The organism is Actinomadura meyerae (genome assembly GCF_900188445.1).
In the GTDB taxonomy this organism is placed as follows: Bacteria; Actinomycetota; Actinomycetes; order Streptosporangiales; family Streptosporangiaceae; genus Spirillospora; species Spirillospora meyerae.
In genome coordinates this window covers 165,880-219,912 of the sequence record NZ_FZOR01000003.1, presented here as the reverse complement: position 1 = coordinate 219,912, position 54,033 = coordinate 165,880, and the positions used below count along the sequence as shown (strand labels likewise).

60 protein-coding genes and 3 tRNA genes (2 of these 63 cut by a window edge) are annotated in these 54,033 nt (G+C 74.0%); 41 read left to right on the top strand and 22 right to left on the bottom strand.

Annotation, left to right across the window (positions count from 1 at the left end; translation table 11 throughout):
- The 3 genes in view from CHF16_RS05705 to CHF16_RS05695 are tightly spaced (at most 16 nt apart) and all read left to right on the top strand, a layout consistent with a single transcriptional unit that may run on beyond the window.
- On the top strand, positions 1-980 hold the 3' portion of the coding sequence (locus tag CHF16_RS05705; RefSeq protein ID WP_245868237.1) for an NAD(P)-dependent alcohol dehydrogenase. Its footprint begins 55 nt before the window's first position; the window shows 980 of its 1,035 coding nt (coding positions 56-1,035); the start codon falls outside the window, past its left edge; it ends in the stop codon at positions 978-980.
- Positions 977-1,627, top strand: coding sequence for a phosphatase PAP2 family protein (locus CHF16_RS05700; RefSeq protein ID WP_089324824.1), 651 nt, complete (start codon positions 977-979; stop codon positions 1,625-1,627). Before CHF16_RS05705 ends, CHF16_RS05700 begins: the two co-directional genes overlap by 4 nt.
- Positions 1,628-1,643: 16 nt before the next feature.
- Positions 1,644-2,255 (top strand): hypothetical protein, encoded by a 612-nt coding sequence (locus CHF16_RS05695; RefSeq protein WP_089324823.1) that lies wholly within the window; start codon positions 1,644-1,646, stop codon positions 2,253-2,255.
- Here the strand turns inward: CHF16_RS05695 and CHF16_RS05690 are convergent.
- Together CHF16_RS05690 and CHF16_RS05685 are read right to left on the bottom strand one after the other, a co-directional pair.
- A complete protein-coding gene (locus CHF16_RS05690) occupies positions 2,230-4,302 on the bottom strand; it encodes an MMPL family transporter (RefSeq protein WP_089324822.1) in 2,073 nt (690 codons plus the stop codon). The genes CHF16_RS05695 and CHF16_RS05690 overlap by 26 nt on opposite strands.
- Before the next feature lie 113 nt (positions 4,303-4,415).
- The gene (locus CHF16_RS05685; protein WP_089324821.1) at positions 4,416-4,976 is read right to left on the bottom strand and encodes an ArsR/SmtB family transcription factor; all 561 of its coding nucleotides are present in this window, start codon (positions 4,974-4,976) and stop codon (positions 4,416-4,418) included.
- Positions 4,977-5,146: 170 nt separating this feature from the next.
- On the opposite strand from CHF16_RS05685, the gene CHF16_RS05680 reads away from it, so the two are divergent.
- From CHF16_RS05680 to CHF16_RS05640, 9 genes are all read left to right on the top strand, one after another.
- Entirely contained in the window at positions 5,147-5,647 is a 501-nt protein-coding gene (locus tag CHF16_RS05680) for an XRE family transcriptional regulator (RefSeq protein ID WP_143227884.1), read from the top strand.
- Between the two features lie 65 nt (positions 5,648-5,712).
- Positions 5,713-6,057 carry an NADH-quinone oxidoreductase subunit A gene (locus CHF16_RS05675; protein WP_089324819.1) on the top strand — a complete coding sequence of 115 codons (345 nt, stop codon included), beginning with the start codon at positions 5,713-5,715 and terminating at the stop codon, positions 6,055-6,057.
- Complete coding sequence (locus CHF16_RS05670; RefSeq protein WP_218826531.1) at positions 6,048-6,905, top strand: hypothetical protein; 858 nt, start codon at positions 6,048-6,050, stop codon at positions 6,903-6,905. Before CHF16_RS05675 ends, CHF16_RS05670 begins: the two co-directional genes overlap by 10 nt.
- Complete coding sequence (locus CHF16_RS05665) at positions 6,898-7,761, top strand: NADH-quinone oxidoreductase subunit H (RefSeq protein WP_089324817.1); 864 nt, start codon at positions 6,898-6,900, stop codon at positions 7,759-7,761. The genes CHF16_RS05670 and CHF16_RS05665 overlap by 8 nt, the downstream gene beginning before the upstream one ends.
- A 24-nt stretch (positions 7,762-7,785) precedes the next feature.
- Positions 7,786-8,292, top strand: a complete 507-nt coding sequence (locus tag CHF16_RS05660; protein ID WP_089324816.1) for an NADH-quinone oxidoreductase subunit J — start codon at positions 7,786-7,788, stop codon at positions 8,290-8,292.
- Positions 8,282-8,587, top strand: coding sequence for an NADH-quinone oxidoreductase subunit NuoK (gene nuoK, locus CHF16_RS05655; RefSeq protein WP_089324815.1), 306 nt, complete (start codon positions 8,282-8,284; stop codon positions 8,585-8,587). Before CHF16_RS05660 ends, nuoK begins: the two co-directional genes overlap by 11 nt.
- Positions 8,584-10,206, top strand: coding sequence for a proton-conducting transporter transmembrane domain-containing protein (locus CHF16_RS05650; protein ID WP_089324814.1), 1,623 nt, complete (start codon positions 8,584-8,586; stop codon positions 10,204-10,206). Before nuoK ends, CHF16_RS05650 begins: the two co-directional genes overlap by 4 nt.
- A 4-nt stretch (positions 10,207-10,210) precedes the next feature.
- A complete protein-coding gene (locus tag CHF16_RS05645; RefSeq protein WP_089324813.1) occupies positions 10,211-11,689 on the top strand; it encodes a complex I subunit 4 family protein in 1,479 nt (492 codons plus the stop codon).
- A gap of 12 nt (positions 11,690-11,701) precedes the next feature.
- Complete coding sequence (locus CHF16_RS05640) at positions 11,702-13,081, top strand: NADH-quinone oxidoreductase subunit N (protein ID WP_089324812.1); 1,380 nt, start codon at positions 11,702-11,704, stop codon at positions 13,079-13,081.
- Between the two features lie 12 nt (positions 13,082-13,093).
- On the opposite strand, the gene CHF16_RS05635 is transcribed toward CHF16_RS05640, so the two are convergent.
- Genes CHF16_RS05635 through CHF16_RS05615 form a run of 5 tightly spaced genes read right to left on the bottom strand, consistent with a single transcriptional unit; the run spans position 13,094 to position 16,880 of the window.
- Complete coding sequence (locus CHF16_RS05635) at positions 13,094-13,492, bottom strand: NUDIX hydrolase (protein WP_179271403.1); 399 nt, start codon at positions 13,490-13,492, stop codon at positions 13,094-13,096.
- A gap of 29 nt (positions 13,493-13,521) precedes the next feature.
- The gene (locus CHF16_RS05630) at positions 13,522-14,271 is read right to left on the bottom strand and encodes an amino acid ABC transporter ATP-binding protein (protein WP_089324811.1); all 750 of its coding nucleotides are present in this window, start codon (positions 14,269-14,271) and stop codon (positions 13,522-13,524) included.
- Entirely contained in the window at positions 14,268-15,188 is a 921-nt protein-coding gene (locus CHF16_RS05625; protein WP_089324810.1) for an amino acid ABC transporter permease, read from the bottom strand. Before CHF16_RS05625 ends, CHF16_RS05630 begins: the two co-directional genes overlap by 4 nt.
- On the bottom strand, positions 15,149-16,018 hold the full coding sequence (locus tag CHF16_RS05620; RefSeq protein ID WP_089324809.1) for an ABC transporter substrate-binding protein: 870 nt from the start codon (positions 16,016-16,018) through the stop codon (positions 15,149-15,151). Before CHF16_RS05620 ends, CHF16_RS05625 begins: the two co-directional genes overlap by 40 nt.
- A 34-nt stretch (positions 16,019-16,052) precedes the next feature.
- Positions 16,053-16,880 carry an SAM hydrolase/SAM-dependent halogenase family protein gene (locus tag CHF16_RS05615; RefSeq protein ID WP_089324808.1) on the bottom strand — a complete coding sequence of 276 codons (828 nt, stop codon included), beginning with the start codon at positions 16,878-16,880 and terminating at the stop codon, positions 16,053-16,055.
- Between the two features lie 116 nt (positions 16,881-16,996).
- Here CHF16_RS05615 and CHF16_RS05610 point away from each other — a divergent pair, with 116 nt between their 5' ends.
- Complete coding sequence (locus CHF16_RS05610; RefSeq protein ID WP_245868236.1) at positions 16,997-17,911, top strand: LysR family transcriptional regulator; 915 nt, start codon at positions 16,997-16,999, stop codon at positions 17,909-17,911.
- A 58-nt stretch (positions 17,912-17,969) separates the two neighbouring features.
- On the opposite strand, the gene CHF16_RS05605 is transcribed toward CHF16_RS05610, so the two are convergent.
- The 5 genes from CHF16_RS05605 to CHF16_RS05590 form a co-directional block, all read right to left on the bottom strand.
- On the bottom strand, positions 17,970-19,214 hold the full coding sequence (locus tag CHF16_RS05605; protein WP_089324806.1) for an NAD(P)-binding domain-containing protein: 1,245 nt from the start codon (positions 19,212-19,214) through the stop codon (positions 17,970-17,972).
- A gap of 88 nt (positions 19,215-19,302) precedes the next feature.
- The gene (locus CHF16_RS40120; protein ID WP_179271402.1) at positions 19,303-19,611 is read right to left on the bottom strand and encodes a DUF202 domain-containing protein; all 309 of its coding nucleotides are present in this window, start codon (positions 19,609-19,611) and stop codon (positions 19,303-19,305) included.
- Entirely contained in the window at positions 19,608-19,997 is a 390-nt protein-coding gene (locus tag CHF16_RS40115; protein ID WP_179271401.1) for a YidH family protein, read from the bottom strand. The genes CHF16_RS40120 and CHF16_RS40115 overlap by 4 nt, the downstream gene beginning before the upstream one ends.
- Before the next feature lie 97 nt (positions 19,998-20,094).
- On the bottom strand, positions 20,095-20,724 hold the full coding sequence (locus CHF16_RS05595; protein WP_089324805.1) for a MerR family transcriptional regulator: 630 nt from the start codon (positions 20,722-20,724) through the stop codon (positions 20,095-20,097).
- A gap of 101 nt (positions 20,725-20,825) precedes the next feature.
- Complete coding sequence (locus tag CHF16_RS05590; RefSeq protein ID WP_089324804.1) at positions 20,826-21,545, bottom strand: IclR family transcriptional regulator; 720 nt, start codon at positions 21,543-21,545, stop codon at positions 20,826-20,828.
- A gap of 113 nt (positions 21,546-21,658) precedes the next feature.
- Between CHF16_RS05590 and leuC the strand changes: the two genes are divergently transcribed.
- The 4 genes from leuC to CHF16_RS05570 all read left to right on the top strand — a co-directional run bounded on the left by leuC (position 21,659) and on the right by CHF16_RS05570 (position 24,951).
- Positions 21,659-23,110 carry a 3-isopropylmalate dehydratase large subunit gene (leuC, locus tag CHF16_RS05585; RefSeq protein WP_089324803.1) on the top strand — a complete coding sequence of 484 codons (1,452 nt, stop codon included), beginning with the start codon at positions 21,659-21,661 and terminating at the stop codon, positions 23,108-23,110.
- A 9-nt stretch (positions 23,111-23,119) separates the two neighbouring features.
- The gene (gene leuD / locus CHF16_RS05580) at positions 23,120-23,707 is read left to right on the top strand and encodes a 3-isopropylmalate dehydratase small subunit (protein ID WP_089324802.1); all 588 of its coding nucleotides are present in this window, start codon (positions 23,120-23,122) and stop codon (positions 23,705-23,707) included.
- Between the two features lie 573 nt (positions 23,708-24,280).
- Positions 24,281-24,514 (top strand): SCO5555 family protein, encoded by a 234-nt coding sequence (locus CHF16_RS05575; protein WP_089324910.1) that lies wholly within the window; start codon positions 24,281-24,283, stop codon positions 24,512-24,514.
- 158 nt (positions 24,515-24,672) lie between these two features.
- On the top strand, positions 24,673-24,951 hold the full coding sequence (locus CHF16_RS05570) for an HU family DNA-binding protein (RefSeq protein ID WP_021598708.1): 279 nt from the start codon (positions 24,673-24,675) through the stop codon (positions 24,949-24,951).
- 53 nt (positions 24,952-25,004) lie between these two features.
- Here CHF16_RS05570 and CHF16_RS05565 read toward each other — a convergent pair whose 3' ends face one another.
- Complete coding sequence (locus CHF16_RS05565; protein WP_089324801.1) at positions 25,005-25,208, bottom strand: cold-shock protein; 204 nt, start codon at positions 25,206-25,208, stop codon at positions 25,005-25,007.
- Between the two features lie 10 nt (positions 25,209-25,218).
- Complete coding sequence (cofC, locus tag CHF16_RS05560) at positions 25,219-25,896, bottom strand: 2-phospho-L-lactate guanylyltransferase (RefSeq protein ID WP_089324800.1); 678 nt, start codon at positions 25,894-25,896, stop codon at positions 25,219-25,221.
- A 101-nt stretch (positions 25,897-25,997) separates the two neighbouring features.
- Here cofC and CHF16_RS05555 point away from each other — a divergent pair, with 101 nt between their 5' ends.
- The 4 genes from CHF16_RS05555 to CHF16_RS05540 all read left to right on the top strand — a co-directional run bounded on the left by CHF16_RS05555 (position 25,998) and on the right by CHF16_RS05540 (position 29,733).
- Positions 25,998-26,843: a lysophospholipid acyltransferase family protein gene (locus CHF16_RS05555; RefSeq protein WP_089324799.1), complete on the top strand. Its 846-nt coding sequence runs from the start codon at positions 25,998-26,000 to the stop codon at positions 26,841-26,843.
- 17 nt (positions 26,844-26,860) lie between these two features.
- Complete coding sequence (locus CHF16_RS05550; protein ID WP_089324909.1) at positions 26,861-27,850, top strand: NAD(P)H-dependent glycerol-3-phosphate dehydrogenase; 990 nt, start codon at positions 26,861-26,863, stop codon at positions 27,848-27,850.
- Positions 27,851-27,913: 63 nt separating this feature from the next.
- Complete coding sequence (locus CHF16_RS05545; RefSeq protein ID WP_089324798.1) at positions 27,914-29,035, top strand: D-alanine--D-alanine ligase family protein; 1,122 nt, start codon at positions 27,914-27,916, stop codon at positions 29,033-29,035.
- 137 nt (positions 29,036-29,172) lie between these two features.
- Positions 29,173-29,733, top strand: coding sequence for an acetamidase/formamidase family protein (locus CHF16_RS05540; RefSeq protein ID WP_089324797.1), 561 nt, complete (start codon positions 29,173-29,175; stop codon positions 29,731-29,733).
- Here the strand turns inward: CHF16_RS05540 and CHF16_RS05535 are convergent.
- The 4 genes from CHF16_RS05535 to CHF16_RS05520 are packed head-to-tail and all read right to left on the bottom strand — an operon-like array spanning position 29,730 to position 33,214.
- The gene (locus CHF16_RS05535) at positions 29,730-30,137 is read right to left on the bottom strand and encodes a carboxymuconolactone decarboxylase family protein (RefSeq protein ID WP_089324796.1); all 408 of its coding nucleotides are present in this window, start codon (positions 30,135-30,137) and stop codon (positions 29,730-29,732) included. The genes CHF16_RS05540 and CHF16_RS05535 overlap by 4 nt on opposite strands.
- Positions 30,130-31,026 carry an NAD(P)-dependent oxidoreductase gene (locus tag CHF16_RS05530; RefSeq protein ID WP_089324795.1) on the bottom strand — a complete coding sequence of 299 codons (897 nt, stop codon included), beginning with the start codon at positions 31,024-31,026 and terminating at the stop codon, positions 30,130-30,132. Before CHF16_RS05530 ends, CHF16_RS05535 begins: the two co-directional genes overlap by 8 nt.
- Entirely contained in the window at positions 31,023-31,757 is a 735-nt protein-coding gene (locus CHF16_RS05525) for an SDR family oxidoreductase (protein WP_089324794.1), read from the bottom strand. The genes CHF16_RS05530 and CHF16_RS05525 overlap by 4 nt, the downstream gene beginning before the upstream one ends.
- Positions 31,754-33,214 carry an aldehyde dehydrogenase gene (locus CHF16_RS05520; RefSeq protein ID WP_089324793.1) on the bottom strand — a complete coding sequence of 487 codons (1,461 nt, stop codon included), beginning with the start codon at positions 33,212-33,214 and terminating at the stop codon, positions 31,754-31,756. The genes CHF16_RS05525 and CHF16_RS05520 overlap by 4 nt, the downstream gene beginning before the upstream one ends.
- Positions 33,215-33,356: 142 nt before the next feature.
- Here CHF16_RS05520 and CHF16_RS05515 point away from each other — a divergent pair, with 142 nt between their 5' ends.
- The 10 genes from CHF16_RS05515 (at position 33,357) to CHF16_RS05470 (ending at position 40,020) form a co-directional block, all read left to right on the top strand.
- On the top strand, positions 33,357-34,817 hold the full coding sequence (locus tag CHF16_RS05515) for a protein kinase domain-containing protein (protein ID WP_179271400.1): 1,461 nt from the start codon (positions 33,357-33,359) through the stop codon (positions 34,815-34,817).
- Between the two features lie 210 nt (positions 34,818-35,027).
- Positions 35,028-35,101 (top strand) — tRNA-Leu (locus CHF16_RS05510).
- A gap of 1 nt (position 35,102) precedes the next feature.
- Positions 35,103-35,175 (top strand) — tRNA-Leu (locus CHF16_RS05505).
- A gap of 23 nt (positions 35,176-35,198) precedes the next feature.
- A tRNA-Tyr gene (locus CHF16_RS05500) sits at positions 35,199-35,282 on the top strand.
- Positions 35,283-35,367: 85 nt separating this feature from the next.
- Positions 35,368-35,955 carry a TetR/AcrR family transcriptional regulator gene (locus tag CHF16_RS05495; protein ID WP_245868233.1) on the top strand — a complete coding sequence of 196 codons (588 nt, stop codon included), beginning with the start codon at positions 35,368-35,370 and terminating at the stop codon, positions 35,953-35,955.
- A 10-nt stretch (positions 35,956-35,965) separates the two neighbouring features.
- The gene (locus CHF16_RS05490) at positions 35,966-37,162 is read left to right on the top strand and encodes a cytochrome P450 (protein WP_218826529.1); all 1,197 of its coding nucleotides are present in this window, start codon (positions 35,966-35,968) and stop codon (positions 37,160-37,162) included.
- Positions 37,162-37,941: an SDR family oxidoreductase gene (locus CHF16_RS05485; protein ID WP_089324790.1), complete on the top strand. Its 780-nt coding sequence runs from the start codon at positions 37,162-37,164 to the stop codon at positions 37,939-37,941. The genes CHF16_RS05490 and CHF16_RS05485 overlap by 1 nt, the downstream gene beginning before the upstream one ends.
- Complete coding sequence (locus CHF16_RS05480; RefSeq protein WP_089324789.1) at positions 37,938-39,278, top strand: cytochrome P450; 1,341 nt, start codon at positions 37,938-37,940, stop codon at positions 39,276-39,278. The genes CHF16_RS05485 and CHF16_RS05480 overlap by 4 nt, the downstream gene beginning before the upstream one ends.
- The gene (locus CHF16_RS05475; protein ID WP_089324788.1) at positions 39,275-39,469 is read left to right on the top strand and encodes a ferredoxin; all 195 of its coding nucleotides are present in this window, start codon (positions 39,275-39,277) and stop codon (positions 39,467-39,469) included. Before CHF16_RS05480 ends, CHF16_RS05475 begins: the two co-directional genes overlap by 4 nt.
- Positions 39,469-40,020, top strand: coding sequence for a nuclear transport factor 2 family protein (locus CHF16_RS05470; protein ID WP_089324787.1), 552 nt, complete (start codon positions 39,469-39,471; stop codon positions 40,018-40,020). Before CHF16_RS05475 ends, CHF16_RS05470 begins: the two co-directional genes overlap by 1 nt.
- A 48-nt stretch (positions 40,021-40,068) precedes the next feature.
- Here CHF16_RS05470 and CHF16_RS05465 read toward each other — a convergent pair whose 3' ends face one another.
- Positions 40,069-40,548 (bottom strand): DUF3515 domain-containing protein, encoded by a 480-nt coding sequence (locus tag CHF16_RS05465; RefSeq protein WP_089324786.1) that lies wholly within the window; start codon positions 40,546-40,548, stop codon positions 40,069-40,071.
- A gap of 10 nt (positions 40,549-40,558) precedes the next feature.
- Positions 40,559-40,792: an Lrp/AsnC family transcriptional regulator gene (locus tag CHF16_RS05460; protein WP_089324785.1), complete on the bottom strand. Its 234-nt coding sequence runs from the start codon at positions 40,790-40,792 to the stop codon at positions 40,559-40,561.
- Positions 40,793-40,936: 144 nt separating this feature from the next.
- Between CHF16_RS05460 and CHF16_RS05455 the strand changes: the two genes are divergently transcribed.
- The 3 genes from CHF16_RS05455 (at position 40,937) to thiD (ending at position 43,694) form a co-directional block, all read left to right on the top strand.
- Positions 40,937-41,851 (top strand): thiamine-phosphate kinase, encoded by a 915-nt coding sequence (locus CHF16_RS05455; protein ID WP_089324784.1) that lies wholly within the window; start codon positions 40,937-40,939, stop codon positions 41,849-41,851.
- 101 nt (positions 41,852-41,952) lie between these two features.
- Entirely contained in the window at positions 41,953-42,849 is an 897-nt protein-coding gene (locus tag CHF16_RS05450) for a cellulose binding domain-containing protein (protein ID WP_089324783.1), read from the top strand.
- A gap of 32 nt (positions 42,850-42,881) precedes the next feature.
- Complete coding sequence (gene thiD, locus CHF16_RS05445; RefSeq protein WP_089324782.1) at positions 42,882-43,694, top strand: bifunctional hydroxymethylpyrimidine kinase/phosphomethylpyrimidine kinase; 813 nt, start codon at positions 42,882-42,884, stop codon at positions 43,692-43,694.
- A 178-nt stretch (positions 43,695-43,872) separates the two neighbouring features.
- Here thiD and rpmB read toward each other — a convergent pair whose 3' ends face one another.
- Positions 43,873-44,067: a 50S ribosomal protein L28 gene (gene rpmB / locus CHF16_RS05440; protein WP_067632165.1), complete on the bottom strand. Its 195-nt coding sequence runs from the start codon at positions 44,065-44,067 to the stop codon at positions 43,873-43,875.
- Positions 44,068-44,238: 171 nt separating this feature from the next.
- Between rpmB and CHF16_RS05435 the strand changes: the two genes are divergently transcribed.
- The 3 genes from CHF16_RS05435 to CHF16_RS05425 all read left to right on the top strand — a co-directional run bounded on the left by CHF16_RS05435 (position 44,239) and on the right by CHF16_RS05425 (position 49,820).
- Entirely contained in the window at positions 44,239-45,825 is a 1,587-nt protein-coding gene (locus CHF16_RS05435) for a DAK2 domain-containing protein (protein ID WP_089324781.1), read from the top strand.
- Between the two features lie 33 nt (positions 45,826-45,858).
- On the top strand, positions 45,859-48,051 hold the full coding sequence (recG, locus tag CHF16_RS05430) for an ATP-dependent DNA helicase RecG (protein ID WP_089324780.1): 2,193 nt from the start codon (positions 45,859-45,861) through the stop codon (positions 48,049-48,051).
- Positions 48,052-48,179: 128 nt separating this feature from the next.
- A complete protein-coding gene (locus CHF16_RS05425) occupies positions 48,180-49,820 on the top strand; it encodes a serine/threonine-protein kinase (RefSeq protein WP_089324779.1) in 1,641 nt (546 codons plus the stop codon).
- Positions 49,821-49,870: 50 nt separating this feature from the next.
- Here CHF16_RS05425 and CHF16_RS40110 read toward each other — a convergent pair whose 3' ends face one another.
- Positions 49,871-50,836, bottom strand: a complete 966-nt coding sequence (locus CHF16_RS40110) for a hypothetical protein (RefSeq protein WP_179271399.1) — start codon at positions 50,834-50,836, stop codon at positions 49,871-49,873.
- Between the two features lie 224 nt (positions 50,837-51,060).
- Between CHF16_RS40110 and rsmD the strand changes: the two genes are divergently transcribed.
- The 4 genes from rsmD to CHF16_RS05395 form a co-directional block, all read left to right on the top strand.
- The gene (gene rsmD, locus CHF16_RS05410; protein ID WP_089324776.1) at positions 51,061-51,627 is read left to right on the top strand and encodes a 16S rRNA (guanine(966)-N(2))-methyltransferase RsmD; all 567 of its coding nucleotides are present in this window, start codon (positions 51,061-51,063) and stop codon (positions 51,625-51,627) included.
- A gap of 30 nt (positions 51,628-51,657) precedes the next feature.
- Positions 51,658-53,109 (top strand): penicillin-binding transpeptidase domain-containing protein, encoded by a 1,452-nt coding sequence (locus CHF16_RS05405; RefSeq protein ID WP_089324775.1) that lies wholly within the window; start codon positions 51,658-51,660, stop codon positions 53,107-53,109.
- Between the two features lie 138 nt (positions 53,110-53,247).
- Positions 53,248-53,730, top strand: a complete 483-nt coding sequence (gene coaD, locus CHF16_RS05400; protein ID WP_089324774.1) for a pantetheine-phosphate adenylyltransferase — start codon at positions 53,248-53,250, stop codon at positions 53,728-53,730.
- Between the two features lie 150 nt (positions 53,731-53,880).
- On the top strand, positions 53,881-54,033 hold the start of the coding sequence (locus tag CHF16_RS05395) for a YceD family protein (protein WP_089324773.1). The gene runs 438 nt beyond the window's last position; the window shows 153 of its 591 coding nt (coding positions 1-153); it begins with the start codon at positions 53,881-53,883; its stop codon lies beyond the right edge, outside the window.

Below are 54,033 nucleotides of genomic sequence, written 5' to 3'. Positions count from 1 at the left end.
TGGCGGAGGTGCCCGTTCCCGAGGCGGACGGGCCGTTCGACGTCGTGGTGCGGATCGGCGGAGCCGGGGTGTGCCGGACCGACCTGCACATCCTCGAAGGGCAGTGGGCCGGGAAGTCCGGCGTGGAACTGCCGTACACGATCGGCCACGAGAACGCCGGGTGGGTGCACCGGGTCGGGCCGGCGGTCACGAACGTCGCCGAGGGCGACAAGGTGATCCTGCACCCGATCGTCACCTGCGGGCTGTGCCGGGCGTGCCGGTCGGGGGACGACGTGCACTGCGTGGACAGCAGGTTCCCCGGCATCGATGCCGACGGCGGGTACGCCGACTACCTGAAGACGTCCGCGCGCAGCGTCGTGAAGCTGGACGAGTCGCTGGAGCCCGCGGACGTCGCGGCGTTCGCCGACGCGGGCCTCACCGCCTACCACGCGGCGGCGAAGGCGGCGCGGCGGCTGACCCCGCGGGACCGGTGCGTGGTGATCGGGGCCGGGGGGCTCGGGCACATCGGCGTCCAGGTGCTCAAGGCGATCAGCCCGGCCGAGTTCATCGTGGTGGACCGCGAACCGGACGCCGTGCGGCTCGCCACCGAGATCGGCGCCGACCACGGGATCGTCGCGGACGGCGACCACGTCGAGCACGTCCTCGACCTCACCGGCGGCGGCGCGGAGGTCGTCGTCGACTTCGTCGGGGAGGGCGGCACGACCGCCGAGGGGCTGCGGATGCTGCGGGAGGCCGGCGACTACCACGTGGTCGGCTACGGCGAGAACATCGACGTCCCGACGATCGACATCATCTCCGCCGAGATCAACATCATCGGGAACCTCGTCGGCTCCTACAACGACCTGTGCGACCTGATGGCCCTCGCCGCCCGCGGCGCGGTCACGCTGCACACCCGGAAGTACGCGCTGGACGACTTCCGGTCCGCGGTCGGCGACCTGGACGCCGGGCGCGTGCGGGGCCGCGCGATCCTCACGCCGTGAAGCCGGAGACGGCGGTCCGCGGGCGGGCCGCGGCGCTGGGGTGGCGGCGCCGCGGCCTGCCCGTCGCGATCATGGCCGTGGTCGCCGCGGACGTGCTGCTCGACGGACCGCTCAGGCGGCTCGACTGGGCCGTCCACGAGTTCTGCGACGCGCACGTCCGGGGTGGTCTGCTCGCGGCCGTTCACTTCGTCACGAAGCTCGGGCAGCGCGGCGACCTGGTGGCGGTCATCTTTCCGCTGGCCGCCATCGCGAGCGTGCGGACGCGTTCGGCCCGGTGTCTCGTGGTCGGCGTGGCGATCGTGGGCGGGCTGTCGCTGCTGCAGTCCGGGCTGAAGTCGGTGATACCCCGGACCTATCCCTACAGCGGGACGGACGTGCTGTTCACCCACGGGAACGCCTATCCGTCCGGCCACACCCTCAACGCGTTCGTGCTCGTCTGGCTCATCCTGGAACTGCTGGTGATCGCGTTCCCGGCCGCCCGGCTGCCCGCACAGCGCCGGCGGGGCATCGCGCTGGCGACCGGCTGCGCCACGGCGGCGGCGCTGACGGTGGCGGACGAGCACTGGCTCACCGACGTGCTGTTCAGCCTCGCGCTGGGCCCGCTCCTGCTGGCGCTCCTCATCCGGTGGCGGCCGTTCGGTCCCTGATGCGGCGTCGCGGCCGTTGCGGCATCCTGTCGGCAGGACCGGCCTGGGAGGCGACATCGGATACCTCAAGGATCTGGAGCGCGAGAGCCTGGCGTTCTGGGAGAGCGTCGGCATCGACCCGATCCGGATCACCACGGACGACGGCGACTTCCACACGCTGCGCTGCTACCTGCGGGACGAGCCGGTGTTCCTCGGCTCGGGCGGCCGGATCGAGGTGTTCCGCACCGAACGGGCCCTGGTCGCCTGGCTCGTCCGGCATGGGGAACGCGGGCACGACCTCGCCGCCATGTCCACCTGGCCGATCGTTCTCGAAGCCGCCCGGAACGGTGAGCTGACCGTCTGGGTCGACACCGTCAACGTCTACGCCATCGCGGGCGTCCACCGGGATCTTCTGGAGTCGGAGCGGCCGGATGGGCACTTGCTGGAGCAGGCCGGTGAGCTGTTCCTCGACGCGGGGTCCTGGGCGGGCGATGACGCCGCCGAGCGGGCCCTGCACCGTGGGGAACCGCTCGGCCGGCTCGTGGCGGCCGTTACCGACCGCCGCGAACCGGCCGTGCTGGACGGCACCGAGGCCGCGGTGTGGAAAAGGCTCGTCGACGGCCTTACGGCGCGGTTTCGCGTCCACTGAGCGACGGCGCCGCCTCGCGGTCCTCCGGGTGGTGTCGAGCGGCGGGCGTTCGGGGGCGGGCGGGCCACCAGAAGCGGGAGCCCGCGTCCAGGGCGAGGGCGGGGACGATGACCGAGCGGACGAAGAAGGTGTCCAGCAGGACGCCGAGCGAGACCAGGACGCCTATCTCCACCATCATCGTGACCGGCATGGCGCCGAGGACGCCGAACGTGGCGGCGAGGACGAGTCCCGCGCTGGAGATGACGCCGCCGGTGACGCCGAGACCGCGCAGGACGCCCGTCCGGTGGTCGGCGCGCGCCACCTCCTCGCGGATGCGGGAGACGAGGAACAGGTTGTAGTCCACGCCCAGGGCGACCATGAACAGGAAGCCCATGAGCGCGACCTGGATGTCGAGGGCGGGGAAGCCGAACGCGTACCTGAACAGCAGCCAGGAGGCGCCGAGGGCGGCGAAGTAGGACCCGACGACCGTCGCGACCACCAGGACCGGCGCGACCAGCGCGCGGAGCAGGGCGATGAGGATGAGCAGCACCACGGCCAGCACGAGCGGGATCACCACCCTGCGGTCGTGGGCCTGGGCGTCGGCGAGGTCGATCTCGGCGGCGGTGCTCGCGCCGAACAGCGCGTCGGGGACGGCCGTGCGGAGGTCGCGGACGGTCTGCTTCGCCGCCGCGCTGTCGGGAGGCGAGGTGAGGACGACCTCGAACCTGGCCAGGCGGCCGTCCGCGGAGGTCTCCGGCGTTCCCACGCGGGCGACGCCGGGGGCGTCCCGGAGCGCGGTGGTGACGGCGTCGGGCTTCGCGGTGATGACCTGGAGGGGGCGGCCCTGGCCGCCGGGGTAGTGCTGGGCGAGCAGGTTCTCGCCGACGGTGGAGCTGGGCGTGCTCGTGAGGAAGTGGGCGCGGTCCAGGCCCGTGGTGATGCCGAGGCAGGCGGCGGCGAGCGCGCCGAGGACGGCCAGGCCGCCGACCCAGACGAGGCGGGGGCGGGCCGCGATGCGCCGGCCGACGCGGTCCCAGGCGCCGCGGCCGGACGGGGCGTCGCCGTAGCGGGGGATGCGCGGCCAGAACACCCAGCGGCCCAGGATCACCAGGAGCGCGGGCAGCAGCGACATGACGACGAGCAGCCCGCCGGCGACGCCGATGGCGCCGATCGGGCCGAGCGCGTAGTTGAAGCCCATGCGGGCGGCGAGCAGGCAGAGCAGGCCGAGCGCGACCGTCGCGGCGGACGCGGCGATGGGCGCGGCGGCGCGGCGCAGCGCGGCCCGCATCGCGTCGTGCCGGTCGGGATGGCGGCGCAGCTCCTCGCGGTAGCGGGCGAGCAGCAGCAGCGCGTAGTCGGTCGAGATGCCGAACACGAGCGCGTTCAGGATCGTGGACGTCCCGTCCGCGACGTAGAGGCCGGCGTGCCTGCCGAGGAGGTACACGACGGCGCCCGTCACCTGCAGGGCGATCGCCGCGTTCACGATCGGCAGCAGCCACAGGACCGGGCTGCGGTAGGTGAACAGCAGCACGGCGGCGACCAGCGCGACCGTGGCCAGCAGCGCCGGCTTGTCGACCTTCTCGAAGGCGTCCCCGACGTCGAGGGCGGCGCCCGCCGGGCCGGCCAGCCGCACGTCCAGGCCGGGCGGGGCGTCCGCGAGGGCCCGGTCGCGGAGCCGCTCGGCCCGGTCGGTGAGCGCGTCGTCGTCCTTCAGCGGCACGGTGAGCATCAGCGCCTCGCCGTCGCCGGACGGGACGGGCCGCCCGACCGGCCCGGCGGCGAGCGGGGCGAGGGCCGTCCGGTCGGCCTCGGCCTTCGCGCGGTCGGCCGGGGTGATGCCGCCCGGCCGGACGTAGGCGATGATGCCCGGGGCGAGCTCGCCGCCGGGGAAGCGGGGCGTCAGCTCCTCGACCCGCGTGGACTGGGCGCCGCGCGGCAGCTCGGCCGACGACTTCGCCTGGACGACGTCCGAGAGCCGGCCGGCGAGCGGCGTCGCCAGGACCGTGATGGCGATCCAGGCCAGCAGGACCGCCCATGTGAGCGGCCGCCGTTTGCGCGAGAGCAGCATGAGGTGCTCTCCTTTCCGGTGGGGGTTCGCGTTGCGTGGAACACGCCGTTCGGCGTGGTGATGCGGGCTTCCGCCCGTCCGGGCCGGCGAGGGGCAACTCGGCGGCCCGGGCTCTAGACCTCCGGGAACGCCAGGAACCTGGCGTGGAAGGTGCGCGCGTCCGGCGGCGGGTCGTCGTCGGCGCGCTTGTACCGGTAGAGGAGCGCGATGTACTCCTCGAAGAAGGGGCGCACCTGGTCGGGCGTCAGCGTGACGGTGGCGAACGAGTAGAGCAGCGCGTCCGACCAGGGTCCGAGTTCGTCGCGCTCGCCCAGGAAGCGGCCGAGCATCTCGAGCTCGTTCGCGAACTCCAGCCGGACCACCTCTTCCACCGCCGCGCGCATCTCCGGCGACTGGTCGCGGTGCGGCGGCAGCCGGCGGTCGGCGTCCACCGCCCGCCACCAGCGCTCCCGCCCGCGCGCCAGCTCGGGCACCTCCTCGACGAACCCGTGCTCGGCGAACCGCCGCAGGTGGTAGCTCGTCGACCCGGTGCTCTCGCCGAGCTCGCGGGCGAGGGTGGTGGACGAGGCGGGCCCGCGCCGCAGGACCTCGGCGATCCGCCGCCGCAGCGGGTGCGCGAGCAGCCGCACCTGTGCCGGGTCGGTGATCAGCTCCGGCTCGGGTTGCTCCTTCATGCCGCCGACGCTAGGAGTTGCAAAGGCTCTTTGCAACGAGTCTCGGCAAAGTTCCCCGCGGGGGAGGAGAGGCTCCGACCTGAGGGGGAGCCGGCGCCTCCCTCTCCGGTTCCGCCCCGGCGCGTGTCCTTGGCTGACGAGCGCTGATGTGGTCAACTAAAATCACTGACATGGGGAGGGGCATGATGCGCGAGCACGCGGACGGGGTCTCGCCGGGGGCGTCGCTGGCCGAGAAGGTCGAGTGGCTGATCCGGAACCTGTGGCCGGCGGACGCCGCGCCGCCGCGCAACAACGTGGAGACGGCCGCCGCCATCGCGGCCGCCACCGGCGAGGACATCTCGTCCACCACCGTGTGGAAGCTGCGCACCGGGCGGCAGGAGAACCCGCAGCTGAAGACGCTGACCGCGCTCGCCACGTTCTTCGGCGTGCCGATCGGCTACTTCGGCTTCGCGGGCGAGTCCGCGCCGATCGGCGACGACCTCACGATCCAGGCGCTGCGCCGGGACGTGGAGCAGGGCGTCATCCGGCCGGAGGTGCTGCGCGCCCTCGTCGACCTGTCCCCGCAGGCCCGCTGGGTCGTGGACGAGATGATCCTCGCCGCCGCCGCGGCCGACCGCGACCGCAACGCGCGGGCGGAGGGCAACGGGAGCGGGCATCCCGGGCCGGGGTGAGGTTTCGGGCCGCTCCTGATCAGGTAGAGGCGGACTAGCCGGTCCGCCGACACCCCGGAGGGGCAATGCCGCCGTACGCCGTCGCCCTCTCCGTGGCCGGGCTGGTCCTGGCGCTCGTCGCGGGCGTGTACGCGGCGTCGTTCGCGCTCGCGCCGCGCGGGTTCGAGAGCGGGCCGTTCCTGTCGGGGGCGCGCCCGGCCGAGCACGCGCTGTCCCGGTACCACGTGCGCTGGTACACGGTGTCGATGGTCTTCCTGGCCTTCGACATGGAGATGGTCTTCATGTACCCGTGGGCGGTCGTCGTCGCGTCGGTGGGCGTGAAGGCGGTCGTGGAGATGTTCGTCTTCCTGGCGCTGCTGCTCGTCGGCGTCCTCTACGCGTGGCGGGAGGGGGCGCTGCGGTGGGCGTGACGGCCGACCCGCGCCCGCTCGTCGTGGCGGCCGCGGACGGCACCGCGGACCGGCTCGCGGTCGAGGCCGAGCTGCGGCGGCGCCGGTGGCGGCCCGCGCTCGCCCCCGCCGAGGCGGGCGCGCTCGTCGTCTGCGGCCGCCCCGGCCCGGCGCTGGCCGAGGCCATCGAGACCGTCTGGCGGGACATGCCGGAGCCGAGGCGGCGCGGCCTGGACGGCGGGGGCGTGAGCGGGGAGCGCGGAGGCGGGGAGCGCGAAGGCGGGGAGCGGCCTCCGCTGGAGTCCGGCGCGGAGATGGCCGACCGGGCCGACGACCGGGACGGGCTGCGGCTGGACGTCCTGCACGTACCTCTGGGGCCGGTCCTGCCCTACTGGCCCGCCGGGCTGCGCGTCGACCTGACGTTGCAGGGGGACGTCGTCCAGGCCGCGGAGGCCACCGCCGTCGACCGGGCGGACGAGACCTTCTGGACGGAGGACCGGCGGGTCGCGGCCCGCCTCGACAGCCTCTCGCGGTTCCTGCGCGTCGCCGGGTGGGACACGGCGGCGGAACGGGCCGCCGTGCTGCGGGACGAGGCCCTGACCGGAGCCTCGCCCGAGCGGCCGGCGGCGTTCGTCCGGAGGGTCCGGCGCTCGCTCGTCCTGCGGTGGATGACGCGCGGCTTCGCCGGTGTGCGGGAGCGGGTCGAGGGATGGCTCAGGGAGATCGAGGGCGCGGACGCGCCCCCGCCGATGCCGGCGGGGGAGGCGCTCGGTGCGCTGCCGTCCCTCCTGGAAGGAGCCGAGCTGGGCGAGGCGCGGCTGATCGTGGCGAGCCTCGACCCAGACCTGGGGGCGCTCGCCGATGGTTGAGGTGGCCGTCATCGGTGCGCTGGCGGTCGCGGCGGCGACGCTCAGCGGGGCCCTCGCCGGACGTCCCGCCGGGCCGTTCCGGGAGGCGGCGCGGCTGCTGACCGTGCAGCGGCGCGCCACCCACCGCGCCGACCGGCTGCTGACCGCGGTCGGGGTGGTGTCGCTGCCGGTGGCGGCGGCGCTCGCGGCGCTGGTCGTGCCGATCGGCGACCGGGCGGCCGTCGGGTCGGACGTCGGCGTCGTCTGGTTCAACGCGATGGAGGTCGTGGCCTGGGCCTCGGTGTGGCTCGCCGGATGGGGCGCCAACTCCGCGTACGCGCTGGTCGGCGGGTACCGGTTCCTCGCGCAGGGCCTCGCCTACGAGCTGCCGCACATGTTCGCGCTCATCACCGCCGCGCTGGGCGCGCACTCGCTGGACCTGCGCGCCATCGCGGCGGCGCAGCACGGGCTGTGGTTCGCGGTCTGGATGCCGGTCGCGTTCGCCGTCTACCTGCTCTCGGCACTGGCGATGGCGTTCTGGGGCCCGCTCGGGCACCCGGTGGGCGGCGACCTCGCCGGAGGCGCGGCGGCGGAGCTGACCGGGCCCGACCGGCTCGTCTTCCTGGCCGGGCGGTACGGGCTGCTCGCGGTGGCGGCGGCGGCCGCCGTCCCGCTGTTCCTCGGCGGCGGCGCGGGCCCGCTACTGCCCGGATGGCTGTGGTTTCTGGTGAAGGCGGCCGCCGTCCTCGCCCTGCTGGTCTGGACGCGCGGGCGGGTGCCCGTGCTGCGCATGGACAGGGCCATGGCGGCGGCGTGGACGGTGCTCATCCCCGCCGTGCTGCTGCAGATGCTCGTCGTCGGGATCGTCGTCGTCTGATCGTCGAGTGGGAGGAGGGAGTCCGTGGAGGACGTCGCGTTCTGGGTGCTCGCCGTGCTCGCGGTCGCGGCCGGTGCCGCGGTGTTCCGCGTCGACTCGATGGCGCGGGCGACGTTCGCGCTGCTCGCGTCCTTCCTGTGCGTGGGCGCGGAGCTGCTGCTGGTCGACCTGCACTACCTCGGCGTGCTGGTCGTGCTCATGATGATCATGGAGATGCTGGTGATGGCGGTCTTCATGGTCATGTACATGATGAACCCGGCCGGGCTGATGCCGATGACGATGACGCACAACGCGCGCGGCGCGGCCGGGATCTCCGCAGCGCTGTTCGCCGCGCTCGCCGCCGGGATCCTCGCGGTGCCGTGGCCGGAGCGGGCGGGCCGCCCGCCGCGCGACCCGACGTTCGCGCTCGGTGAGTCGATCATGGGGCCGAAGATGGCGGTGATGATGGTGATCGGCGTCGCGATCCTGGCCACCATGATCGCCGCGGTGGTGCTGGCGACGCACCGGGGGCGGTACGGCGATGACGCTTGAGGCGTTCCTGCTGCTGGCCGCCGCGCTGTTCTGCGTCGGGCTGTACGGGGCGCTGTCCCAGCAGTCCATCGTGATGCTGATGATGGGCCTCGAACTCATGATCAACGGTGTGGTGGTCGCGGCGGCGGGGTTCTGGTTCTGGGTGTCGCCCGGCCTGCCGGACGGGCAGGTCCTCGTGCTGGTCGCGATCACCGTCATGGCGCTGGAGATGGCGATGGGGTTCGCCGTCGTCACCGCGCTCTTCCGGGCCCGGGATGTGGACATGACGGATGAAGCTGGGGATCTGAAGGGATGACGTCCCTGCAGTTGGGCGGGTTGGCGGTGGACGGGTTGTCCGCCGTGCTGCTGGTGACCCTGGCCGTCGTCCTCGCGGCCGTGCTGGTGTTCGCGGCGGGGGAGCGGTACCGGGTCCGCTTCTACGCGCTGATGCTGCTGTTCGCGGCGGCGATGGCGGTCACGGTCACGGCGACGGACCTGTTCATGCTGCTGATGGGCTGGGAGGTCATGGGCGCGATGTCGTACGCGCTCATCGGTTACGCCTGGCCGGACGCCGGGCGGGTCCGGTCGGCGGACGTCGCGTTCCTGACGACCCGGGCCGCCGACATGGGCCTGTACGCGGCGGCGGGCTTCGCGCTGGCGGGTGCCCATTCGCTGCGGCTCGACGAGCTGGCGCGGGCGGACGCCCCCTGGCGGGATCTGATCGCGGCGGGGATCGTGGTGTCCGCGCTGGGCAAGTCGGCGCAGCTTCCGTTCTCGTTCTGGCTGGCGCGGGCCATGGCGGGCCCGAGCCCGGTGTCGGCGCTGCTGCATTCGGCCACGATGGTCGCCGCCGGCGCGTACCTGCTGATGCGCGTCCATCCGCTGCTGGCGGCGACCGGCTGGGCGGACGCGCTGGTGGCCTGGGCGGGCGCGGTGACCGCGCTGGCGCTCGGCGCCGTCGCGCTGGCCCAGCGGGACCTCAAGCAGCTCCTCGCCGCGTCCACGTGCGCGCAGATCGGCTTCATGGTGCTGGGCGCGGGGGCGGGCTCGGTGGGCGGGGCGACGGCCCAGCTGGTCGCGCACGCGGCGGTGAAGAGCCTGCTGTTCCTCTGCGCGGGCGCCTGGCTGGCGGCCCTCGGGACCGAGCGGCTGGACGGGCTGCGCGGCGCGGCACGGCGGCATCCTCTCGTCGGTGCCGCGTTCGGCGTCGGGGCGCTGGCGCTGGCGGGGGTCCCGCCGCTGTCGCTGTGGGTGACGAAGGACGAGGTGCTGCGGGGGCTGCCCGCCGGGCTGCTCGCGGTGGCGCTGGCGGCGTCGGTGCTGTCGGCCGCCTACGCGGCGAAGGCGCTGTTCGCGGTGGTCCGTCCCGCCGAGGGGGCGGGCGTGCGGGTGCCGGTGCTCGGGCAGGCCCCGCTGGTCGTGCTGGCCTTCGCGGCGGCCGTGCTCGGGGTGCTGGGGCTGCCCGCGGTGGCGGACGCCTGGCGCCGCCTGCTCGGCGTGCCGGACGAGGGCGGCCCCGGCCCGTGGGTGCTCGTCCTCTCCGGCGTGTTGGCGGTGCTCACGGTCGGGGTGGCCGGGGCCGTCCGGCGGGTCCCGGCGCCGGGGTGGGCGGCGGAGTGGCTGTACCTGGAGCGGGCCGCCGAAGCCGTTGTCGTCCGGCCGGTCCTCGCCGCCGCGCGGGCGCTGGCCCGGTTCGACGACCGGGTCGTGGACGGCGCCGTCCGGGGCGCGGCGCGGGGCGGCCGATGGGCGGCGGGCCTGGCCGGACGCCGGGTCGAGATCCGGGTGGACGGTGCGACCGCCCTGGTGGCGCGCGCCGCCCGAGCCCTGGCCGGGCTGGCCCGCCGCCCGCAGACCGGGCAGGTGCACCTGTACTACGCCCAGGCCGCGGTGGTGCTCGCGGTGCTCGTCGCCGTCGCGGTCCTGGCCGGGTGACCCGATGCTGACCCTGGTGATCTTCCTGCCGGTCCTGGTCGCGGCCGTGCTGCCGGCCGTCCCGCGCCGCGCGGTGCCGTGGACGTGGACCGCCGCCGCCTTCGCCGAGGTCGCCCTCGTCACCTGGATGTGGGTCGCGCACGGGACGGGCGGCGGGCTCTCCTACGAGACCGATGTGCGGTGGATCCCGTCCGTCGGGGCGGGCTACCACGTCGGCGTGGACGGCCTGTCGCTGCCGCTGCTCGCCCTCACCGCCGTGCTGTTCGCGTCATGCGCGCTGTACTCGCTGCGGCAGACGCACCGGGTGCGGGCGTTCGCGATGCTGTTCCTCTTCCTGGAGACGGTGTGCCTCGGCCTGTTCGCGGCCCTCGACCTCCTGCTCTTCTTCGTCTTCTTCGACCTGTCGATCGTCGGCATGTACTTCGTGATCCTGCTGTGGGGGCACGGGGACAGGTCGCGGTCGGCGCTGAAGTTCTTCCTCTACACGTTCCTCGGGTCGCTGGTCCTGCTGCTCGGCTTCATCGGCCTCTACCTCGGCGCCGACCCGCACACCTTCGACATGGTCGAGCTGATCCGGAACCCGCCGCACGGGGGCCCGGCGGGGCTGACGCTGCTCGCCGTCGCGATCGGGCTCGGCATCAAGACGCCGGTCGTCCCGTTCCACACCTGGCTGCCGCCCGCGCACACCGACGCGCCCGCCGCAGGGTCGGCGATCCTCGCCGGGGTCATGCTGAAGATGGGCGCCTACGGGCTCGTGCGGATCGCGATGCCGATGCTGCCGGACGCCTGGCGCCGCTACGCGCTCGCCTTCCTGATCGTCGGGCTGGTCGGCGTCCTGTACGGGGCACTGGTCGCCCTCGCACAGGAGAACATCAAGCGGCTCATCGCCTACACGTCCGTGAACCACATGGGCTACATCGTGCTCGCGCTTGGCGCGGCCGGGTACGCGTCGGGCGACGCGGACGCGCGGCGGCTCGCGGTGACCGGCGCGGTGACGCAGATGGTGAGCCACGGGCTCGTCACCGGCGCGCTGTTCCTGCTGGCCGGGGTCCTGCACGACCGGGCCGGCAGCTACGACCTCGGCCGGTTCGGCGGGATCGCGCGGGACGCCCCGGTGTTCGCGTGGCTGTTCGCGGTGGCCGCGTTCGCCTCGCTCGGACTGCCCGGACTGTCCGGGTTCATCGCCGAGTTCCAGATCTTCGCCGGGACGATCGGCAGCGGCACCGCGGCGGCGGCCGTGACCGGCGCGCTCGCCGTCCTCGGCATCCTGGTCACGGCCGCGCTGTTCCTGCGCGTCCTGCACCGGGCCGTGCTCGGGCCGCCCGGCGAGCTGACCGCCCGGGTCACCGACGTGCGGCGGCCCGAACTGGCCGCGCTCGCCCCGCTGCTGCTCCTGTCGCTGCTCATCGGCGTCGTGCCGCGCGGCCTCCTCGACACGATCGAGCCGGTCTCGGCGGCCGTCGTCGGGCTCCTGGGACGGTGACGCGGGACGGTGATGAACGAGAACCCCGCCGACCTCGCCCCCGAGCTGTGCGTCCTGCTCGCCGCCGTCCTCGGCCTGGTCAACGGCCTGTTCCTGCCCCGCGCCGGGCAGTGGCGGGTCGCGGTGGTCTGCGCGGCGGGGCTCGCCGCCGGGCTGGCCGCCGCCGGGGTGGCCGCGACCCGCGCGGACCTGACGGTGTTCGAGACGCTCCAGGTCGACCCGATCACGCACGCCACCCGGATCACCGTGCTCGGCGCGACGCTCGCCGTGCTCGCCCTCGCCGCCGGGCCGGTGCGCGGCCATCCGCGGGAGAGCGAGCACTACGTCCTGATCCTGCTGTCGGCGCTCGGGGCGATGGTGCTCGGGGCCTCGTCCGACCTGCTGGTCCTGGTCGCGGCCTACCTGCTGGCGAGCATCCCCGCCTACGCCCTCGCCGGGTTCGGCAAGGACGCGCCGGGCACCGAGGCCGCGCTGAAGTACTACCTGATGGGCGCACTGCTCGGCGTCTTCATGCTCGCCGGGGTGACGGTGCTGTCGGGGGTGGGGCGCGGCACGTCCTACGCGGCGCTGCGCGCGAACCTCGCGGACGCGCCCTCTGCGGCGGTCGCGGCGGGCGTCGTCGCGCTGCTCGCCGGGCTGCTGTTCAAGGCGGGCGCCGTCCCCGGGCACTTCTGGGTCCCGGACGTCACCGAGGGCGCGCCGCGCGCCGTCGCCGCGTTCGTCACGACCGTCCCGAAGATCGGTGCGTTCACCGCCCTCTACCGGTTCGGCGCCGAGGCCCTCCCGCCCGGCGCCGCCGGGTGGCCCGCGCTCGTCGCGGTGATCGCGGCGGCGACCATGACGCTCGGCAACCTCGCCGCGTTCGGGCAGGACAACGTGCGGCGGCTGCTGGCCTACTCGACCATCAGCCAGGCCGGCTACCTGCTCGTCCCCGTCGCGATGGCCGGGCGCACCGGCCTGGCCGGGCCCGCGCTGCTGTACTACGTCGCCGCCTACGCGGTGACGAACGCGGGCGCGTTCGCGGTGGTCCTCGCCGCCGGACGCGACGACCTCGCCGGGTACGCCGGGCTGATGCGACGCTCGCCCGCGCTCGGCCTGGCGCTGGCGGTGTGCCTGCTCGGCTTCGTCGGCACGCCGCCGACCGCCGTGTTCGTCGGGAAGGTCCTGATGTTCGGGGCGGCGCTGGACGGCCGCTACCTGTGGCTCGCCATCGTCGCCGCCGTCAACTCGGTCGCGAGCGTCTTCTACTACCTGCGCTGGATCGTGCCGACGTTCCGGCGGCTCCCGGACGAGGCGCCGCGCCCGGCGCGGGGCGCCACGGCGGTCGCGGTCGGCGCCGCGCTGCTCTCGCTGGCGCTCGGGATCGGGGCCGGTGCCGCGCTCGCCGCGTGAAGGCGAACCCGGTCAGTTGAGGAGGCCGTGCTCCCCGGCCAGGTCGAGCGCCGCCCGCGCCGCCGGGGCGAGCAGGTGCCGGTCGCCGCGTCCCACGTAGACGTACTCGTCCACCTCTCCCGCGGCGGTCATCGCGCCACGGTAGGCGGCGGTGAAGCAGGCCATCCGCACGTGGGCGAAGTCGGGCTGGTCGTGGGCGGGCGCGCGGATGACGCCCAGCTCTCGGAAGGACGCCCGGTCCAGCTCCAGCGCGAGCTCCTCACGGACCTCGCGGGACAGGGCCGACCAGTCGTCCTCGCCGGGCTCCCGCTTGCCGCCCGGAAGGTAGAGCAGGTCGCGGCCCCGGGACCGCACGGCGAGCATCCGCCCGTCCGACACCTGCACCCACGCCACCACGTCGAGATCCGCCACGCGACCAGTCTCCTACAGCCCGCTGGACACTACAGCCGCCGGGATTCGAGGACCCGGCGCAGGAACTCGCGGGTCCGCGGCTCGGCGGGCTCGGTGAAGATCTGCTCGGCGGGCCCGCGCTCCAGCAGGACGCCGTCGTGCAGGAAGCACACCGTGTCGGCGATGTCGCGGGCGAACCCCATCTCGTGGGTCGCCAGCACCATCGTCATGCCGGAGTCCTTCAGCTCGCGGATGATGTCCATCACCTCGGTGACCAGCTCGGGGTCGAGCGCGGACGTCACCTCGTCCAGCAGCAGCAGGCTCGGCCGCCCCGCCATCGCCCGGACGATCGCGACGCGCTGCTGCTGCCCGCCGGAGAGCCGGTCGGGGTACTCGCCGGCCTTGTCGGCGAGCCCGAACCGCTCCAGCAGCTCCCGCGCGTCCCGCTCGGCCTCGGCGCGCGGCCGCTTGTGCACCCGCACCGGCGCGAGGGTGATGTTGTCCAGCACCGACATGTGCGGGAACAGGTTGTAGGACTGGAACACCATCCCGATGCGCTTGCGGACGTCGTCGGGATCGGCGTCCGGGTCGGTGATGTCGTCGCCGTCCAGGAAGATCGCGCCGTCGTCGACCGTCTCCAGGACGTTGACGCAGCGCAGCAGCGTCGACTTGCCCGAGCCGGACGCGCCGATCAGGCAGACGACCTCGTGCGGCGCGACGTCCAGGTCGACGCCGCGCAGCACCGGATGCGCGTGGTAGGTCTTCCACACGCCCTCGACGCGCAGCAGCGGTCCGCTCATGTGCCGCCTCCGGGGGCGCGGCGCCGCTCCGCGCGCGCCGCGAGATGGTCGGTGAACCGCGCCATCGGCACCGTCAGCGCGATGAACAGCACCGCCGACGCCAGGAACGGCGTGTAGTTGAAGGTCGCGGACGAATGGATCTGCGCCTGCCGCAGCGCCTCCAGCGGGCCGAGGACGGCGACGAGCGCGGTGTCCTTCTGCAGCGACGCGAAGTCGTTCAGCAGCGGCGGCACGACCCGGCGCACCGCCTGCGGCAGCACCACGAAGCGGAGGCTCTGCGCGCGGCTGAGGCCGAGCGACCGCGCGGCGGCGCGCTGGCTCGGATGGATCGAGTCGATCCCGGCGCGGAACACCTCCGCGACGTACGCGCCGTAGGAAAGCACCAGCGCGAACCCGCCCAACACCGCCGGGCTGTCCGGAACGCCCTGCAGCCGCAGCGCGGGCAGCCCGAACCCGACCAGGTACACCAGCAGGATCGTCGGGATGCCCCGGAACACGTCGGTATAGGCGACGGCCAGCGCCCGCAGCGGGAAGAACAGCGGGCTGCGCACCCCCCGCGCGAGCGCCACCAGCAGCCCGACGGCCAGGATGACCGGCTCGGCGATCAGGAAGATCTGGACGTTCAGCCAGAAGCCGCGCAGCACGTCGGGGAACGCGTCGCCGAACTCGCCCCAGGAGAAGAACGTCTCCCGCACCCGCGGCCAGCCGGGCGAGGACAGCACGACCGCCGCGACGACGGCCGCGAACAGCACGGTCGACGCCGTGGCGAGGGACGCCGACCGGACGCCCGCGCGGCGGCGCCGCCGCTCCCGGTCGAGCTGCCGCTCGCTCTTGACCCAGGCGGCGCCGTCCGCGGGCGCGCTCTTCCCGCCCGCGGTCACTTCAGCACGGGAGCGCCGGCCGACGACGTCAGCCACCGCTCCTCGATCTTCGCCAGCTCACCGGAGGACTTCAGCTCGCCGATCGCCTGGTTCAGGCAGCCCACCAGCGCGTTGCCCTTCTCCAGCAGCAGGCCGAAGTGCTCGGTCTCCCCGCCCTGCGTCTGCGGCAGCTGCCCGACGATCTTGGAGTCCTCGACCTGGGCGGCGGTCACGTAGAACGCGGTCGGCAGGTCGACCAGCAGCACGTCCGCCTGCTTGTTCTTCAGCGCGTTGACGGCGTCGATCTGGTTGTTGAACACCTTCGGCTCATTGCTCGGCTGGAGCTGGTTCTTGACCGCCTGGTACGAGGTCGTGCCGACCTGCACGGCGATCTTCGCCTCCTTCAGCTCGGCGATGCTCTTCGCGTCGGCGAACTTGGTGCCCTCCAGCGCGACGACGCCCTGCTGCACGTCGTAGTAGCCGTCGCTGAACGTCACGGCCTTCTCGCGGGCCGGGGTGACGGAGATCTGGTTGATGTCGAAGTCGAACTTCTTGGTGCCGGGCGCGTAGGACGACTCGAAGGACTCGACCGTCCAGGTCACCTCTTCCTTGGTGAACCCGAGCTTGCCGGCGACCGCGTAGGCGACGGCGCTCTCGAAGCCCTCGCCGTTCTTCGGGTCGTCGTCCTTGAACCACGGCTCGAACGCCGGCTTGTCGGTGGCGACCGTGAGCTTGCCGGGCGTCTTCAGGGTGAGCTTGTCCTTCGTGCAGGACGCGGGGCTCTTGGAGGCGTCGGCGGCGCCGTCCTCCTGCGGGGCGCAGGCGGTGGCGGCGAGGGTCAGCGCGGCCAGTCCGGTGAGGACGGCCGCCAGGGGGCGGCGGTGCAAAGGGGGCCTCCAGCGGTCTTTTTTCTTTGTCAGGTCAGGAGCGGGGGGCGGCGGGGCGCAGCGTGAGGGACCGCACGCCCGCGAGGCCGAGGGCGTCGGTGGCCGAACCCTGGTTGACGGCGAGGCCGAGCCAGCCGGACGAGTCGGTCCACAGCAGCGGCTCGCCGGGCGCGACCGAGCCGAAGGTCTCCGCGAAGGCGACCCGCGCCGAGCCGGGCTCCGGAACGGTCCAGGTGACGTCGAGCGGGGTTCCGGGCTCCAGCTCGCCGAACGCGGCGGACAGGTCGCCGGGCTCGGCGCCGAGGACGAGGCTGCCGAAGCGGTCGGTGTACAGGACGGGGACGGTCAGCCCGCCGCCGTCCTGTACCGGGGGCGGCACGTCCAGCGGCAGCGGCTCGACCGCCGCGCCGAGGCCGGCGACGGCGGCGCCGTTCGCGACGTGCGCGGCGGCCGGGGAGAAGATGTCGCGGCCGTGGAAGGAGGACGACACCTCCGGCAACCGGTACGCCGGGTTCTCCAGGGCGTGCGCCCGCACGACGCCGCCCAGCTCCGCGGCGGCCGGGACGAGCAGCCCGTTGTCGGGGCCGATGAGCACGTCCCCGCGCCCGGTCTCGACCGCGATGGGGCGGCGCGGCGTCCCGACGCCCGGGTCGACGATCCCGGTGTGCACGCCCACCGGCAGGTACGGGAGCGCCTGGCGGAGCAGCATCGCGCCCTCGCGGACGTCGAACGGGGTGATCTCGTCGCTGAGCACCAGGACGGTGGCCCCGGGCGCGATCGTGTGGACGACGCCCGCGCAGATGGCGGTGTAGGCGGCGCCGAAGTCGGTCGCCAGGCTGACGAACGGGCGGCTCTCGGACATGGGCGACCTCGGCGGGACCTGCGGTGATGACGGAGGGTGAGAGGCAAAAGGGTACCAAGCCGGTGATCAGCCGCGGAATCGCGCCCGGGCCCGCGGCCCGCTCGTATCCTGCACGGGTGCGCGCCGAAGCCCTCGACCCCGTCCTGCTGCGGACGTTCGTCGCCGTCGCCGACCTCGGCTCCTTCACGGCCGCCGCGGCGGCGGAGGGCTACACCCAGTCGGCGGTGTCCCGCCAGGTCGCGGCGCTGGAGGACGTCTGCGGGGTGGAGCTGTTCGCGCGCGGCGCGCGGGGCGTCCGGCCGACCCCCGCGGGGGAGTACCTGCTGCCGCACGCGCGGGCGCTGCTCGACCGGCTCGCCGCCACCGCCCGCGCGCTCGACGGGCTGCGCCGCCTCGACACCGGGACGCTGCGCCTCGGCGCCTTCCCCACGGCCAACGCCGTGCTCGTGCCGCGCGCCCTCGCCCGGTTCCGGGCCCGCCACCCGGGCGTGCGGCCGGTGCTGCGGGAGGGGACGACCGAGCGGCTGCTGCCGATGCTGGACGCGGGCGACCTCGACATCGTGCTGGTCAGCACGCACAAGCACCCGTCGCTCGACGCCGAGCACCTCGTGCCGCTGCTGGACGACGCGCTGCTCGTCGCGCTGCCGAGCGGGCACCGGCTCGCCGCGCGCGACCGCGTCCCGCTGGACGAGCTGGCCGCCGAGCCGTGGATCGTCGCCGACGACCCCGAGGCGGTCGCGGCGCTGCGGGCGCGCTGCGAGGCGGCCGGGTTCGTGCCGGAGACCCCGCTCCGGGTCGCCGAGTGGATCTCCAAGCTGGGCCTGGTCGCGGAGGGGTTCGGGGTGACGCTCGTGCCCGCGCTGGCGGCCTCCGCCATGGGGCGGGACGGAGTGGTGCTGCGCGCCGTGGCGTCCGGCCGGGGGCCGCGCCGCACCGTCTACGCGGCGGTGGGGCGGCACGCGCGGCGGTCCCCGGCCGTCACCGCGTTCCTGGCGGACCTGCGGGACGTGGCCGGGGAGCTGGGCCCCTAGCGGCGGCCGCGGCGGCTCACGGGATCGCCGCTACGGGATCGCCGCTACGGGATCGCCGCTACGGGATCGCGGCGACGATCTCGATCTCGATCAGCGCGTCCGGGTGGAACAGGCGGGGCACCTCCACGGTCGTGCTGGTCGGCGGCGTGCCGGTGAAGTGCCGGTGGCGGACGGCCGCGTACTCGGCGCGCAGGTCCATGTCGGTGAGGTAGGTGCGGATGTTGACGACGTCGTCGAAGCCCGCGCCGTGCGCGGCGAGGATGCGGCCGAGCAGCGAGAAGATCACTTCGCACTGGCGGGTCATGTCGCCGGGGGCGTCCACCTTGCCGTCCTCGTCCATGGCGATCTGCCCCGACACGTACAGCATCGGCCCCTGCGTGACGTACGCGGTGTGGGAGTAGGCGGGGTTCGGCGGCGCGGGAACGGTGTCCGGGTTGCCGAGCGTGACGCGCATATGTGTGCTCCTTCGGAAGTGATCGGTGAGCCTGATGTGTTCGGTGAGCGAGGTCAGGTCGCGGCCGCCGAGACCGTCGTCGAGCGCGGCCCGCGTCCGCGCCTGGACGGCGGACAGGACGCCGCCCTGCGGGGCGCTGCCGAGGGCCAGGCCGAGGTCCTTGCCGGCGAGCGCGAGGGTGAAGCGGGGAGGGCCCTCGCCGTCCAGCAGGCGGCGCGCCTGCGGGCTGACGCGGGACAGGACGTCCAGGGCCAGGCCGGTGTCGACGCCGAGCCGGTCCGCGGTGGCGAGCGCCTCGCCCAGCGCGGCGAAGTTCGCGACGAGCACGCCGTTCACCACCAGCTTGAGCGCGGCGCCGGAACCGGGCGGCCCGGCGTGCCGGACGTGCCCGAGCGCCGCGAACGCGTCCGCGCAGCGAGCCAGGTCGGCCTCCGCGGCCCCCGCGAGGATCACCAGCTCGCCCGCCTCCGCCTGCGGGACGCTCCCGGAGACGGGCGCGTCCACGAAGCCGATCCCCGCGGGCAGCCGGTCCCGGACGCGGCGGACGGCGTCCGGCCCGATCGTCGACATGTCGGCGATCACCGCGCCCGGCGCCAGCGCGGGGACCGCTCCGCCGGGGCCGAGCAGGGCGGACTCCACCGCGTCCGCGTCGGTGAGCATCGTGATCACCAGATCGCGGCCGGCGGCGGCCTCGGCGGGGGTGGCCGCCACCGCGGCGCCCGCCCCCGCGAGCGGCGCCGCCCGGGCCGGCGTCCGGTTCCACACGGTCAGGTCGTGGCCGGCGGCGAGCAGCCGCGCGGCCATGGGAGCGCCCATGCGCCCCAGTCCGAGAAAGGCGATTCTTGTCATGGCGCGACCGACGCTAGGTGCCTTTAAGCCATGACACCAGCGAAGGGTTCGCACCGCAGCCATGCACCACACGCATGGCTGGCTCGGGTCAGCCGAAGGTGAAGAGGATCGGTACCAGGGCCAGCAGCAGCGCCAGGCCCGTCATGAGCGCGATGGAACCGGGGTCGGCCGCCCCGGCGCCCGCGGGCAGCCGGTGCGCCCGCAGCCGCAGCCCGGCCCGCGTGCGTCGCACCAGCAGCGCGGCGCCGCCGCAGACGACGGCCGCGGCGGCGGCCATCCCGGCGGCCGAGGGCGCGAGCCGCACGCACAGCAGGCCCGCGACGATGAGGGACAGGGTCGTGCGGGACCAGGCCAGCGCCGTCCGCTCCGGCTGCGCCCCCCGGTCCCAGAGCTTCACCGTGTGACCAGGAGCGCGACCAGCAGCGCGATCGCGGCGACCGCGATGCCGTAGGCCATGACCGGGGCGAGCGCGGGCGGCGGCAGCGTCTCGTCGCGGCGCAGGGCGCGCTCGGTGCGCAGCCAGCGGCGGAACGCGAACGCGGCGGTGAGCGCGCCGGTCCCGGCGAACGCGACGGCGAGGCCGTGCCGCAGCGCCGGCTCCAGGAAGTCGCCGGCGAGCGCGGCGCCGGCGCCGCCCGCGATCAGCGCCAGCGCCGTGCGGATCCAGGCCAGGAACGTGCGCTCGTTGGCGAGGGTGAATCTGGGGTCGGGGTCGTCGCCCTCGGCGAGCAGGCGGTCGGACCACCTGCCGCGGGGGGAGGACGAGTGCCGTGTCGCGGTCATCGCCATTCATATTAGGCGATGAAAGTGCTCATGCCATTTCCGGGATGGAAAATCAATTCCGACTGAAATTCTGGGAAATGCCTGGTGGGGTGGTGCTTCACCGGCCGCCGAAGCGCCGCGCCGAGGCGTCCTCCTGGGCCAGCCGGTGCAGGGCGGTGAGCACCTGCTCGTACAGGACGGTGGAGACGAGCAGCGAGTGGACCGTCCGGCCGCGCGGCGCGCCCTCGCCGACCCGGCCGATCTCGTGCTCGGCGACCTCGGTCGCGGCGTTCACGTAGGGGCGCAGGTCCTTGAGCGTGATGGGGAAGCCGAGGCGGCGCAGCGCCACGAACGTGTGCGCGAGCAGGTCGCGGGCGGGGGCGTCGGCGCCGACCGTCCAGCCGAGCTCGCGGACGAGGGCGTCCACGTCCTCGCGGGCGGCCCGCCAGTGCGGGTCGTGCGGCGCGGCCACCCGCGGGCCGATCGCGTGCCGGGTGGCGGCGAACAGGTCGTGCAGGCTCACCCGGTCGTCCTCGACGGCCGCGATGATCCGCTGGATCGCCGCGACCGGCAGGTCCCCGACCTCGCGCAGGGCGTTGATCAGCCGCAGCCGCTCCAGATGGCGGCCGTCGTACTCCGCGCGTGTCGCGCTGACGGTCGAGCCCTTGGGGAGCAGTCCCTCCCGGATGTAGAACTTGATCGTCTGGATCGTGAGACCGCTCCGATCGCTGAGCTCGGAGATCTGCACCGTCGCACCTCCCTCGCCGGAGGCCCACGGTAGCGAGGCCGGGGGAGCCGGCACCGGTACTGGCCGATGTCCGTCCGGGTCGTTCCGTTTCCGGACCGGCGTCAGGATGCGGTGCGGCGCATCCCCTCCGAGATCTTCTCGGCGGCGGCGGCCACCGGGCCCGCGTGCAACCTGCCCGGAGAGCGGGTCAGGCGCTCCAGCGGCCCGGACACCGACACGGCCGCGATGACCCGGCCGCCCGCGCCCCGGATCGGGGCGGACACCGACCCCACGCCCTGCTCGCGCTCCCCGACGCTCTGCGCCCACCCGCGGCGCCGGACCGACGCCAGCGTCGTCGCCTCGAACTTGGCGTTGCGCAGCCCCCGGTGCAGCCGGTCCGGCTCCTCCCAGGCCAGCAGGATCTGCGCGGCCGACCCCGCCGTCATCGGCAGCGCCGCGCCGACCGGGATGGTGTCGCGCAGGCCGCTGGTCCGCTCGGCGGCGGCCACGCACACCCGGACGTCCCCCTGGCGGCGGAACAGCGAGGCGCTCTCGCCGGTGAGGTCGCGCAACTGGGCCAGGACGGGCTGGGCGATGGCGAGCAGCCGGTCCTCGCCGGCCGCGACGGCCAGCTCGGCGAGCCGCGGCCCGAGGATGAAGCGCCCCTGCGTGTCGCGGTGCACGAGGCGGTGGTGCTCCAGCGCGACGGCCAGCCGGTGCGCGGTCGGGCGGGCCAGCCCGGTCGTCTGCACGAGGTGCGCGAGGGAGGCCGGACCGGCCTCCAGCGCGTTCAGTACGAGCACCGCTTTGTCAAGTACGCCGACTCCGCTAGAGTTGTCCATGTCTTGATATTGACGTCTCGTAATGTGAGATCGCAAGTCAGGGTGACCGAGACCACGGTGCACCGGCCGGACGGCGGCGGGCACCGACGACCGTGACAGGTGAGGTGGGAGTGATGGGCCGAACACTGGCCGAGAAGGTCTACGACGCGCACGTCGTGCGGCGCGCCGAGGGCGAGCCCGACCTCCTCTACATCGACCTGCACCTCGTCCACGAGGTGACCAGCCCGCAGGCGTTCGACGGGCTGCGGATGGCCGGCCGCAAGGTCCGCCGCCCCGACCTGACCATCGCCACCGAGGACCATAACGTCCCGACCACGGACCTGCTCAAGCCCATCGCCGACCCCGTGTCGCGCACCCAGGTCGAGACGCTGCGCAAGAACTGCTCCGACTTCGGCGTCCGGCTGCACCCCATGGGCGACGACGGGCAGGGCATCGTCCACGTCATGGGCCCGCAGCTCGGCCTCACCCAGCCCGGCATGACCGTCGTCTGCGGCGACTCCCACACCTCCACGCACGGCGCGTTCGGCGCGCTCGCGTTCGGCATCGGCACCAGCGAGGTCGAGCACGTCCTCGCCACCCAGACGCTGCCGCAGGTGCAGCCGAAGACGATGGCCGTCACCGTCGAGGGCGCGCTCCCCGAGGGCGTCACCGCCAAGGACCTCATCCTCGCGATCATCGCGGAGATCGGCACCGGCGGCGGCCAGGGCCACATCATCGAGTACCGCGGCGAGGCGATCCGCTCGCTGTCGATGGAAGGCCGCATGACGGTCTGCAACATGTCCATCGAGGCCGGTGCGCGCGCCGGGATGATCGCCCCGGACGAGACCACCTTCGAGTACCTCAAGGGCCGCCCCCACGCCCCGCAGGGCGACGACTGGGACCGCGCCGTCGAGTACTGGACGTCCCTGCGCACCGACGACGACGCGGTCTTCGACAAGGAGGTCGTCATCGACGCGGCCTCGCTGACCCCGTTCGTCACCTGGGGCACCAACCCCGGCCAGGGCCTGCCGCTCGGCGGGTCCGTCCCCGACCCCGCGTCCTACACCGACCCCGTCCAGCGCCAGGCCGCCGAGCGCGCCCTCGACTACATGGGCCTCACCGCGGGGACGCCGCTGCGCGAGATCGAGGTCGACACCGTCTTCGTCGGCTCCTGCACCAACGGCCGCATCGAGGACCTGCGCGCCGTCGCCGGCGTGCTCGCGGGCCGCAAGGTCGCCGACGGCGTCCGGATGCTCGTCGTCCCCGGCTCCATGAAGGTCAAGAAGCAGGCCGAGGAGGAGGGCCTCGACGCCGTCATCGCCGCCTCCGGCGCCGAATGGCGCGAGGCCGGCTGCTCCATGTGCCTCGCGATGAACCCCGACAAGCTCACGCCCGGCGAGCGCAGCGCCTCCACGTCCAACCGCAACTTCGAGGGACGCCAGGGCCCCGGCGGCCGCACCCACCTGGTGTCGCCCGCCGTCGCCGCCGCGACCGCCGTCACCGGCCGCCTGACCGCCCCCCAAGACCTCGGCGCAGCCGCCGGGGGGTCTGGGGGGTCGTCCCCCCAGAGTGAATCCGACCTCTAAGGAAGCACGATGGAAGCGTTCACCACCTACACCGGGCGCGCGGTCCCGCTGCGCCGCAGCAACGTCGACACCGACCAGATCATCCCGGCCGTCTGGCTCAAGCAGGTCAGCCGCACCGGCTTCGACAAGGGCCTGTTCTCCGGCTGGCGCGAAGACCCCGAGTTCGTCCTGAACCAGCCCCAGTACGACGGCGCCGGCATCCTCGTCGCCGGCCCCGACTTCGGCACCGGCTCGTCCCGCGAGCACGCCGTCTGGGCCCTCCAGCAGTACGGCTTCCGCGTCATCATCGCGCCCCGCTTCGGCGACATCTTCCGCAACAACTCCACCAAGATGGGCCTGCTGCCGGTCATCCTCACCGGCGAGCAGGTCGAAGACCTCCAGACCCGGATCGAGAAGGACCCCACCCTGGAGATCACCGTCGACCTGGACAAGCGCGAAGTGCGCTACGCCGGCGAGACCGCCTCCTTCGACATCGACAACTACACCCGCTGGCGCCTCATGGAGGGCCTGGACGACATCGGCCTCACCCTCCGCCACGCCGACGCCATCGGCGAGTACGAGAAGTCGCGCAGGGACTGGCTCCCGGTGACTGTGTAGCCCAGGGGGCTGTGTTGGCCCAGGGGGGCGACCCCCTGGAACCCCCGTCACGAGCCGGTCGATCCTCACGCCACGGTGCGGGTCGCTGTGACCGTGCAGGTTCTCGTCGTGTCGCTGCGGTCGCCCGGCTCGGCGGGTCGGGCGACCTCCGGGCGCTGGGGCGCCCTCCGGCCGCCCGACCCGTGCTGTGTTGGCCCAGGGGGGCGACCCCCTGGAACCCCCGTTGCGAGCCGGTCGATCCTCACGCCGTGTTGGCCCAGGGGGGCGACCCCCTGGAACCCCCGTCACGAGCCGGTCGATCCTCACGCCACGGTTTCGGTTTCTGTGACCGTGCGGGTTGGTGGCGTGTCGCTGCGGTCGACCGGCTCGGCGGGTATGGCCGCTGCGCTCGCTAGCGCTCGCTCCGCGGCCATACCCGTGGCCGGGGGCTGGGGTTGTTGGTCTGGGGGGCGTTCGGTGGTCGGGGTGAGAGGCGCTTATCACGCTCGTGGGGGCCCTGGCGTGTCGGGGAGTGGGGGGACCGGGGACAATTTCCTTGTGCCCAGGCTCGCCGACCGTTTGGGGGAGTGGAAATTGGCTGCGGTCCCGTGGAGTGGACCCGCGTGGGAAGATCCTGCGTTGACCCAGCTCGCGCGGCAGTTGCGTGATGCACATCGGGCGGTCGCGCCGCTTCCGGCGGAGACGCGGCAGCGGCTCATCCGGCACCTGCTGGCGATCACCGATCTGGCCAAGCGGGACGCCGGGCTGGCCGCCCGCAGGCTGGACGCGTTCCTCGCCGATTTCCAGGACGGGGCCGACGTCGGTTAGCGTGCGCAGTGGCCGGATCCGGTCCGGTCACCCGGCGAGACGGGGGCGAGGCCGACAAAAACGCCAGCGACACGCCAACTCTTGCGTGCAGGTGATTGTGTCCATGCTGAGGGTCCCTTAGTTTCGTTCGGGCAAGGGGGGAACTAGAGGAGTAACCCATGAACAAGCGTGAGCTGGTCGACGCCATCTCTGACCGGCTGGGCAGCAAGAAGGCCGCAGCCGAGGCCGTCGACGCCATCCTGGAGGCGATCCAGAACGCCGTCGCCAAGGGTGACAAGGTCGCCATCACCGGGTTCGGTTCGTTCGAGAAGGCCGACCGGCCTGCCCGTACGGCCCGCAACCCCGCAACGGGCAAGACCATCGAGGTTCCCGCGACGTCCGTGCCGAAGTTCAAGGCCGGCGCCGACTTCAAGAACCTGGTGGCCGGCAAGAAGTAGCCTCACCGCGTCAGCGCCCGGGATCGTTCCGACGGTCCCGGGCGCTGACGCGTTCAGGTCGGCAGCGGGAACGTCGACAGCGTCACGACGCTGACGCGGCCGTCCTCCAGCGCGAGGTTGACCCGCTGGCCGAAGCGCAGCAGCCGCAACCCGCCCGCCGCGAACGCTTCCGCGTCGAACGGCAGCTCCGTGCCGTCGTCGAGGAGGACGCTCCCCGACCGGGTCTGCTTGTCGAATGCCTTCACCGTCCCCTGCATGAGCGGAACTCTAGGCCACCGACGGCAGCAGGGCCGCGATCTCGGCGGTGCGGGGACCGGTGCCGAGCGCGAGGGCCGCGCGCAGGTCGTCCGGCGTGTCGACGTCGCGGCGGACGCTGTCGGTGCCGGGCAGGACGATCTCCACGGCGCCGCGGGCGCGGTGCGCCGCGCGGGACCCGCCGCCGAACGCCGGGGCGAACGGGACGCCCGGCCGGGCCGTGTACAGGGTCGTGCCGACGCCCGCCGCGTCCGGGACGAACGCCTCCGGCGCGGCCGCGGCCGCGTCGAGGACGCGGGCGAGTTCATCGGGCCGCAGCGCGGGAAGGTCCGCCGACAGGGCGCCGACGCCCGCGTCCGGGGCCAGCTCCCGGCCCCGGTCCGCGCCGTGGACCAGCGCCGGGTTCAGGCCGGCGTCCGGCACGTCGGGCACCACGCGGGCGCCGAGGGCGGCGAGCTCCGCCGCCGGAAGGGGATCGTCGGTGACAACGATCACGTCGCGGACCCGGTCGCAGCGCAGCGCCGCCGCGACCGTGTCGGCCGCCACCGCGAGCGCGAGGGCCTCCCGGTGCGGGCCCGCGGCCGCGGACATGCGGGTCTTCGCCCTGGCGAGCACCTTGACGGGGACGACGAGCGACCAGGGGAGGCGGGGTGCGTTCCGAGCGGCGCGGTCGCGTGCTGTTGTAGACATGGCAACTCGACACTATGCGCACGCAACCGCGACACTTGATGACACCCCACGTTCATCCGGGGGATGAACCGATGAGGGGAAGGAATGAGGAGGGGACGGGCATGAGCCACGGGTACTCGCCGGGCTGGCGGAAGCTCACCATCGTCATCCTGCGCCCGCTGCTTTTCGGGCTCCTGAAGCGGGACTGGCGCGGCCGGGGGAACGTGCCCAGGGAGGGCGGCGTCATCATCGCCGCCAACCACATCTCCGAGGCCGACCCCCTGGCGCTCGCCCACTTCGTCTACGAGTCGGGGCGGTACCCGGTGTACCTGGCCAAGTCCACCCTGTTCGACGTGAAGTTCATCAGGACCGTGCTGCGCGGCACCGGGCAGATCCCCGTGTACCGCGACCGCGCCGACGCCGCGCTCGCCCTGAAGGACGCGGAGAGGGCGCTGGTGGCCGGCGAGTGCCTGATGTTCTACCCCGAGGGCAGCTGCACCCGCGACCCGGACCTGTGGCCGATGACCGGCCAGACGGGCGTCGCCCGCATGGCGCTGACGACGGGCGCGAAGGTCGTCCCCGTCGCGAGCTGGGGGGCGCACGAGCTGATGCCGTACAAGAAGGGCGAGCAGAAGGGCCTCGCGGGCAGCCTGAAGAAAGGCTTCCACCCGCTGCCCCGCAAGACGATGAAGGTGATGGCCGGGCCGCCGGTCGACCTGTCGGAGTACGAGGGGCTGCCGCTCACCAAGGAGACGCTCCGCGCCGCCACCGACGACATCATGACGGCGATCACCGGGCTCCTCGGCGAGCTGCGCGGTGAGGAACCGCCGAAGGAGCGCTACGACCACCACCTGGTGCTGGAGGAGCGGCGCCGGGCGGCGGTGCCCGCGCCCGCGGAGCCGGCCGAGCCGGGCGGCCGCACGCCCGCCGTCCGCGCGACAGCCGACCGGGAGGTGGACGGCTCGTGACCTTCCGTACCGCGGTGATGGGCGCCGGCTCCTGGGGGACGACGTTCACCAAGCTGCTGCACGACGCGGGCGGCGACGTCGTCCTGTGGGGCCGCCGCCCCGAAGTGGTCGAGGCGGTCAACGAGCGGCACGAGAACCCCGACTACCTGCCCGGCGTCACCCTGCCGGAGGGCGTCCGCGCCACCCTCGACCCGGCGGAGGCGCTGAAGGGCGCCGACTTCGTCGCGCTCGCCGTCCCCGCGCAGACGCTGCGCGCCAACCTCGGCGCGTGGGTGCCGCACCTGCCGCCGGACGCGGTGCTCGTCAGCCTGATGAAGGGCGTCGAGATGGGCACCGCCCGGCGGATGTCGGAGGTGATCCGCGAGGTCGCCGACGTCCCGGAGGAGCGGGTCGGGGTGTTCTGCGGCCCGAACCTGGCCCGCGAGATCGCGAGCGGCGAGCCGGGCGCGGCCGTCGCCGCCTGCGTGGACGAGGCCGTCGCGCGGCGGCTGCAGGCCGCGACGATGACCCCGTACTTCCGCGTCTACACCTCCACCGACGTGGTCGGCTGCGAGCTCGGCGGCGCGGTGAAGAACATCGTCGCGCTGTGCGTCGGCATGTCGGTCGGGCTCGGCTTCGGCGCCAGCACGCAGGCGCTGCTGATCACCCGCGGGCTCGCCGAGATCGCCCGGCTGGGCGCCGCGCTCGGCGCCGACGAGCACACCTTCGCCGGGCTCGCCGGCATGGGCGACCTCGTCGGGACGTGCATCTCGCCGCTGTCGCGGAACCGCACGTTCGGCGAGAACCTCGGCCGCGGCATGACCCTGGAGGAGGTCATCGCCGTCACCAAGCAGACCGCCGAGGGCGTGAAGTCGTCGGAGGCGGTGCTGGAGCTGGCCCGCAAGCACAACGTGGAGATGCCGATCACCGAGGCGGTCACCGCCGTGCTGCACCACGGCATGCCGATCAAGGAGGCGGCGGTCTCGCTGATCTCGCGGTCGCCGAAGCCCGAGCGGTACGGGGTGTGACGTGCCGCCGCGCGCCCGCCGCCCGTGGCCGAGCCCGACTGATCACCGGTAGGGTCGGACCTCATGTCCCAGGTTTCTAGGATCCGCGTGGCCGTGGTCTTCGGCGGACGCAGCTCCGAGCACGCGATCTCCTGCGTCACCGCGGGCGCCGTCATGGCCGCCATCGACCGGGACCGGTACGAGGTGGTGCCGATCGGCATCGCCCGCGACGGCCGCTGGGTGCTGCCGCCCGCCGACCTGCCGCTCGCGATCGAGGGCGGCCGGCTGCCCGAGGTGACCGGCGCCGGCAGCGCCCTCGCGCTGCCGTTCGACCCCGACAGCCGCGGGCTGATGGTGGTCCGGCCCGGCGAGGTCCCCGAAACGCTCGCCGAGGTCGACGTCGTCCTGCCCCTGCTGCACGGCCCGTACGGCGAGGACGGCACGATCCAGGGGCTGCTCGACCTGGCGGGCGTCCGCTACGTCGGCGCCGGGGTGCTGGCCAGCGCCGTCGGCATGGACAAGGGGTACATGAAGCTCGTGTGGCAGGCGCGCGGCCTGCCCGTCGGCCCGTACGTGCTGGTCGGCGACCGGGAGTGGCGGCGCGAGCGCAAGCGCAAGATCGACGAGATCAAGGAGCTGGGCCTGGCCGCCGGTGCCCCGGTGTTCGTCAAGCCGGCCCGCGCCGGGTCGAGCATGGGCATCACCCGGGTCACCGACGAGGCCGCCCTGGAGGCGGCGGTCGACGCGGCCCGCGAGCACGACCCGAAGGTGGTCGTGGAGGCCGCGATCGAGGGCCGCGAGGTCGAGTGCGGCGTCCTGCAGGGCCTGGACGACGGCCCGCCCGAGGCCAGCCTGCCCGCCGAGGTGCTGATGGCGGGCGAGCGCGACTTCTACGACTTCGAGACCAAGTACCTCGACGGCTCCACCTCGATGTCGATCCCGCCGGACCTGCCGCCCGCCGCGATCGAGGAGGTCCGCCGCATCGCGGTGCAAGCGTTCGAGGCGCTCGACTGCGAGGGCCTCGCCCGCGTCGACTTCTTCCACACGCCGGACGGCCGGTGGATCCTCAACGAGATCAACACGATGCCGGGCTTCACCCCGGCGTCGGCGTTCCCGCAGATGTGGGCGGCCACCGGGCTGGACTACCCGGCGCTGGTCGACCGGCTGATCCAGACGGCGCTGAAGCGCTCGACCGGCCTTCGCTAGCCGGCGGTACGGGAGCCCGCCCTTCCCGAGTTCGCGGTGATGCCCGGCTAACGCGGCCGTCGGGCCGCTGAAACCGTCCGGTAACAGGGGCCCGGCAGGATCGAGCCATCGTCCGCCGACCGGAAGGATCGCTCCCGATGACGTCACCCGCCGTGTTCGACCTTGACGACGAGGCGACGAGGCAGGTCCGCGGCCACGACCACTGGCACCCCGACATCCCCGCCGTCGCGGAGGTCATCACCGGCGGGTCCGTCCGGCTGGAATGCCCCGGCCGCGAGATCGGCGCCGGGGTCCTGCTGTGCGGCCCGCTCGTCGTCGTCGGCGCGGAACCGGGCGACGTCGTCGTGGTGGACGTGCTCGGCGTCGGGCGTTCCGGCGGTCTGCGCGACGCCGGCGGTCATCCCGGGATCATCGGCTGCGCGCCGTCCGCTCCCGTGGCGGTGCCCGGCGACGCGCGGGACCGGGACGTGGGCGGCTGCCGCATCGCGCGGCTCACCGCGGGTGCGCGCGTGCTGCTGCCGGTGCGGGTGCCCGGCGCCAAGCTGTCCGCCGGCGACCTGCACTTCCCCGAGCGCGGCAGCATCGGCTGCGACGGGGCCGGGCGGGCGGGCTGGATCGACCTGCGCGTCCACCTCACCCGGCGGGGCACCGAGCGCTTCGGGGTGACCGGGCCGATGCTGATGCCGAGCCCCTGCTAGCCGTCCCTCCTCTTCCGCTTCTCGTGCTTGGCGATCAGGGTGTCGATCTGGATGCTCAGCCGGGACCCGAGCGGCCAGCCGACGTAGTGGGTCAGGAAGATGCCGATCTCGCGCAGCTCGTCCGGCGACAGCTCCCCGTTCGCCAGCGCCGCCGGGATCTGGATGTCCAGGACGTCGTTGAGGCCCTGACCGGCCAGCACGCCGATGAGCAGCAGCCGCCGGTCGCGCATGCCGAGGCCCGGACGCGTCCAGATGTCGCCGAAGAGGTGGTCGACGGTGATGCCGAAGAACTCGCCGGGCGCGTCCTCGATGTCCCAGCCGTAGACCTGCCGCATCATCTCCAGCCCGCGCCCCCGGCGCTCGTTCCCGGTGGAAGGACCCTCAGGTTCGCTTTCCTCACTCATGGTCTCCTCCCTTCGGCAGGCCCAGCCCGGGGGCGAAGCGGTCGCGGGCGATGCGGGCGAGCGGGACGTCGACGCCCAGCTCGTCGGCCAGCTCCAGGGCCAGCGACAGGTCCTTCTCGCCGAGGTCCCGGGTGTGGCACAGGATGTCGTACAGGTCGTCGCCCGGCTCCAGCGGCGCGGTCGTCGGCCGCAGCATGATCGACCCGGCGCCGCCGGTGATCGCGTCGGTGTGCCGGACGATCCGCCCGAGCTTGCGCAGCGACACCCCGGACGCCTCCGCGAGCCGCTGCGCCTCGGCGGCGGCGGTGAACGAGATGAAGTGCAGCATGTTGCGGGCCAGCTTCGCGCGGGTGCCCGCGCCGACCGGGCCCATGTGCAGGACGAGGTCCGCCCAGGCGCCGAACGGCTCCCGGCACCGCTCGAACGCCTCGTCCGTCCCGCCGACCATCACCGCGAGGCTGCCCGCGCTCGCGCCCATGAACCCGCCGCTGACCGGCGCGTCCACGACCTCGATCGAGTACCGCCGGGCGCGCTCGGCGAGGTCCTCGGCCGTCTTCGCGCGGATCGTCGAGTGGATCGCCAGGACCGTGCCCGGCCGGGCGCTCGCGAGCACCTCGCCGGCGACCTCGTTCACCTGGTCGTCGTCCCGGACCATGACCGAGACGAGGTCGGCGTGCGCGGCGGCCTCGGCGACGCTCCTCGCGGCCCGCGCGCCCGCCTTCACCAGCGGCGCCGCCGCCTCCGGGCGCGCGTCGTAGACGACCAGGCCCGCGCCGGTCAGATGCCCGGCCATGGGCGCGCCCATCTGGCCGAGCCCGATGAACGCGACCGCCGTGGGGGCTGCGTGCGGGGGGTTTGTTCTCGGCGGTTCCGGGTTCGCGTCGCTCATGCCCGGAACACCTCGCCGCCGTCGACGTTGACGATCTGGCCCGTGATCCAGGCCGCGTCGTCGGACAGCAGGAACAGGCACGCGCCGACGAGGTCCGCGGGGGAGCCCATCCGCTTGAGCGCCATCTTGTCCCGGACGATCTTCTGCGACATGTTGCCCGGCACGACCGCCCGGTTGGCCTCGGTGTCGATCGGCCCGGGGGCGATCGCGTTGACGCGGATGTTCATGCTGCCCAGCTCGTGCGCGAGCTGCTGCGTGAGGCCGTTGACGCCGACCTTCGCCAGCCCGTAGAAGCCGGAGTACTGCCACGCGGCCGTGGACGACTGGTTCACGATGGAGCCGCCGCCGCGTTCCTGCATGTGGGGGTAGCAGGCGCGCGCGCAGAGCAGTGCACCGTCCATGTTCACGGACATGAACTTCTTGTAGTAGTCCCAGTCGACGGTGAAGAGGAAGTCGAGCTTCATCGTCCCGAAGATGGCGGCGTTGTTGACGAGGTGGTCGATCCCGCCGAACCGCTCCTTCGCCGCCGCCGCCATGGCCTCCACCGACGCGGGGTCGGACACGTCCGTCCGGACGAACAGGCCCTTGATGTCGTCGGCCACGCCCTGGCCGCGCTCGTCCACGTCGGCGACGACCACGTGCGCGCCCTCCGCCGCCAGCGCGCGGGCGTACGCCTCGCCGATGCCCTGCGCGGCCCCGGTGACGACCGCGACCTTTCCCTCGAACCTCACAAGCCCTCCGCGATCGCCTTGGTCTCCAGGTACTCCTCGAACCCGGCCACGCCCATCTCGCGGCCGATGCCCGACTGCTTGTAGCCGCCGAACGGGACGTCCGCGCCGTACCAGACGCCGCCGTTCACGCTGACCGTCCCGGTGCGCAGCCGCCGCGCGACCGAGCGCGCCCGCTCCACGTCACCGCCGTGCACCGCGCCCGACAGCCCGTAGGGCGAGTCGTTCGCGATCCGCACCGCGTCGTCGTCGCCGTCGTGCGGCAGCAGGACGAGCACCGGGCCGAAGATCTCCTCCCGCGCGGCGCGGGCCTCGTTCGACAGGCCGGTGATCAGCGTCGGCTCGATCCAGAAGCCCTTGTCGCGGTCGGCCGGACGCCCGCCGCCGCACGCGAACGAGCCGCCCTCCTTCACGGCCAGCTCCAGGTAGCCCTCCACGCGTTCGCGCTGCCTGGCGGAGATGACCGGGCCGCAGATCGTCCGGTCGTCGGCCGGGTCGCCGGCGCCGAGCTTCGCCAGCGTCCCCGCGGTGATCTCGGCGGCCTCCGCGTAACGCTCGCGCGGGACGAGGATCCGGGTGGTGATCGCGCAGCCCTGCCCGGCGTGCGCGACGCCGGAGAACGCCGCGTACGAGCACGCCGCCCGCAGGTCGGCGTCGTCCAGCACGATGAACGCCGACTTGCCGCCGAGCTCCAGGAAGACGCGCTTGAGCGTGCCGGCCGCGCTCGCCATCACCTCGCGTCCCGTCGCGGTGGACCCGGTGAACGACACGAGGTCGACGCGCGGGTCGCGGGTCAGCTGGGCGCCGAGCCCGTGGTCGGACGACGTCACCACGTTGACCACGCCCGCCGGTATGTCGGTCTCCTCCGCGATGACCTCGCCGAGCACGGCCGCGCACCATGGGGTGTCGGGCGCGGGCTTCAGCACGACGGTGTTCCCCGCCGCGAGGGCCGGGCCCAGCTTGGCCAGGTTGATCTGGTGCGGGAAGTTCCACGGGGTGATGGCGCCGACGACGCCCACCGCCTCGCGGCGCACCCGCCGGTGGCTGGGCATCCCCATCGGCTCCGCCCGGCCCAGGTCGCTCTCCCACGCGTAGGACTCGACGAGGTCGGCGAACCAGCCGAGGTCGCCGACGGGCGCGTCGAGCTGCGCTCCGAACGTCAGGAAGCGGGGCGCGCCCACCTCCCGGATCGTCATCTCGCGCAGCTCCTCGGCGCGGCGCCGCAGGCCGTCGCGGAGCTGGCGCAGGCAGCGCGCCCGGAACGCGTGGTCGGCCGCCCAGCCGGTCTCGTCGAACGCGCGGCGGGCGGCGCCGATCGCGCGGTCCATGTCGGCGGCGGTGGCGTCGGCGGCGGTGCCGAGCACCTCCTCGGTCGCGGGGTTGATCGTCTCGAAGGAGCCGCCCGTCCCGGGGACGAGCCGCCCGTCCAGCAGAAGCAAGCGATCGGTTGTTCTGGACACTTGTCCAGACTACAGTTCAGCCCCGCCCGGAGCGCAAGGGCCCGGCCCCGGCCGGCGCCGGGCCGGACGGCCGATGGGGCCGCGCGAGCAGTCCGGATGTGCCAGGCTTGGGGGGTTGATCGCCGTCCCGAGGAGAACGTCCGTGCCGCATCCCGACCTGCCGGAGCGCATCGGCCCCTACCGGGTCGTGGACCGTCTCGGGGAGGGCGGCATGGGCACCGTCTACGCGGGCCTGGACGCGTCCGGGCGCAGGGTCGCCCTCAAGGTGATCCGGCGGGAGTTCGCCGCCGACCGGCAGTACCGCGCGCGGTTCCAGGCGGAGGTCGCGGCGGCGCAGCGCGTCCGGCCCTTCTGCACGGCGCCGGTCCTGGACGCCGACCCGGCCGCGGACCCGCCCTACCTGGTGACCGAGTTCGTCAACGGCCCGAGCCTCGACGCCGCCGTGGCGAAGGACGGGCCGCTGCGCGGCGCCGACCTGGAGGCCGTCGCGGTCGGCATCGCGACCGCGCTCACCGCCATCCACGACGCGGGGGTCGTCCACCGCGACCTGAAGCCCGCCAACGTGCTGCTGTCCACGTTCGGCCCGCGCGTCATCGACTTCGGCATCGCCCGCTCCCTGGACGGCACCCGCCTCACCGCGACCGGCGGCATGGTGGGCACCCCCGCGTTCATGTCGCCCGAGCAGCTCGACGGCCGCGGCGCGGGCCCGGCGTCGGACGTGTGGGCCTGGGGCGCGACCGTGGCGTTCGCGGCGCGCGGCGGGACGTGCTTCGGCGGCGACTCGATCCCGGCGATCATCCACCAGATCGTCAGCGGCGAGCCCGACCTGAGCGGGCTGGACGGCGTGCTGCTCGGCGCGGTCCGGGCGGCGCTCGCGAAGGACCCCGCCGGGCGGCCGTCCGCGCAGGCGCTGCTGGACGGCCTGATCTCCAGCGGCGTCCGGCAGGACACCCGCGCCCCGTCCCCGCGGCGCACGGAGGCGCCGCACCGGCAGCGCACGGAGGCGCCGCTGGGGCAGCGCACCGAGGCGCCGCCAGGGCGGCGTACGGAGGCGCCGTCGCGGCAGCGGCCGCCGGCCGGTGCGCACACCTCCGCGATCGTCCCGCCGCCCGCCTCGCCGCTCGCCGCGGGGGAGGCGGAGGCGCTGGTCGAGCAGCAGTACCGGCACGCGGCGCAGGCCGGCGACCCGGCCGCGATGCGCAGCCTCGCGGTGCTGCTGAACGGGCAGGGCCGCACGGCCGAGGCGGACACCTGGACCCGGTACGCCGACGCGATCGCCGCCCGGTCGGCCGTGTACGGGCAGCAGCGGTACCCCGGTCAGCACGGGCACCCGACCCAGCCTCCGCACTACGCGGCGCCGGCGGGCAAGCCGCCGATGAACAGCCTCGCGATCTACGCGGTGTCCATGGGGGCCGTCGGGCTGATCACCTGCGGGCTGCCGTCCATCCCCGCGATCGTCGCCGGGCACATGGCGTGGGTGCGGGTGCGGCGCTCCGGCGAGCGCGGGCTCGGCCTCGCGGTGACCGGCATCGCGCTCGGCTGGATCATGGTCGCGTTCTGGGCGCTGATCGCCTTCGGCGCGTCCCTGCCCGACGAGACCTGACCGCCGGAAAACGCGTTGCGGCCCTCCCGGGCCGATGGCACCGTGGACGTCGTCGGCCCGCACACGACGATCGAGAGGAGGACCGGCCGTGGCTCTGGAGCAGTATCGACTCCGACTGCCCTCGGCGTCGCACGCCCGCCCCGGCCGGTATCCCGCCTCGTAGCGAACCCCGGCCGAGCAGCCGCGAGCGACGCCCGCCCCACGATCCACGCGGCTCTACCCCAACCGGCAGAGGGACCACTCTCAGGAAGTGGGCGTTCCGGGTTCGACTCCCGGGAGCCGCACGCCTCCGTAGTCCAACGGTAGAGACAGCGGCATGAGGTGCCGTGTGCTGGGGGTTCGAATCCCTCCGGAGGTACGGGGCGTCCTGGAGACGTCGAAGGGGCGGCGCCGACGCCCGGAGAGTCGGGCTTGGCTGTAAACCAGGTGCCTCGCGCTGAGTGGGTTCGAATCCCACCCGCCCCACCTCGTCCCACCCGCCTTCCGCGAGCCGTTCCGGGCGGCCCGGCGCCGTTGCGCATCGCGCGTCGCTGAACTAATGTCTGGACACGTGTCCGGAAATCAGGAGCTGACGACCGAGCCCACCCGCCGCCGCCTCACCGAGCGGCAGGCCGACACGGTGCGGCGGCTGACCGACGCCGCCGTGGTGGAGGTCGGCGAGACCGGCTACGAGGGGCTGACCGTCCGCAACGTGGCCAAGCGCGCCGGGGTGGCCCCCGCGACCGCCTACACCTACTTCGCCTCCAAGAACCATCTCATCACCGAGGTGTTCTGGCGGCGGCTCAGCGCGCTGCCGCCGGTGGAGGCCGACGGCGCGCTGCTTGAACGCGTGGTGGAGGTGCTGCGCGACATCGCGCTGCTGGTGTCGGACGAGCCGGAGCTGGCGGCCGCGTGCACCACCGCGCTGCTCGGCACCGACCCCGACGTCCGCGAACTGCGGGTGCGGATCGGCGTCGCGATCCGCGAGCGGCTGCGGGCCGCGCTCCGCGACCACGACGACCCCAAGATCCTCGGCGCGCTGGAGCTGGCCTACACCGGCGCGCTCGTGCACGCGGGCATGGGCTACACCTCCTACGCCCGCATGGCCGACCGGCTCGCCGAGATGGCAGAGCTCATCCTGCCCGAACCCCCCGAGTGAGGTGACGGCCGTGGACCCTGCTGCGCAGGTCTCCTACAGCCCGTTCGACTACGCGGTCCACGAGGACCCCTACCCCGTCTACGCGCGCCTCCGCGAGGAGGCGCCCCTCTACCGCAACGACGAGATCGGCTTCTGGGCGCTGTCCCGGCACGCCGACGTCGCGGCGGCGTTCCGCGACCACGGCACGTTCTCCAGCTCCCACGGCGTCTCGGTGGAGCCGAGCGCCTGGGGCCCGAACGCGCACCGGACGATGTCGTTCCTGGCGCTCGACCCGCCCCGCCACACGCGGATGCGTGCGCTGGTGTCCAAGGGCTTCACGCCGCGGCGGGTCAAGGAGATGCAGGACGGCATCCGGGCGCTGACCCTCCGCCATCTGGAGCCGGCCCTGGAGAAGGGCGAGTTCGACTTCGTCTCCGACTTCGCCGGGCTGCTGCCCATGGACGTCATCTCCGAGATGATGGGCGTCCCCGAGGCCGACCGCGCCGAGGTCCGCCGCCTCGCCGACACGGTCGTGCACCGCGAGGAGGGCCTCAACGACGTCCCGCCCGCCGGGATGGACGCGGCGCTCACCCTCGTCGGCTACTACCAGGACATGGTCGCCGAGCGCCGCCGCAAGCCCGCCGGCGACCTGACCTCGGCGCTGCTGGACGCCGAGATCGACGGCGACCGCCTCGACGACACCGAGGTCATCGCGTTCCTGTTCCTGATGGTCGTCGCGGGCAACGAGACCACCACCAAACTGCTCGCCAACGCCCTGTACTGGGGGTCCCGCAACCCGGCCCAGGCGGCGAAGCCGCTCGCCGACCCCGCGCGGGTCGACGACTGGGTGGAGGAGACGCTCCGCTACGACACCTCCAGCCAGATGCTGGCCCGCAAGGTCGCCAAGGACGTCGAGCTGCACGGGCGGCGGGTCCCCGCCGGCGACCGGGTGCTGCTGCTCGTCGGGTCCGCCAACCGCGACCCGCGCGCCTTCCCCGACGCCGACGCCTACGACCTCGACCGCGACACCTCCCAGCTCGTCAGCTTCGGCGGCGGGCGGCACTTCTGCCTCGGCGCGAACCTGGCCCGGCTGGAGGCGCGGATCGCGCTGACGGAACTCGTCGGCCGCGTCCGGTCCTACGAGGTCGACCACGCGAACGCCGAGCGGGTCCACTCGGTGAACGTGCGCGGCTTCGCGTCCCTGCCGGTCCGCGTGGAGGTGCGCTGATGCCCCGGTTCGACCCCCATCCGGAGCGGCGGCCCGCCGTGGTGGCCGGCGCGTCCTCCGGGATCGGCGCGGCGACGGCGGCCGCGCTGGCGGCGGCCGGGCACCCGGTCGTGCTCGGCGCGCGGCGCGCGGACAAGTGCGAGGAGCTGGCGGCGACGATCCGGGCCGGCGGGGGAGAGGCGTTCGCGCACCCGCTGGACGTCGCCGACGCCGACTCCGTCAAGGCGTTCGCGGCGGCCGCCGGCGACGCGCTCGGCCCGATCGAGGTCGTCGTGTCGGGCGCGGGCGACCTGGCCGCCGGGCGGCTCCACGAGATCGGCTCCGACGCGTTCGCCGCGCAGGTCGAGGTCCACCTCGTCGGCGCGCACCGGCTCGTGTCGCACTTCGTCCCGCCGATGGTGGCGCGGCGGCGCGGCGACATCGTGTTCATCTCGTCCGACACCGTCCCCGCCCCCCGCTCCTGGACGGGCGCCTACGTCGCCGCCAAGAACGGCGTCGAGGGCATGGCCCGCACGATGCAGATGGAACTGGAGGGGACGGGCGTCCGCGCGTCCATCGTCCGGCCCGGCCCCACCGCGACCGGCATGGGCATGACCTGGGACGCCGACACCACGGGTGCGGTCCTGGAGGACTGGGTGAAGTGGGGCCACGCCCGCCACCCGTACTTCCTGCGCGCCTCCGACGTCGCCGCGGCCGTGGCCACGGTCGTCGCGACCCCGCGCGGCGCCCACCTCCGGCTCGTCGAAGTACAGCCCGAAGCCCCCCTGGAGGAGTCATGACAGCCTTGGCGGAACCGCGCGCCGTGTCGGGCGGGCCCGACCATCTGGAGGAGCTGCGCTCGGACCCGATCGGGCTGATGCGCCGCGTCCGGGAGGAGTGCGGCGACGTCGGCGAGTTCGTGCTCGCCGGCCGGCGGGTCGTGCTGCTGTCGGGTGCCGAGGCCAACGAGTTCTTCTTCCGCGCCCCCGACGAGGAGCTCGACCAGGCCGAGGCGTACCCGTTCATGACGCCGATCTTCGGTGAGGGCGTGGTGTTCGACGCGACCCCCGAGCAGCGCCGCGAGGCCCTGCACAACCAGGCGCTCAAGGGCTCGTTCATGAAGGGCCACGCCACGACGATCTCCGCCGAGGTCGACCGGATGATCGCCGGCTGGGGCGACGAGGGCGAGATCGACCTGCTCGACTTCTTCGCCGAGCTGACGATCTACACCTCGTCGGCGTGCCTGATCGGGCGCAAGTTCCGCGAGCAGCTCGACCGCCGGTTCGCCGACCTGTACCACGACCTCGAACGCGGCACCGACGCCATCGCCTACGTCGACCCGTACGCCGACATCGAGAGCTTCCGCAAGCGGGACGCGGCGCGGGCCGCGCTGGTCGAGCTCGTCCAGGGGATCATGGACGGGCGGGAGCCGAACCCCCCGAAGGAGGACCGCGACCTCCTCGACGTCCTGATGTCCATCAGGGACCCGGACGGCACGCTGAAGTTCGACGCCGACCAGGTCACCGGCATGTTCATCTCGATGATGTTCGCCGGGCACCACACCACGTCCGGCACCGCCGCCTGGACGCTCATCGAGCTGCTCCGCCACCTCGACGTGCTGCGCGGCGTCGTCGCGGAACTGGACGAGCTGTACGCCGACGGCCGCGAGGTGTCGTTCCAGGCGCTGCGCGCCATCCCCCGGCTGGAGTCGGCGATCAAGGAGGCGCTGCGGCTGCACCCGCCGCTGATCCTGCTGCTGCGGGTCGCGCAGTCCGACCAGGAGGTGCTCGGCCACCGCATCCCCGCCGGGACGATGGTCGGCTGCAGCCTCGCCGTCTCCAACCGGATCGAGACCGACTTCCCCGACCCGGACGCGTTCGTCCCCGACCGCTACATCGCGCCCCGCGAGGAGGACCTCCTCAACCGCTGGACGTGGGTGCCGTTCGGCGCGGGCCGGCACCGCTGCGTCGGCGCGAACTTCGCGATGATGCAGCTCAAGGCGATCTTCTCGGTGCTGCTGCGGGACTGGGAGTTCGAGCCCGCGCAACCCCCCGAGACCTACCGCAACGACCACTCCAAGATGGTCGTCCAGCTCGCGCAGCCGTGCGCCGTCCGCTACCGCAGGAGGCGCCGGTGAGAGTCGAGGCCGACCTGGACCTGTGCCAGGGCCACGCCATGTGCGAGATGGAGGCCCCCGACGTCTTCGAGGTGCCGCGCAAGGGCAAGGTGCGGGTCCTCGACGCCGAACCGCCCGACGACCTGCGCGCGGAGGTCGCCGCCGCCGTCCGCTACTGCCCCACTCAGGCCCTCAAGCTGCTGGAGACGTGATGCCCTCCTTCCCCCGTGCGGAGCTCGACGCGATGGTCGAGCACTGGCTGGCCGAGAACCGCCGCTGCGAGGAGGCCGGCGACTGGCGCCCGCTGGCCGACCTCTACACCGAGGACGCCACCTACGGCTGGAACATCGGCCCCGACCAGGACTTCATGGCCGTCGGCCGGGACGAGATCCGCGACCTCGCGCTCGGCTCGGAGATGGGCGGCCTCGACGGCTGGACCTACCCGTACCAGAGCATCCTCATCGACGAGGTGAAGGGCGAGGTCGTCGGGTTCTGGAAGCAGGTCGCCGACGCCGTCCGCCCCGACGGGACGCCCTACGAGGTGCTCGGCATCGGCGGGTCCTGGTTCCGCTACGCCGGGAACCGGCAGTGGTCGTGGCAGCGCGACTGGTTCGACCTCGGCAACGTCACGTCGGTGTTCGTCGAGATGATGAAGGCGGGGGTGCTGTCGGACGGGATGAAGCGGCGCCTCGACCGCGCCGCGGCGGGCGAGCCGATCCCCGGCTACTACCGGCGCGGGGAGAGCCCCGTCCCGATCTGGTGAGCGCCGGCCCGGCCGGGCGGCCCGCCTCGGGGCGGCGTCCCGGCCGGGTCAGATCTGGCCCTCGGGCTTCGGCGGGATCGTCGCCGTGATCGACGGGCCGAGCTCGATCAGCACGTCCCCGGCCGGGTTGTACTTCGGCGGCACCGTCACCTCGACGTACGCCTGCCGGCCGACGGCGGTGAAGGTGACCGGGCGGTCGACGGGCACCCCGAACCAGTCGACCCCGTTGATCGTCACGAGCTGGGACTCGGGCTTCAGCGCGGCGGGCCGCGGCACGCCGCAGCGCAGCGCGATCGCGGGCGAGCCCCACGCGGCGGTCAGCGGCGAGCCGGGCGAGGTGTCGCGGCGCTCCTGCCCGCGCACCTTCGCAGGCAGCCGCAGGCCCTCGCAGAGCCGGGCGACGGCGGCGTCGGGGCTCGGCACGGGCACCTGCACGGCGCCGTCGCCGCAGCCCGCCAGCGGCAGCGCCAGCCCGGCGAGCAGCATCGCCGCGAGGCGCGGGCGCCTCGCTCCCCCCGGAAAGACCATCTGAGACCGTCTAGATGTGCACGATCGGGCAGGTGAGCGTGCGGGTGATGCCCTCGATCGCCTGGATCTGCGCCACGACGAGCCTGCCCAGCTCGTCGACGTTGCGCGCCTCCGCACGGACGATCACGTCGTAGGGCCCCGTGACGTCCTCCGCCAGGGTGACGCCCGTCACGCCGGAGATGTGGCCCGCCACCTCGGCGGCCTTACCGACTTCGGTCTGGATGAGGATGTAGGCCTGCACCATCACGTCCTCCCCAAGCGGAGAATCTGCCGTCGGACGGTTCACCGTATCGTGTTACGCGCCGCAGCGGGGTGCCGGGGTGCCGGGGGCCCCGCCGAGGCGGCCCGAGCAGGTGGAACACGGCGGACGCGGGGGGAACGGACGCGGATGGAGACGATCGGCGAGCTGGGCGAGTTCGGGTTGATCGACCGGCTGACGCGGCGGCTGCCGCAGGGCCCGGCGGTCCGGCTCGGCCCCGGCGACGACGCGGCCGTGGTCGCCGCGCCGGACGGGCGCGTCGTCGCCACCACCGACCTGCTCGCCGAGGGGCGGCACTTCCGCCGCGACTGGTCCGGTCCCTACGACATCGGGCGCAAGGCCGCCGCGCAGAACCTCGCCGACGTCGTCGCGATGGGCGCCCGGCCGACCGCCCTCCTGGTCGGGTTCGCGGCCCCGCCCGACACCGGCGCCGACTGGGCGGAGGCGCTCTACGACGGGCTCGCCGACGAGTGCCGCGCCGCCGGGGCCTCGGTCGCGGGCGGCGACGTCGTGTCCGCGCCGCGGATCACCCTCGCGATCACCGCGCTCGGCGATCTCGGCGGCGCGGCGCCGCTCACCCGGTCCGGCGCCCGGCCCGGCGACGCCGTCGCCGTCCGCGGCGGGCTCGGCCTCGCCGCCGCCGGCCTCGCGCTGCTCACCGAGGGCCGCGACGGGCCCGCGGAGCTGATCGCCGCGCACCGGCGGCCCCGACCGCCCTACGAGGCCGGAGCGGAGGCCCGCGCCCACGGAGCCACCGCCCTGCTGGACGTCTCGGACGGGCTCGTCCAGGACCTCGGCCACATCGCGGCCGCGAGCGGCGTGCGCATCGAGATCGACTCCGCGGCCGTCCCCGTCCCGGAGATCCTCGGCCCGGACGGGCTCCGCCACGCCCTCACCGGCGGTGAGGACCACGCGTTCGCCGCGACGTTCCCGGGCGCCGTTCCGGCGTCCTGGTCGCGGATCGGCGCCGTCGCGGCGGGTTCGGGAGTGCGGGTCGACGGCCGCGAACCGCCGCCCGGCGCATGGGACCATTTCGCCGTCTGAACGGCGGGTTCACGCTGCGCGCACGGCCGTGTGCGTTGACGCATCCGGTAGGCAGGTTTGGGGCGGGTTTGGTATACATCCTGTGATCGAAGAGGGATGGGATGGGACGACACTCGAGGCACGAGCGACCGGGCGACGAAGGCGCTCCGGGCAACCCGCCGTCCCGGGAGCCCTATTACGCGGCGCCGGCCGACCCGTCCTACGACCCTTCCTACGACGCGTCCTATGACCCTTCCTACGACGCGTTCTCCGGGCCCACCGACGACCGGGTCTACGTGTCGTCGTACGAGCGGCCCCGATCCGGCCCGCCGCCCGCCGAGGGGTACCGCTTCGACCCGCTGCCGGGGGACTATCCCGGCGACTACCCCGGCGCTCCCGCTCCCGATCTCGATCCCGCCTACGCCCCCGAAGACCCGCTGGACGGGCCGCTCGACCGGCCGCGCGCGGAAGCCTCCGGTGAACCGGACGGCGGGCGCGGCTTCACGAAGTTCATCGCGAAACTCCCCCTCCCGCTGCTGCCGATCGTCGCGCTCGTCGTCGCGGTCGGCTCGGTCTCCTACGCGCTGAGCACGCAGCAGATCTCGCTCAACTTCGCGGGCGGCGGCGCCCCCCGCGACACCGAGGGCAATCCCCGCGACAGCCAGGTGTCCCAGCGCGGGCCGGGGGAGCGCGCCGGCCGCGGCACCGGCCGCGCCGACGGACTGGTCATCTCCTTCAAGGTCGCCTCGAAGAGCCCCGGCGCCTTCAAGGCCACCGCGACCATCGCGAACAAGGGCCAGGCGCCCGTCCCGAAGTGGGCCCTGGCGTTCACGATCCCCGACGCGTCGGTCACCGCGATCAGCGGCGCCACCGTCGTGCGGACCGGGCGCCTCGCCTTCGTCCGGGGCCGCAGCGCGATCGCGCCCGGCGACGCCGTCCGCATCGTGTTCACCGCACGCGGTACCGCGGCCGAGCCGACCACCTGCGTGCTGAACAAGCTGCCCTGCGCGCTGATCTGACCATGCCCCGAAACCGCCATAAGGTGGATGGCATGTCGCACACTCCGCCCGCGCCGAAGACGCCGCCCCTCGCGCTCACCATCGCGGGCTCGGACTCCGGCGGCGGCGCCGGCATCCAGGCGGACCTGAAGACGATGCTCGCCCACGGCGTCCACGGGATGAGCGTCATCGCCGCCGTCACCGCGCAGAACTCGCTCGGCGTCCAGGGCTACTGGGAGCTGCCGCCCGAGGCGGTGCGCGCGCAGCTCGACTCCGTCCTGTCCGACATCGGGGTGCACGCGCTGAAGACCGGGATGCTGGCGTCCACGGCGCTGGTCGAGATCGTCGCCGAGGCCGTCGCCGGAGCGGACGCGCCCGCCGTCGTCGACCCGGTCGGCGTGTCCAAGCACGGCGACTCGCTGCTCGCGCCCGACGCGGTCGACGCCGTCCGCTCCGCCCTGCTCCCGGTGGCGACCGTCGTCACGCCGAACCTGTTCGAGGTGGAGCAGCTCACCGGCGTCAAGGTCGTGGACGAGGCGGGCCTGCGCGAGGCGGCGCAGGCGGTCAAGGCCCTCGGCCCGCGCTGGGTGCTGATCAAGGGCGGCCACCTGCCCGGCGAGCCCGCCGACCTGCTGTTCGACGGCGAGGAGGAGCACCGCTTCTCCGCGCCCAGGCACGACAACCGCCACACCCACGGCACCGGCTGCACGCTCGCGTCCGCGATCGCGTCCAACCTGGCCCTGGGCGACGACGTCCCCACCGCCGTCGCGAAGGCCAAGCGGTACGTCACGGGCGCGATCGCCGCGGGCTTCCCCCTGGGCGCCGGCATCGGCCCGGTGGACCACGCCTGGCAGCACCGCGGGTGACCGGCACGGCCGGGAACGCCGAGGCCCCGTCACGGAAAGGGCGCCTGCCACGGAGGGGCGCCCGTCACGCGACAAGGCGCCGGACACGCGAAAGTCGGCCCACCGGGGATCCGATGGGCCGACCTGGAGGCCTGTGCGGGCCTGCCGTCCTGTGCGGTCGCGGTGCCGCGGGGGCGGCTCAGACCGTCGGCTTGACGATCTTGCCGGCCTTGATGCAGGACGTGCAGGCGTTGATGCGCTTGGTGCTGCCGTTCACGACGGCGCGCACGCGCTGGATGTTGGGGTTCCAGCGGCGCGGGGTGCGGCGGTGCGAGTGGGAGACGCGCATGCCGAAACCGGGTCCCTTGCCGCAGACGTCGCAGACGGAAGCCACGGGAAACTCCAAGTGGTGTCGATGCTCTGACCGGAGCGCCGCCCGGTGCCGCCGGCGGGGCGGGCCGGGCATCATGGGTGCTCACCGATGAGCGCCTCGGACGAGGCGCACGGATCAGATTAGCCGACAGCCCGTCGGTAGGCGAATCGCGGGCGCGGAGGGGAGCGGTCCTTGGGCGAGGTCCTCGACGGCCCGGCGGTGCGCCGGTGGTGCCGGCTGGCGGCGGACGCGCTCGGCCGCACCAGGGGCGAGATCGACGCGCTCAACGTGTTCCCCGTCCCGGACGGCGACACCGGCACCAACCTGCACCTGACCGTGATCGCGGCGGCGGACGCGCTGGACGGGCTGCCGGCCGCCGCGGGCCCCGCCGAGACGTGGCGGGCGCTCGCGCACGGCGCGCTGCTCGGCGCGCGCGGCAACTCCGGCGTCATCCTCAGCCAGGTGTTCCGGGGCCTGGCCGACGTCCTGGGGCCGCCCGCGGAGCCGCCGGACGGCACGGCGCTCGCGGCGGCGCTCGGGCACGCCTCCGAGCTGGCCCGGGGCGCCGTCGAGCATCCGGTGGAGGGGACGATCCTGAGCGTCCTCGCCGAGGCCGCCGCGGCGGGGGCGGCCGCCGGCGGCGACCTCCCCGCGGTGTGCCGGTGCGCGGCGGAGGGGGCCCGGCGGGCGCTGCGCCGCACCACCGGCCAGCTCGACGTGCTGGCCCGCAGCGGCGTGGTGGACGCGGGCGCGGCCGGGCTCTGCGTCGTCCTCGATGCCCTTGCGGCCGTGGTCACCGAGGAGTACCCCGAGCGGTACGAGGTGCCCGCGCGCGCCGCCGCGACCGCGCCTCCGCCCGAGCGGCCGGCGCCGCGAGGCCCCTACTACGAGGTCATGTACCTGCTCGACGCGCCGGACGGCGCCGTCCACGACCTGCGAGGACGGCTCGACCGGCTCGGGGACTCGCTCGTCGTGGTGGGCGGCGACGGGCTGTGGAACGTCCACGTCCATGTGGACGACGCGGGCGCCGCGATCGAGGCTGGCATGGCGGCCGGCCGCCCCCACCGCATCCGCGTCAGCTACCTGCACGCCGACCCGGGGGAGCCGCACGCCCCGCACACCGGCCGCGCGGTGATCGCCGTGACCGCCGCCGGCGGGCTCGCCGCGCTGTTCGAGGAGGGCGGCGCACGGGTCGTCCGCCGCGACCCGGGCGCGCCGCCGCCGCTCGCGGTGCTGGCGGAGGCGATCCTGGCGGCGGGCGACGAGGTGGCCGTGCTGCCGGACGGGCCCGAGGTGCTGGCCCTCGCCGAGGCCGCGGCGGAGCGGGCGCGCGACGCCGGCGCGCGGATCGCGGTGGTGCCGGCCAAGGCGTCCGTGCAGGGGCTCGCCGCGCTGGCGGTGCACGACCCGCTGCGCCGCTTCGGCGAGGACGTGATCGAGATGACCCGCGCGGCCGGCGCGACCCGCTCCGGCCACCTGGAGGTCGCCGCGCAGGAGGCGGTGACCAGCGCCGGGCTGTGCCGTCCGGGCGACGTCCTCGGGCTGATCGAGGGCGATGTCGCGACGATCGGCGCGGACGTCGCCGAGGTGGCCCGCCGCGTCCTGGACCGCATGCTGTCGGGCGGCGGCGAGCTCGTCACGCTGATCGTCGGCGCGGGGGCTCCGGACGGCCTGGCCGATGCCCTCGGAGAGCACCTGCGGCGCCGCCATCCCGACGTGGAGGCCGGCGTCTACACGGGCGGGCAGGAACGCCATCCCCTCCTCATCGGCGTCGAGTGATTCCCGTCGTGCCCATGGGCTAGAAAAGAGTGCGTGGCGAATCTCGACGAGCCGTTGCGCAAGGTCCTCGGCGACAAGACGGCCAAGGCGCTGGAGAAGGGCCTCGACCTGCACACGGTCGGCGACCTGCTGCACCACTACCCGCGCCGCTACGCCCACCGGGGCGAGCTGACCCAGCTCAGCGGGCTGGAGGACGGCGAGCACGTCACGGTCATGGCGGAGGTCGTCAAGGTGCAGGGCCGCACCCTGACCCGCAGCCCCGGCTACGTCCTGGAGATCACCGTCACCGACGGGACCGGGCGGCTCAAGCTCAGCTTCTTCGGCCGCAAGGGCTCCTACCGGGCCGAGAAGGAGCTGTCGCCCGGCACCCGCGGGCTGTTCGCCGGGAAGATCAGCACCTACCGGCCGCGCAGCGGGAACCCCGTCCGGCAGCTCACCCACCCGCAGTACAAGGTCGTCCACGAGCGCGGCGCCGAGCAGGCCGCGCAGGAGTGGGCCGACGAGATCATCCCGATCTACCCGTCCACGAAGGCGCTGCCGATCGAGACGATCGGCACGTCCGTCGAGACCGTCCTGACGCACCTGGACCTGCCCGCCGACCCGATGCCCGACGCCCTGCTCGAGCGGCGCGGCCTGATCGGGCTGCGCGAGGCGTACGAGGGCATCCACCGCCCCAAGAGCTGGGAGGAGCTGGGCCGCGCCCGGAAGCGCCTGAAGTGGGACGAGGCGTTCGTCGTCCAGGTCGCGCTCGCCCAGCGGCGGCTCGCCGCCGCCGCACTGCCCGCCAAGCCGCGCCCGCCCGCGTTCGGCGGCATCCAGGCGGAGTTCGACGCGCGCCTGCCGTTCGAGCTCACCGAGGGCCAGCGCAAGGTCGGCGACGAGATCGCCGCCGACCTGGCCGGGGAGCACCCGATGCACCGCCTGCTGCAGGGCGACGTCGGAGCCGGCAAGACGATCGTCGCGCTGCGGGCGATGCTCCAGGTCGTCGACGGCGGCGGGCAGGCCGCGCTGCTCGCGCCCACCGAGGTCCTCGCGCAGCAGCACTACCGCTCGATCACCGGGATGCTCGGCGACCTCGCCCAGGCCGGGCAGCTCGGCGGCGCCGAGCACGCCACCCGCGTCGCGCTGCTGACCGGGTCGCAGGGCGCGAAGGCGCGCAAGGAGGCGCTGCTGGACGCCGCGTCCGGCACCGCCGGGATCGTCGTCGGCACCCACGCGCTGCTCCAGGAGAGCGTCCAGTTCGCCGACCTCGGCCTCGTCGTCGTCGACGAGCAGCACCGCTTCGGCGTCGAGCAGCGGGACGCACTGCGCGAGAAGGTCGGCGGCGGGCGCCCGCACGTCCTGGTCATGACGGCGACGCCGATCCCGCGCACGGTCGCGATGACCGTGTTCGGCGACCTGGAGACCTCGGTCCTCGGGCAGCTCCCCGCCGGCCGGTCGGCGATCCAGACCCATGTGGTGCCGCCGGAGAGGCCCGCGTTCTTCGCGCGGATCTGGGAGCGCATCAAGGAGGAGGCGGCCAAGGGCAGGCAGGTCTACATCGTCTGCCCGCGCATCGGCGAGCAGGAGGGCGACGAGGGCGACGCCGTCGCCGCCGCCGAGGAGGGGGAGCGCAGGTCGCCGCTCGGCATCATGGAGGTGCTGCCGAAGCTGGAGGAGCTGCTCGCCGGGCTGCGCATCGGCGTCCTGCACGGCAAGCTGCACCCCGACGAGAAGGACGCGGTGATGCGCCGCTTCACCGACCGCGAGCTCGACGTCCTGCTCGCCACCACCGTCATCGAGGTCGGCGTCGACGTCCCGAACGCCACCGTCATGGTCATCATGGACGCCGACCGGTTCGGCGTCTCCCAGCTCCACCAGCTCCGCGGCCGGGTCGGGCGCGGCTCGCTGCCCGGCCTGTGCCTGCTGGTCACCGAGGCGGAGCCGGGCAGCAAGGCCCGCGAGCGGCTCGACGCCGTCGCGTCCACCACCGACGGGTTCGAGCTGTCGCGGCTCGACCTGGAGCAGCGCCGCGAAGGGGACGTGCTGGGCGCCGCGCAGGCGGGCCGCTCGTCCAGCCTCCGGCTGCTGACCCTCCAGCGGGACGAGGACGTGATCCGCGACGCCCGCGAGGAGGCGACCGCGCTCGTCGGCGCCGACCCCGACCTGACCGGGCACCCCGGCCTCGCCACCGTCCTGTCCTCCCTCCTCGACGAGGACCGCGCCGACTTCCTGGAGAAGGCCTGACCCCGCCCGCTCACTCCGGACGCACGCTTGATCACAGAGCTCTGACGTGAGTGGATGGTAACGGGCCGTCGGGGGCTCGCGAGGGTACGGCTCCCGGTGGCGGCCCGTACGCGACGGAGGAGCTCCCCATGACGTCCGTTGACCCCCTGGCGCCCGGCGACCCCGAGCGGCTCGGGCGGTACGAGCTGGTCGGGCGGCTCGGCGAGGGCGGGCAGAGCGTCGTCTACCTCGGGCGCCGCGAGGACGGGACGCGGGCCGCCGTGAAGCTGCTGCGCGACCGGTTCAGCCGCAGCCCCGAGTGGCGGGCCCGGTTCGAGCGCGAGATGCGGATGATCGGGCGGGTCGCCGGGTTCTGCACGGCGCAGGTGATCGAGGCCGACATCTCCGGCGACCTGCCGTACGTGGTGAGCGAGTACGTCCCGGGGCCGTCGCTCAGCGGGCTCGTCCGCGAGCACGGGCCGCGCACCGGCACCGACCTGGACCGGCTGGCGATCGGGACCGTGACCGCGCTCGCGGCGATCCACCGGGCGGGGATCCTGCACCGCGACTTCAAGCCGTCCAACGTGCTGATGGGGCCGGACGGCCCGCGCGTCATCGACTTCGGCATCGCGCGGATCGCCGGGGCCCCGGCGGCGAAGGGCAGCGGCGTCGTCGGGACGCCGTCCTACATGGCGCCCGAGCAGGTGAACGACGGCGAGCTCGGCACCGGCGTCGACATGTTCACCTGGGCGGCGACGATGCTGTTCGCGGCGACGGGGCGGCACCCGTTCGGCAACGACACGATCTCCGCGGTGTTCCACCGGATCCTGAACTACGAGCCCGACCTGTCCGCGCTGCCGGACTCGCTGCGCGGCGCCGTCGCGTCCTGCCTGGCCAAGGACCCGGCGCGCCGCCCGGAGGCCCAGCGGGTGCTGCTCGACCTGCTCGGCGGGCAGGCCGCCGCCGAGGACGAGGGAACGCTCAGCACCGGCGCCCACTTCGCCGGGGACGCGCGGGTGCCGCCGCCGGCCCCCGCGCGGCCCGCCGGAACCGATCCGGGCGGGACGGCCTGGGCGCTGCTCGCGGACGGTTCCGGCGAGGCGCCCGCGCGGGCGGAGGCGGGCTCGGCGGCCCCGCCCGCCGCCGCGGCCGAGGCGGTCGCGCCCGCGACCCGCGCGATCGAGACGGTGCTCAGCTTCGACCACGCCCGGTTCGACCAGGACGTGGCGGCGGCGCACCGGGCGTCCACGGCCCGGTACGGCGCCGACTACGACCGGCAGCTCGCGACGCGTGATTACCGCGAGGAGCTGACCGACAAGAAGGGCTCGGTCTCCGCGGCCGTCGTCGACGCGGCCGTCGTGTCCGCCGCGCCCGGCAGGGTCACCGTCCTGTCGTACGTCCGGCGGACGGTGCGCGCCGAGAACGCCGACCCGTCCCGCCTCCAGGACCCGATGCGCGCGACCATGGTCAAGCAGGGGGGCGGGTGGCTGATCGACAGCCTGTACTCGCTGAAGGCGGGCTCGCCCCGCGCCGACATGTCCGGCGCGACCTGGCCGGGCGCGCGGGCCAGGGAAGCGGTCGAGGCGGTGTCCCGCGACCCGGCCGTGGCGCGCGGGACCCCGCTGGAGGTCGGCCTGCGCGCGGGCGGGCGGGAGCGGCGGGTCGCGGCGCTGGTGCTGGTCGGCGCGTGCAAGGGCGGCTGCACCGACGGCGACGCCGTCGAGGTCCGCCGCCTGCTGCTCGAACGGGCGGGCGGCGGATGGAGGGTCGCGAGGTCCGAGGTGCTCTGACGCGCCGGAGGGGCGCCCCCGCGCGGGGACGCCCCTCCGGCGGGGACGGTTCAGGACTCGCGGGCGTGGCGCCTGCGGGTCGCGGCCACCGCGGCGCCGCCCGCGCCGATGGCGGCGAGGCCGAGCGCCACCAGCGGCAGCGCGTCGGTGCCGGTGAAGGGCAGCCCCTGCGGCGGGGTGAACTCCGCCGCGGTCGCGCCGGGGCCCAGGCCCCCGCCGGACGGCAGCTCGGGCGGTGCCGGGGACGACGGCAGCGACGGCGGCTCGGGTGACGAGCCGGGAGGCGCCGGCTCGCCGGGAGGCGACGGCGGCGACGGCGGGACGGGCGGGGTCGGCGGCGTGGGCGGCACCGGCGGGGTCGGGGGAGTCGGCGGAGCCGGCGCCTCGCAGCCACCGCCGACGCAGGCGCCTGCCGACAGGCCCACCGAGACGGGTGTGCCGCCGGCCGGAGCCACCGAGGCACCCAGATCGGCGTCGGCGCTGAGGAGCCGCCGGCCCGCCGACGCCGTCGCGCTCGCCGACAGGGAGAGCCCGGCGCTCCCCGCGGGCGACGCGGCACGGGTGTCCAGCCGCGTTCCGGCCTTGACCGTGGCGTCGCTCAGCGACGCGCTCGCGCCCGCCCGCAGCCGGACGCCCGCGCCGGCGTCCGGCGTGCCGAGGCCGGCGCCGACGTCGAGGCCGGCGCTCGCCGTCCGGGTGCGCTCGTCGTAGTCGAGCGTGGCGCCGACATGCAGCCGGACCACCGGCTTCGCCTTCGGCGCGGGCGATGCCTTCGCCGGAGCCTTCCGGGTCTTTGCCTTCTTGAGCGTGGTCAGCCTCTGCGGCTTCTCGGCCGGAGCCTTTCGCGTATTCGCCTTTTCGAGATGGGCGGTTTTCAGATCGGCGATCTTCGGATGGGCCGGCTTCGGCTGGGCCGCCGTCCGAGGGGTCGCGAGGTCGGCGAGGGGCGTGGAGGTCTCGGCGTGCGAGACGCCGCTCATGGCGGCGAAGCCGAGGACCGCGGACCCGGCCGTCACCGCCAGTCTCCTACCGTGATGCACAGGTGCTCCTGAGTGATGGATTGCACAACCTGCGAGCACGCTTGCACGTGACGTAGTCGATGTGAACATCGTTCGCGTCATTTGGGTAGACGTTCACAAGAGGTCCCGGTGCGGGTTGTGCATCATTTCGCGAACCGCCGGACGGGCGGGGGACCGCGCCGGATGCGCGACCGGCGGAGAAGGCCCCCGATACTGGGAGGGTGAGCAGGGTCATCGCGGGCAGTGCGGGCGGGCGGCGGCTGGCCGTCCCGCCGGGACGGGACACCAGGCCGACCAGCGACCGCGCCCGGGAGGGCCTGTTCTCCACCGTCCTCGCCCTCCTCGGCCCGCTGGACGGGCTGCGCGTCGCCGACCTGTACGCGGGGTCCGGCGCGGTCGGGTTCGAGGCGCTGTCGCGGGGCGCCGCGCACGCGCTGCTGGTCGAGTCGCATCCGCGCGCGATGCGGGTCATCCGGCAGAACGCGGACGCGCTCGGGCTGCCCGGCGCCGTGCCCTGCCCCGAGAAGGTGGAGCGGCTCGTCCGGCGCGGGCCCGGCGAGCCCTACGACCTGATCTTCGCCGACCCGCCGTACGCGCTGGCGGACGCGGCCGTCACCGCTCTCCTGGAGGACCTGCGCGACCACGGCTGGGCCGCCCCGGACGCCCTCGTCGTCGTCGAGCGCGCCTCCCGCGGACCCGCGCTGACCTGGCCCGACGGGTACGAAGCGGAGCGCGAGAGGCGTTACGGCGAGGCGCTTTTCTGGTACGGCCGCGCCGCCGGCCGTTGATCGGGAGGGAGATCGGGTAAAGGCATGCCCATGAAGCCCGGACTCGACCGCGCGCTGGGACGCACCTGGGTCGTCGCCCTGGTCATGGCCATCGCCCTGATGGCGAACATCACCTACGTACAGGGCTTCCAGGCGCAGGACCTGCGGGACGACTCGCTCAACGCCCGCCAGTTCGAGGACCGCTTCAAGATCGACCGGGGCCCGATCGTGGCGGGCGGCGAGCGGCTCGCCTGGTCGCGGAAGCTCGATGACGGCCGCTACCAGCGCCACTACAAGGACGGCAAGGTGTTCGCGCCGGTCACCGGCTACTTCTCGGTGTTCTCCCAGACCGGCCTGGAGAGCGCCGCGAACCACTTCCTGGACGGCACCGACGACCGCCTCGCCACCACCAACTTCGTCGACAAGCTCGTCGGCAACCACGTCCCCGGCGGGACCGTCGAGGCGACCATCGACGTCGGCGCGCAGCGCGCCGCCTACACCGCGCTCGCCTCCAGCGGCGCCCGCCGCGCCGCGGCCGTGGTCCTGGACGCGAAGACGGGCGCGATCCGAGTGCTGGCGTCCACGCCGTCCTACGACCCGGACGAGGTCTCGACGCTCGACCGGCAGAAGGCGGTGCGGGCGTTCGAGCGGCTCAACGGCGAGAAGCTGAAGCCGCTGCTCGACAAGGCCACGCGGGAGGTCTTCCCGCCCGGCTCCACGTTCAAGACCGTCGTCGCCGCGGCCGCGCTGAAGGCGGGCGCCACCGCGGGCTCGCAGGTCAAGGCGGGGCGCAGCTACCGGCCGCCCGGCGCCGGGCAGGCGATCAACAACGACGCGGGCGACATCGGCGGGTCCTGCGACCTCCCCCGGATCCCGCTGGACGAGGCGTACGCGCAGTCCTGCAACACCACGTTCGCGTTCATGGGCGCGGAGGAGCCCGGCAACGGCGCCGTCCACGAGGCGGCCGGCGGGTTCGGGTTCGGCGACCCCGTCGAGTACGCCGACGGCCTGCGGAGCGCCACCAGCTCGTTCCCGGAGACCGACCAGCCGTCCCTCAGCGCGCTCGGCTCCATCGGGCAGGGCAGCACGGTCGCCAGCCCGCTGCAGATGGCGATGGTCGCGGCCGGCGTCCTCAACGACGGGGAGGTCATGCGCCCGCACCTCATCGACAAGCTGCGCGCCCCCAACGGCCGCACGGTCGACACGATCTCCCCGAAGCGGCTGGGGCGGGCGCTGACGTCCGGGCAGGCCGAGCAGATGCGGCGGATGATGAAGGCCGTCGTCGACCGGGGCACGGGCAAGACGCTGAAGGGGTCGTCCGTCACCGGCGGCAAGACCGGCACCGCCGACGTCGAGGGCGCCGCCTACAACGACCGCTGGTTCATCGGCTTCGGGCCGGGGGACGACCCGAAGTACGCGGTCGCGGTGATGACCGAGGCGCCCGGATACGGCATCGAGTCGGGCCCGATCGCGGCCAGGATCCTCAAGGCCCTCGGCGACTGAGCGGCGCGCCGGAAGGGCCCGCGGACGGCCGCCGGACGGGCGTCCGGGCGACCGGGCGAGCCCGGGTGAAACCGGGCCGAATGCGATTTGGTACGTTCACGCCGCAGGTCAGAAACCGGGACCGAAGGGGTTCGCGCCGTGCGCCGTGTCGTCTGTCCGGGATCGTTCGACCCCGTCACCAACGGGCATCTCGACATCATCAGCCGCGCCTCCCGTCTGTACGACGAGGTGGTCGTCGCGGTGCTGATCAACAAGAACAAGAAGAGCCTGTTCACCGTGGACGAGCGCGCCGACATGATCGCCGAGGTCACCGCGGAGTACGGCAACGTCAAGGTGGACAAGTTCTACGGGCTCACCGTCGACTACTGCAAGGAGCAGGACATCCCGGTCATCGTCCGGGGCCTGCGGGCCGTCAGCGACTACGAGTACGAGCTGCAGATGGCCCAGATGAACCACCGGATCGCCGGCGTGGAGACGCTGTTCATGGCGACGAACCCGGAGTACGCCTTCCTGTCCTCCAGCCTCATGAAGGAGGTCGTGAAGTTCGGCGGGGACATCTCCGGGCTCGTCCCCGACAGCGTCCACGCCCGCCTCGTGGAGCGCCTGCAGCAGGAGGGCTGAGCCCCCGGGCGGCGGGCGGACGGGGCGCGAGTTGGGTCACCGCCCCGCGTTCGGTACCCTGGGACATCGGCCATCAACGGCGGCCGCCGTTCACCATGCCTCACGAAAGCAGGGAATCCGCTGACACGCCTCGACCCCAACGCCCCTCTCGTGCTCGACACCCGAGCTCTGGGCCGGCAGCCGGGATCGTCGCGCGAGGAGCACCCGACCGTGCCGGCACCGGAGAACTTCGGCGTCGAGATGGTGGGCGTCCCCGAGGGCGCCGCGATCGAGCTGGACCTCCGGCTCGAGGCGGTGCTGGAG

What these genes read in the sequence shown, in the direction of transcription:
- CHF16_RS05690 (WP_089324822.1), bottom strand. Translation starts at nt 4,302, where the DNA reads ATGCTGCTCTCGCGCAAACGGCGGCCGCTCACATGGGCGGTCCTGCTG.
- CHF16_RS05685 (WP_089324821.1), bottom strand. Translation starts at nt 4,976, where the DNA reads ATGAAGGAGCAACCCGAGCCGGAGCTGATCACCGACCCGGCACAGGTG.
- CHF16_RS05680 (WP_143227884.1), top strand. Translation starts at nt 5,147, where the DNA reads ATGGGGAGGGGCATGATGCGCGAGCACGCGGACGGGGTCTCGCCGGGG.
- CHF16_RS05675 (WP_089324819.1), top strand. Translation starts at nt 5,713, where the DNA reads ATGCCGCCGTACGCCGTCGCCCTCTCCGTGGCCGGGCTGGTCCTGGCG.
- CHF16_RS05665 (WP_089324817.1), top strand. Translation starts at nt 6,898, where the DNA reads ATGGTTGAGGTGGCCGTCATCGGTGCGCTGGCGGTCGCGGCGGCGACG.
- nuoK (WP_089324815.1), top strand. Translation starts at nt 8,282, where the DNA reads ATGACGCTTGAGGCGTTCCTGCTGCTGGCCGCCGCGCTGTTCTGCGTC.
- CHF16_RS05650 (WP_089324814.1), top strand. Translation starts at nt 8,584, where the DNA reads ATGACGTCCCTGCAGTTGGGCGGGTTGGCGGTGGACGGGTTGTCCGCC.
- CHF16_RS05645 (WP_089324813.1), top strand. Translation starts at nt 10,211, where the DNA reads ATGCTGACCCTGGTGATCTTCCTGCCGGTCCTGGTCGCGGCCGTGCTG.
- CHF16_RS05640 (WP_089324812.1), top strand. Translation starts at nt 11,702, where the DNA reads ATGAACGAGAACCCCGCCGACCTCGCCCCCGAGCTGTGCGTCCTGCTC.
- CHF16_RS05630 (WP_089324811.1), bottom strand. Translation starts at nt 14,271, where the DNA reads ATGAGCGGACCGCTGCTGCGCGTCGAGGGCGTGTGGAAGACCTACCAC.
- CHF16_RS05615 (WP_089324808.1), bottom strand. Translation starts at nt 16,880, where the DNA reads ATGTCCGAGAGCCGCCCGTTCGTCAGCCTGGCGACCGACTTCGGCGCC.
- CHF16_RS05605 (WP_089324806.1), bottom strand. Translation starts at nt 19,214, where the DNA reads ATGACAAGAATCGCCTTTCTCGGACTGGGGCGCATGGGCGCTCCCATG.
- CHF16_RS40115 (WP_179271401.1), bottom strand. Translation starts at nt 19,997, where the DNA reads ATGACCGCGACACGGCACTCGTCCTCCCCCCGCGGCAGGTGGTCCGAC.
- CHF16_RS05590 (WP_089324804.1), bottom strand. Translation starts at nt 21,545, where the DNA reads ATGGACAACTCTAGCGGAGTCGGCGTACTTGACAAAGCGGTGCTCGTA.
- leuC (WP_089324803.1), top strand. Translation starts at nt 21,659, where the DNA reads ATGGGCCGAACACTGGCCGAGAAGGTCTACGACGCGCACGTCGTGCGG.
- leuD (WP_089324802.1), top strand. Translation starts at nt 23,120, where the DNA reads ATGGAAGCGTTCACCACCTACACCGGGCGCGCGGTCCCGCTGCGCCGC.
- CHF16_RS05570 (WP_021598708.1), top strand. Translation starts at nt 24,673, where the DNA reads ATGAACAAGCGTGAGCTGGTCGACGCCATCTCTGACCGGCTGGGCAGC.
- CHF16_RS05565 (WP_089324801.1), bottom strand. Translation starts at nt 25,208, where the DNA reads ATGCAGGGGACGGTGAAGGCATTCGACAAGCAGACCCGGTCGGGGAGC.
- cofC (WP_089324800.1), bottom strand. Translation starts at nt 25,896, where the DNA reads ATGTCTACAACAGCACGCGACCGCGCCGCTCGGAACGCACCCCGCCTC.
- CHF16_RS05555 (WP_089324799.1), top strand. Translation starts at nt 25,998, where the DNA reads ATGAGCCACGGGTACTCGCCGGGCTGGCGGAAGCTCACCATCGTCATC.
- CHF16_RS05550 (WP_089324909.1), top strand. Translation starts at nt 26,861, where the DNA reads ATGGGCGCCGGCTCCTGGGGGACGACGTTCACCAAGCTGCTGCACGAC.
- CHF16_RS05545 (WP_089324798.1), top strand. Translation starts at nt 27,914, where the DNA reads ATGTCCCAGGTTTCTAGGATCCGCGTGGCCGTGGTCTTCGGCGGACGC.
- CHF16_RS05540 (WP_089324797.1), top strand. Translation starts at nt 29,173, where the DNA reads ATGACGTCACCCGCCGTGTTCGACCTTGACGACGAGGCGACGAGGCAG.
- CHF16_RS05535 (WP_089324796.1), bottom strand. Translation starts at nt 30,137, where the DNA reads ATGAGTGAGGAAAGCGAACCTGAGGGTCCTTCCACCGGGAACGAGCGC.
- CHF16_RS05530 (WP_089324795.1), bottom strand. Translation starts at nt 31,026, where the DNA reads ATGAGCGACGCGAACCCGGAACCGCCGAGAACAAACCCCCCGCACGCA.
- CHF16_RS05485 (WP_089324790.1), top strand. Translation starts at nt 37,162, where the DNA reads ATGCCCCGGTTCGACCCCCATCCGGAGCGGCGGCCCGCCGTGGTGGCC.
- CHF16_RS05480 (WP_089324789.1), top strand. Translation starts at nt 37,938, where the DNA reads ATGACAGCCTTGGCGGAACCGCGCGCCGTGTCGGGCGGGCCCGACCAT.
- CHF16_RS05470 (WP_089324787.1), top strand. Translation starts at nt 39,469, where the DNA reads ATGCCCTCCTTCCCCCGTGCGGAGCTCGACGCGATGGTCGAGCACTGG.
- CHF16_RS05465 (WP_089324786.1), bottom strand. Translation starts at nt 40,548, where the DNA reads ATGGTCTTTCCGGGGGGAGCGAGGCGCCCGCGCCTCGCGGCGATGCTG.
- CHF16_RS05460 (WP_089324785.1), bottom strand. Translation starts at nt 40,792, where the DNA reads ATGGTGCAGGCCTACATCCTCATCCAGACCGAAGTCGGTAAGGCCGCC.
- CHF16_RS05455 (WP_089324784.1), top strand. Translation starts at nt 40,937, where the DNA reads ATGGAGACGATCGGCGAGCTGGGCGAGTTCGGGTTGATCGACCGGCTG.
- CHF16_RS05450 (WP_089324783.1), top strand. Translation starts at nt 41,953, where the DNA reads ATGGGACGACACTCGAGGCACGAGCGACCGGGCGACGAAGGCGCTCCG.
- thiD (WP_089324782.1), top strand. Translation starts at nt 42,882, where the DNA reads ATGTCGCACACTCCGCCCGCGCCGAAGACGCCGCCCCTCGCGCTCACC.
- CHF16_RS05425 (WP_089324779.1), top strand. Translation starts at nt 48,180, where the DNA reads ATGACGTCCGTTGACCCCCTGGCGCCCGGCGACCCCGAGCGGCTCGGG.
- CHF16_RS05405 (WP_089324775.1), top strand. Translation starts at nt 51,658, where the DNA reads ATGAAGCCCGGACTCGACCGCGCGCTGGGACGCACCTGGGTCGTCGCC.